The following is a 57,671-nucleotide window of genomic DNA, read 5'->3' as shown; positions in this document are numbered from 1 at the left end:
GCGGAAATAAATCATGGGACGTTGCAAAAAGTAAGAGTACTACTACATGAAAATGGTGAAATTGAAGTCTTGGGACAAGCAATCAAGCCTCTTGGTCCAGAATTCACGGCCATACTGGCTGAAGCTCCAATATCAAGTGCAAATCCATTTCTATTTCATAAGACCACCAATCGTGATGTCTATGAAGGCTTTCAAATGAATAATCCCGACTTCCAGGATGTTCTGCTTTGGAATGAAGAAGGATTCATCACCGAATTCACGAACGGAAATGTAGTGGTGAAGATAAATGGTGACCTCTATACCCCTCCGGTGGAAGCAGGTCTGCTTGCTGGAACATTTCGTCAAGAATTGATCAGGAAGAAGGAAATCAAGGTAAAAAGCATTTCAAAGGCAGACCTCAATAATGCTGAGGAAATTTGGTTCATTAATAGTGTGCGAGGGAAATTAAAAGTGAATTTAACATTCTAAGCTGATAATTCGTAAAAAAGTGAAAAATGTAATCTTTATTGCAGTTTGTTGAGTTATAGTAGATGATGAATACTACATTTCCGGAAGGGACTGCTGTGGAGATGCATAAAATCGCAGGTTTATCGATTAACGCATGGAAAGCGAAAGATCCTATACTTAATAATGTGATGAAGATGAATGAAGTCTTCTGGACAAATCCGCATTACGGTAACAAACAAGAAAATCCAATCGTCCAAGCTGAACAAGTTAAATCGGCTGAAGAAAGATTGAATAGATTTGCCAACTATATAATTAAAGCATTTCCAGAAACCGAACCAATGAAGGGGGTTATTGAATCACCCCTAGTCGAGATTCCTTTCATGCAAAAAAACTTGGAAAAATCCTATGGAACTAAAATTGCGGGAAAACTTTTGCTGAAATGTGACAGTCATTTACCTATATCAGGTTCAATCAAGGCACGCGGAGGTATTTATGAGGTCTTAAAACGTGCTGAGGAAATAGCAATGAAGCATGGCGGTTTAAAGCGGACTGATAATTATGGAGTACTAGCGAGTGATGAATATAAGGAGCTTTTTTCAAAATATTCGATTGCTGTCGGTTCAACCGGCAATTTAGGAATGAGTATTGGAATAATAAGCGCGAAGCTGGGATTTAAAGTAACGGTCCATATGTCTGCAGATGCCAAACAGTGGAAAAAGGATAAATTGACAAGTCTGGGTGTCATTGTAAAGGAATATGATGATGATTATAGTAAAGCTGTAGAAGAAGGCCGTAAAGAAGCATCACTTGATCCCGATTGCCACTTTATTGATGATGAAAATTCCATGGATCTGCTGCTAGGTTATGCGACGGCTGCAACGCGCCTGAAGAAACAATTGAAGGATATGTCCATTACAGTAGATGAAGATCATCCTTTGTTTGTGTACTTACCATGCGGAGTCGGCGGCGGGCCCGGTGGCATAACATATGGGCTCAAGTTAGCCTTTGAAGATGATGTACATTGTTTTTTTGCAGAGCCGACACATTCACCATGCATGATGCTAGGATTGATGACAGGCCTTCATGACAAAGTTTCGGTTCAGGACTTTGGTATCGATAATAAGACGGAGGCGGATGGTCTTGCAGTAGGAAGGCCTTCAGCATTGGTTTCCAGTATGATGACGACCATGTTAAGCGGCAGCTATACCATAGAGGATAGAAGGTTATTCGAATTGCTCAAGGAAATGGCAGAGACGGAAGGCCATTATTTAGAGCCATCTGCCCTAGCAGGAGCATTTGGCCCGATACAACTATTGTCAGCTTCAGAAGGAAGGGAATATCTTATGGATCAAAAACTGATGGATAAAATGAACCAGTCGACGCATGTCATCTGGGCGACCGGTGGGAGCATGGTACCAAAAGATATGATGGAACTTTATTTATCTAAAAGTTAAAAAAAATCCACAAGAGTGAAATTCCCAGATTGCAGGCAAACTCGTAGAAAATTGAGTTTGCCTGCATTTTTTATTTTTGAAAAACCTTTCAGTTGTTTTCAGCCAAAACCGTTTTTCGATCAATCGAGCTTTATTTGACCGTCAAGACATGATTCGGACCCCGGAGCATACACTTTGCGGTCCGGATGATGATTCCGTTCCCTTTAGGTCGACTGCCTGCCAAAAACCCTCACCGCGAGCATCAAGCGGGGTCTTGGCTCAAGACATTCAATGCAAATTTCATCACAAAGAAAGTCTTGTATTAAAATCATGGTAATCATCCCGATACAATCGTGAGAGGGAATCAGGATGAGCCCATTCCGAACTCCTTTTGGCATTTCCATTGAAATATCTCCTAAGTTAAGAAATTGGGGCTCTACAAACCACTATGTAAAGCCACTTTTGGACCTAACCATGTCCAATTGGCCATATTCTTTAAATTAATGGCAGAAAAATAAGCATCGCTTGCATCGGCTTAAAGCAGCCCTACGCATACCATGCTTTTCTTTTGCATCTACGAATACACGCTCAATCGTTTTTTTATGTTTCGCATATATAGGTTTTACATCTTAATAATGACGCTAATGATCTGCATCTTCCACGATATGCTTGTCAGAAATGTCGTGTCACTACTAAAAGCGCGTCTAGGGGGAGACCCCGCAGGCGAAGCCGAGGAGGCTCCCCGACCGCCCGCGGAAAGCGAGTGCCTGAAGTGGAAATCAACGTTCAATATGTACAAGCTAAAAAAACTGTAGACAAACTCGATTTTATTCGAAAGTTTGTCTACAGTCTGTGAAGTTCAAAACAGTGAACTTCTTTTTATTTATAACCCCCATGAGTTCAATAAAAGGTGAATGGCTTTTTCCAATTCGGATTCAGGAATCCCCGCAAAGCCCAATATAATTTTTGGAGGATGTTCGTCAATTTTCTCGATTGAATATGTTGATAATCCATAAATTTTAATATGGTCTTCGTTTGCCTTTTGAATAAGTGTCTGTTCATCCATGCCGTTCTTGACGATGAGGACGATATGCAAACCTGACCGCTCTCCAATGATTTTTATTTGTTGATATGGTTTAAATAGATCGATCACTTTATCCAACTTCCGACGGTACACTTTCCTCATGCGATTCAAATGCTTTTCGAAATCACCTTCCTTCATGAACTGTGTCAACACATGCTGATCAATCCGAGAAACAGTTGAATGGTAAAAAGACAATTCCTGTTGGTGCATTTGTAACAAAGGAGCGGGAAGAACCATATAACTGATCCGAATTGATGGCATCAATGATTTGGAAAATGACCCTAAATAAATCACCTTATCACCAGCATCCATACTTTGTAAGGAAGGAATTGTTTTTCCACTATAACGAAATTCACTATCATAATCGTCTTCGATAATATAGCGGTTTGCTGCTCCTTGAGCCCAGTTCAACAATCGCGTCCGTCTGTTAACGGATAGGATCGTCCCATTGGGGAAGTGATGTGAGGGAGTGACATACACAACGTCGATCTTTGAATCTTCAATTTGGTTCACCTTTACGCCTTCTTCATCAATTTGCAGTGGATGGACTTCATTTGGGTAGCTGCGTAAAATCCGATGAATCAAGTGATACCCAGGATCTTCAACACCATAGATGGCATTTTTATCAAATAGTAGGACAAGCTGCTGCAATAAAATTTCCATTCCTGCACCAATGATGATCTGTTCTGGAACACATTGTACACCACGTGCATGATACAAATAATGGGCAATTTCACATCGTAATTCATATTCCCCTTGAGAATCCCCAAGTAAAAGAAGATCTTGATGTGATTCATCGATTTTGCTTTTCATGTATTTTCTCCATTTTTCAAATGGGAAATGTTCCGTGTCAATTTGGCTGGGATGAAAATGATATAGCAATTCCCCTTCTTTATGATTGCTTTGTTCCAAGGATACTTGGTTAGTTTGTGTATACTCTAAATCCTCGAATGTTTGAATATAGTACCCTTTTCTTGGTATGACTTCAACGTATCCTTCAGCAGTCAATTGTTCATATGCAGTCTCGACAGTATTTTGACTTATTTGAAGGAACTCTGCCAATTTCCGTTTGGAAGGGAGTTTTGTGCCGTAAAGAAGACGGCCATCAATAATTTCTTTTTTAATATATGAATATAATTGTTCGTACAAAGGTACTTCACTTAACCGATTTAAATCACAAGAAAGCATATTCATTTTGTTGCCACCTTTTTGAAAAAAATTTACTGACCCCATTAAATTTATTAAAACTGACACTTTCAATGCGGTCAACTCTTTTTTATACTAAGCCTAACAAATCTAAAAAATGCAAATATTAGGGGGAAGAAAAAAATGGAAAAATTATTAGGAACTGACATAGTAAAAAGAGGAATGGCACAAATGCAAAAGGGTGGCGTAATCATGGACGTCATTAACGCAGAACAAGCAAAAATCGCAGAAGCATCCGGTGCGGTCGCTGTCATGGCTTTGGAAAGGGTTCCTTCCGACATCCGTGCGGCTGGCGGCGTAGCAAGAATGGCAGATCCGCGAATTGTCGAGGAAGTAATGAATGCAGTATCAATCCCGGTCATGGCTAAAGCAAGGATTGGCCATATCGTTGAATCAAGGGTCCTGGAATCCATGGGAGTGGATTATATCGATGAAAGTGAAGTGCTGACTCCTGCGGATGAAGAATACCATATTCTAAAAAGTGATTTCACAGTACCTTTCGTTTGTGGCTGCCGTGATTTAGGCGAAGCTGCGCGCCGTATTGGTGAAGGAGCATCCATGCTTCGTACAAAAGGAGAACCAGGAACAGGTAATATTGTGGAAGCTGTGCGTCATATGAGAAAGGTACAGTCACAAATTCGCAAAGTGAGCATCATGAGTGATGATGAATTAATGACAGAGGCAAAAAATCTTGGAGCCCCTTTTGAAATTTTAAGAGAAATCAAACGCACAGGTAAATTGCCTGTAGTTAACTTTGCAGCCGGCGGAATTGCCACTCCAGCAGATGCTGCATTGATGATGGAATTGGGAGCAGATGGCGTTTTCGTTGGGTCTGGTATTTTTAAATCTGAAACTCCAGAAAAATTCGCATCCGCAATCGTTCAAGCGACTACATATTTCACCGATTATGAATTGATTGGCAAGTTGTCAAAAGAATTGGGCAGTGCAATGAAAGGTATTGATATTTCTAAACTAGCTCCGGCAGAACGGATGCAGGAACGTGGATGGTAATATGATAACGATCGGTGTTTTGGGATTACAGGGAGCGGTTGAAGAACACTTGAACCAAATCAAAGCTGCCGGCGAACAAGCAATTATAGTAAAAAAACCGGAGCAGTTGCAGGAAATCGATGGCTTGATCATTCCAGGCGGAGAAAGCACGACGATGAGGAAGCTAATGGATCGTTATGGATTTATGGAACCGGTCAAAACTTTCTTCGAAGATAAAAAACCAATTTTCGGTACATGTGCTGGGATGGTATTGGCGGCAAATGAATTGACTGGCGATGAGAAGGCCTATCTTGGACTAATGGACATTTCCGTGAAAAGGAACGGATTTGGACGTCAAAAGGATAGTTTCGAGGCTGAACTTTCAATCAAAGGAATGGAAACCCCTTATAAGGCAGTTTTCATCCGGGCGCCATTTGCTGATGGAATTGGAGAAGGTGTAGAAGTATTGGCTGTTTATGAAGAGAATGTAGTGGCTGCGAGACAAGACCATGTCCTCGTTAGTGCGTTTCATCCAGAATTAACAGGTGATGATCGTTTTATGCAGCTTTTCATTGAAATGGTGAAGACATCCGTAAGTAAGGCCGAATTGAAAACCTGCTAACCAAATGAAGCTGTCCTATTAATAGGACAGCTTTACTTTTGAAAGCTCAAAACTCTATAAAAATACATATTGCTTGAATTTACTATTCTTTACTTTTATAATAATAAGTAAGTGATCACTTACTTATTTGGAAGGGAAATGTATATGACAGCAAGAGTTGCAGTTATTACAGGGGGAGCAAGCGGTATAGGCCGAGCCACATGCCTGAAATTCGCAGCAAAAGGGGACAAGGTCGTTGTTGCGGATTTTAATGAAGAAATGGGCCGGGAAACCGTTGATCAGATAACAGCTAATGGTGGAGTGGCCATTTATGTTAAAACGGATGTTTCTAAGCAGGAAGATGTTGAATCGTTAATCAATAAAGCAGTGGAAACATACGGAAGGCTCGATATCATGTTTAATAATGCCGGCATTGGTGCGGGGTGTATGATCCTAGACCAAGATATGGAAGGTTACTACAAAACGATTGGAGTGAACCAGCACGGAGTGGCCTTTGGAATCATGGCAGCAGGACGGAAAATGAAGGAACTGGGTAACAAGGGAGTCATTATAAATACCGTTCTGTGTTTGGCTACTTAGCTTCCCATGGGACTTTTGCCTATCAGGCGACTAAAGGCGCTGTAAGAATGATGACACAGACAGCAGCTTTGGAATTGGGTGCTTATGGCATTCGCGTTGTGGGCATTGCGCCGGGCGGGGTTGACACTCCTATCATACAAGGTTATCAAGACATGGGAATCATTGATAAATTGAATGCAAGTCAAATGCGCGGTGAATTGATTAAGCCAGAAGCCATTGCAAATGCCGTCTATCTATTATCGTTAGAGGAAGCGGATGCGATCAATGGAAGTGTAGTCATGGTCGATGACGGCTATGCATCTTTTAAGTGATTTTCATAAATAGAAAACATCGTCCCAACCAGACGATGTTTTCTATTTATGATATATGGAAATATTGAATTCTAATAGATCAAAGGTAATATTGACCGATTGGTACCAGCGATATATCATGGGAAATAGATGGGTGAAACCGGTCTTATCTTTATAAAAGAAGGTTGATATTTTTGAAAAAAGGGCAGCAAACCAAAGAACGAATCATAAATGTAGCCCGGACTCTTTTTGCCACTAAAGGTTTTGACATGACAAGAACGAATGAAATTGCCTCTGCATGCAATGTTTCCGAAGCTACTATTTACAAATACTTTGACAGCAAAAAAGATTTGCTTTTGGCTACAATTACCCCTAATGAAAAAGAGGAATTTGAAGATGGGACTAGCCATCTATCCACGGATGATCTAGTGGAGAATCATGTTACTACCATGATAAAAAAAATTCTTGAAAATAAAGAACAGTTTTCGATATTATTTAGGGAAACACAATTCGATCAAGATATTTCAAAGCAATATGTAGATCAGATTTTCAAGCCAAATGCCAGGCATATTGAAATACAGAAGAGAATAGATAGCGGAGAGATACAATATATCTCTGATATTATTTTATTTAATGTAGGGATCATTTCTTTCACATTGGCTTTATCTACACATTATGAGATCCATCAACAAAAAAAGGAGCCATATTTTACTTCTGAACGAATTAAGAGCATTGCTCAACTTTTGGTATATGGTATTCATGGGAAACAAAATCATACATAATGAAACGGTCATATTTAAGGGCATGAGCATCAAGCCGTAAATATGACCGTTTCTTTTTTCATTCAGAGTAGATGTCCAGAGTGTAAGATTTGACTTATATTTTTCAGACAATTACGATAAATGTATACTTCACGAAATGCTTTAAGAAAATTATATCTGGAAATCTTGTAACATTGGAGGGTATCAAATGAGCGATATCGTAATTTTATCAGGAAGTCCGGCTATTCCATCAAGAACGGACATTTCACTAAAACATATTCAATCATTAGTCGAAAATGCAGGATTTACTACAGCTTATTTCTCGATTACGGATTTCTCAGCAGATGATTTATTCCAAGGGAAATATAATAGCGAGGATATCTCAAAGCTTTCAGAGAGAATTCAAGCGGCCAGAGGAGTCATTATAGGTTCACCGGTTTATAAGGCTTCTTATACAGGTGTATTGAAAGCATTGATTGATTTGCTGCCAGAAGGTGCTTTTAAGGGGAAGCCGGTGCTGCCAATCATGATTGGTGGAAGTAACAGGCATCTATTGGCGATTGACTATGCGCTTAAACCATTAATTTCAATATTAAAAGGCGAGCCGCTGCAGGGGATTTATTTTGTTGATAAGGAAATAGATAAACAGAATCCAGAAAACCCGATCAATGATTTGCATTTAATTGATCGCGTCCAGAGTCAGGTTCAAGAATTTGTAGAAGCGATACAGTTAAGAAATTAATGACTTCAATAAATTAATTCCTTCTATAAAAAGACTGGAACCCTAGAAATTTTTTTTAGAATAACACGCGTCAATAATAGGCCTAATAATGAAAATAGACTCATTTTTTTGGAGACTTTATCTAAAAAGACGAGTCTATTTTCGCATTTATATGAACATAAAATCATAAATTGAATAGTGTGTATAAAAATAACAGTTCATCCATAATATTAAACCAAGTTATTTTATAAGAAAACTCCATTGACAAGGATTAAATATATGTTAATATTTAAAATAATAAAACTTATCCAGAGCGACGGAGGGAATTGGCCCTTTGAAGTCCAGCAACCTGCATGATGGATGCAAGGTGCTACCTCCAACAAAATGTTGATCATTTTGGAAGATAAGGTAAAGATATTTACCTTGCGATCTTTCCATCATGGAAAGATTTTTGTTTTTTGTGAAAATTTTAGGCAGACCATAACAATGTAAGTTTGTATGGAATTATATAAATCTAAGAAATTTAAAATAAAATATTCGCGGATTTTCTTAAAGGAGGAACTGGTTTGGATAAAGAGAATCAGCTTGAAGAAATTTTTGAACGACTTCAAGAAATGCTTAATTCAATGAAATATGGATCCATTACACTTATTGTCCAGGATGGTAAAATCATTCAAATGGAGAGAAATGAAAAACTAAGAATTAAATAAGGTATCTGCTGACTAGAAAAACTAGAGGCGGGTTTAACTGATATAAAGAGAGTATTGGTTAGATTCGTCTCTTTTTCCTAGATTCAAATAACCCGGGGAATATTACAACGGGAATTGATCAACAGTTACTCTAACCTGATACAGCAAGTTTTTAGAGGGGGCTACAAAGTTGGCTGCATTAATAAACTATGAAAATTTCAATACAGGGGACTTCCCTGTATTTCCTGCAGACAGTGAGACAAAAGGTGCTTTGGAAGTTCTGCAATGGGCGAATGACCATTATGGAGACAAACTGATTTATGCTTGCAGTTTTGGTATTGAAGGCATCGTGCTTACGGATTTATTGGCGAAGGTCAATCCTTCGGCTAAAATAGTTTTCCTTGATACAGATGTTCATTTTGAGGAAACTTACCAATTGATCGAGGAAGTGAAGAAGCGATATCCGAAGCTTTTGATCGAAATGAAGAAACCTGACTTGACGCTTGAGGAACAAGCGGCGGAATATGGCGATGAATTATGGCTTAGTGATTCCAATAAGTGCTGTAACATCCGTAAAATCGTTCCGCTTACAGATGTGCTTTCATCGGCAACAGCCTGGCTTTCGGGACTGCGGAGGGAGCAATCCGAAACAAGGGCTAAGACCGAGTATATCAATAAGGATAATAAGTTCAAATCAGTTAAAATATGCCCACTCATACATTGGACATGGAAAGATGTTTGGCGCTATGCCCACAAAAATGGACTTCCATATAATGTCCTGCATGATAATGGATATCCGAGCATTGGATGTAAAACGTGTACTGCACCTGCCTTCAATGCAGATGATTTACGCTCAGGCCGTTGGCAAGGAGCTCAAAAAACGGAATGCGGATTGCATTTATCTTAAATAAATAGAAATTATAGGCTTAAATAAATAGAAGCCATAGGGGGAAATTAGCATGACAATCAGTTTACCGCACGGAGGAACATTAATCGATCTTTGGGAACCAAAATATGATTTTAGTAAAATAACGAAGTCAATCGAAATCGATGAAATTGCTTTAAGCGATCTTGAATTGATAGGCACTGGTGCCTACAGCCCGATTAAAGGATTCTTTACAAAAAGTGACTATGAGACAGTGGTGAAGGATATGAGGCTTAGCAGCGGACATGTATGGAGCATCCCGATTACGCTGCCTTTGACCGAAGAAGCTGCAGAAAGCCTTACTATAGGTGAAGAAGTAACATTAACCCATGAAGGTGAAACTTACGGGGTTCTCTCCGTTTCCGATATTTACACTCCAGATAAGCAATTGGAAGCGACATTGGTATATCAAACAGATGATGAGAAGCATCCTGGAGTGAAAAATTTATATAACCGCGGGGATGTATATGTCGGCGGGGAAATAAAGTTGATCAAGAGAATAGAGCGTCCGCTATTTCAAGCTCATTATTTGGACCCAGTCGAGACAAGGAAGGCTTTCGCTGAAAAAGGATGGGAAACGGTTGTCGGTTTCCAAACGAGGAACCCTGTTCACCGTGCACATGAATATATCCAAAAGACAGCATTGGAAATCGTCGACGGTTTATTCTTAAATCCTCTAGTCGGTGCCACTAAATCAGATGACATTCCGGCAGATGTAAGAATGGAAAGCTATAAAGTGCTGCTTGATAAATATTATCCTAAGGATCGCGTCTCCCTTGCAGTTTTCCCTGCTGCCATGCGTTATGCAGGACCTAGAGAAGCCATTTTCCACGCGATGGTCCGTAAAAATTATGGTTGTACCCATTTTATCGTCGGACGTGATCATGCGGGTGTGGGCGATTATTATGGCACATACGATGCTCAAAAAATCTTTGGGAATTTCAATGCAGATGAGTTAGGGATCACGCTATTATTCTTTGAACATAGTTTTTACTGTAAAGCATGTGGCAATATGGCTTCCGCTAAAACTTGTCCGCATGGCAAGGAAGACCATGTCATCCTGTCTGGAACGAAGGTAAGGGAAATGTTGCGTAATGGGGAAATTCCTCCAGCTACCTTTAGCCGTAAGGAAGTCATCGAGGTGTTGATCGAAGGTCTAAAAAAAAATGAAGTTTATAACTGATTGGACATAAATGGAAGGGTCACATGAAGAGGGGGATTATCAAATGAGTAAAAGTACGAATGTCACATGGCATGAGACGTCATTGACCAAGGAGCACCGACGGAAGCAGAACGGGCATGAAAGCACGGTTCTATGGTTTACAGGACTATCGGGTTCCGGAAAATCAACGATTGCAAACGCGGTCGCTAAAGAGTTATACAATCGGAATATTCGAAGTTATGTTTTGGATGGTGATAATATCCGTCATGGCTTAAATAAAGATTTAGGTTTTTCTGAAGAAGATAGAACCGAGAATATTAGGCGGATTGGTGAGGTTTCCAAGTTATTCGTGGATAGTGGGCAGTTCGTATTGACCGCTTTCATATCACCTTTCAGGGCAGATCGGCAGATTGTACGTGATTTACTCGAAGAAGGGGAGTTTATTGAAGTATACATAAAGTGTCCGATCGAAGAGTGCGAAGTGCGTGATCCAAAAGGGCTTTATGACAAGGCCCGTAAAGGCATCATTAAAGATTTTACCGGAATCGACTCTCCATACGAAGAACCTGAACAACCGGAAATCATTTTAGAATCCGACCAATACAGCATTGAAGAGTGCGTTGAGCAGGTAATCGGCTATTTAACAGCAAAGAAAGCGATTTAATCAAGGAGGAAATGTAATGGTTTACGAGAAATTTTGGTCGGAAAATCCACTAATCGCTAAAAATAAAACGGAAATCTGGAAATTGGAAAAAGACGGCTTGAAGATATTTGATGATATTCCACATTACGCAGCAAATGGGTTTGATTCCATCCCTAAAGAGAAATGGGATATGTTCAAGTGGGCTGGTTTATACCTGCAACGGCCAAAAGAAGCTGGTTATTGGATGATGCGAGTCGTTATTCCCGGAGGTATCCTGACTTATGATCAACAAATAACTCTAGCTAACATCGCTAAAGATTACGGGAGGGACGTATATGACATTACAACCCGTCAAGCCATTCAATTCCATTGGCTGACCATCGAACAGGTCCCGGATATATTGAACCGTTTAGAAAAGGTTGGAATGACTACGGCTGGAGCTTGTGGTGATATAACCCGTAATATCATCGGTAATGCATTGGCAGGCATCGATCCTGATGAACTTTTTGATACACGCGAGGTACTTTATGATGTATTTGAGTATTTCCGCCTTAACGAAGACTATTCGAACCTTCCGAGGAAATATAAAATGTCCATAAGTGCCAATATCCATAATGCTTCAAATGCTGAAATCAACTGTGTTTCATTCAATCCAGCTACTAAAGTAATGGATGGAGTAACGGAAGTCGGTTTTCACGTAAAAGTAGGGGGTGGGCTTTCCTCCGTTCCGATGCTGGCAGAAGAACTTGACTTATTCATTTTACCTGAAAAAACTGTGGAAGTGGCTGCCGCCATCACGACGATATTCCGTGACTTTGGGTACCGTGAAAAGCGTCATCGCTCACGTTTGAAATTCCTTGTCGCTGACTGGGGTCCTGAACAATTCAAGGAAAAATTGCTGGAATACACCGGTCCGCTTCCTGAAAAGGGAGAAAGTGCGGTGAAGGGATGGAATGCAGGGTATTTCTACGGCATCCATAAACAAAAGCAAGATGGTCTGAACTATGTTGGCGTCAATATACCAGTTGGTCGTCTGAACCCAGACGAAGTGATCGAGTTTGCCGAACTTGCAAAAAAATATGGAAATGGTGAAATCCGCAACTGTAATTCTCAAAATCTAATCATTCCTAATGTGCCGGATGCAAAACTTGAGGAATTAAAGCAGGAATCCATCTTCGAAAGATTTCCATACCAACCAAAAAAATTCATTGGGTATTCCGTTTCGTGTACAGGCATCGAGTATTGCAACCTGGCTCTGGTTGAAACGAAAAACCGAATGAGGACCATTTCTGAATCACTGGACAAGGAAATAGACCTCGATGTGCCTGTAAGGATGCATATGGTCGGCTGTCCGAATAATTGCGGTCAAAGAGCCATCGCCGAAATAGGGCTGCAAGGCATAAAAATGAAAAACCAGGATAAAAAGATGGTCGAGGCTTTTGAGATATACGTTGGAGGAACGCTGAATGAGGGCGGGAAGTTCAATGAAAAGCTTAAAGGAAAAGTGGAAGCTGAAAAGCTACATCATGTTCTGAAAGAAATGATCCTATTTTTCAAAGAAACAAAACTACTATCCGAAACCTTTCTCGATTTTGTGGAAAGGGTAGGGGTAGACGAATTACAAAGTAAACTTGATGATATATTAGCGGAAGTGGCCGTTTAATAGGGGAAGGTAAGCATTCCATGAATCTGTATCGTTTTGAAGTCACTATCAAGGAAAAACCAATTCATGTCATCATTGTTGCCGATTCAGATGAAAAGGCATTTGAACTTGTTGATATCGAGCTGGAAAAGCATTATTTGAAAATGCCTGAAGTGGATGACATCTCATTATATGAAAAAAGGAAAATTAAAAATGGAGCAGGTTTCGTTTTATCGGAATTCGAAACAATTCTCTAAGGGAAGGCAGGATGCAAAAATGGGGAAAGTATATCTAGTAGGAGCCGGTCCCGGAGATCCAGATTTAATTACATTAAAAGGATTAAAATGCATCCAAGAAGCTGATGTCATTTTATATGATCGACTTGTCAATAAAGAACTTTTGAATCATGCAAAAGACGGTGTCGAGCTGATTAATTGCGGTAAACTGCCGGATTATCATTTGTTGCAGCAGGATACCATCAATCGGTTCCTCGTTAAATATGCAAAAAAGGGAAAAATAGTCACTCGTTTGAAAGGCGGCGATCCATTCGTCTTTGGGAGAGGCGGTGAGGAAGCGGAAGCCCTTGCCAAAAGTGGCGTAAGCTTTGAAATCGTACCAGGAATTACGGCTGGAATCGCCGCTACAGCCTATGCGGGAATTCCAGTTACACATAGGGACCATGCTTCATCATTTGCAATTGTTACCGGTCATCGAAAAAAAGATGAAGAGGATAATATCAAGTGGGAATCCCTTGCAAAAGGAATCGATACATTAGCCATTTATATGGGTGTTAAAAACCTGCCATATATTCAAGGAAAACTTTTGGAACATGGAAAAAGCCCAGAGACTCCGGTAGCCCTTATTCATTGGGGTACATTAACAACGCAAAAAACAGCTGTCAGTACGTTGGCTAAAGTAGTGGAAACCGCCAATAACGAACAAATTTCGAATCCTTGCATGATAGTCGTGGGAGATGTCGTTAATTTACGGGAAAAAATCAAATGGTTTGAAGGAAAACAAACCGAAAATTTGTTGGCGAATGAGGCCTTTTAATGGAAGCCATTTTATATATTTGCCATGGCAGCCGTGTTAAAGAAGCTTCAGCCCAAGCCATTGATTTTATTAAAGTTTGTATGCAAGCACAGCCATATTCCATTCAAGAGTATTGCTTCTTGGAATTGGAAACTCCTACGATTGAAGAGGCCTACGAACGATGCATTCAAAAAGGTGCGACGAGAATATTGGCCATTCCAGTTCTATTGCTGACAGCTGTACATGCAAAACATGATATTCCAGTCATATTGAATAAAATGAAAGAACGGTACCCTGCCGTTGACTTGAGATACGGAAGGCCGATTGGTGTCAGCGAGAAAATGGTTGACATTTTAGTGGAACGGTTGGAGGAAACAAATGTAAGTGTTACGGAGGGTTCCTTGGTATTATTGGTTGGAAGGGGCAGCAGTGATCCCGACGTGAAAAGGGATTTGTCTCGATTGGCCGATTTGCTAAGGAACAGGTTTCCAAAAATACGGGTGCAAGAGTGTTATTTGACAGCTGCCAAACCAAGCTTTGGAGAAGCGTTGGAATTTGCGGTGGAATCTCGATCAAACCAAGTATTTATCATTCCATACCTATTGTTTACAGGTCTCTTAATGCAGTCGATTGAAAATAGTATAAAAAAGATCCAAAAAAAGGGAAAGCAAAGAATCATACTTTGCCGATATTTAGGTTATCACCCAAAGATTGAACAAGCAATTTCGGAACGAATTCATGAAGTGAGTGGGGAGGCAGCCTATGTATCCAATTACGCTTAATATCGAGAACAGAAAGTGTGTCATCATCGGCGGTGGTAAAATAGCTTACTTTAAAGCGGGCCCCTTATTGGAAGCTGGTGCTGAAGTTACCGTCGTAAGCCCCGAAATATGCACAGGTTTTCAAGTGTTGGAGAAAGAAGGTAAGATCCGGGTCTTACTTAAAGAAGTGGAAGAAACTGACTATAAAGATGCATTTTTAATCATTGTTGCTACCAATTCTACTGAAGTAAATGAACGAGTTTACGAGAACGCATCCGAAAGTCAGTTGGTTAATGTAATCAGCAATCATGAGTTGGGCAATTTTCATATACCGGCCACATTGAATAGAGGCATGCTTTCCATAAGTGTTTCCACCAATGGAGCAAGTCCAACGCTCGCAAAAAAAATACGGAATGACCTAGGTAAAGTATATGATGAATCATATGAAGAATATCTTGAATTCCTTTTTGAAGCAAGAATGATTATAAAGAATGGGTCATTCTCAAAAGAAGAAAAATCTAAATTATTGAAAGATTCAATAGAGGATATTTATAAATATTCCTTAAAAGAAAGATATCGTTTTTTAGCTAGGCTTTTACCAGTAGAAGCTGAAGAAAATATATCATTGGGCTGATCAGAAAAACTGAAGGCACCTAACCAACATGTCATTTCATTTTGGTTAGGTGCCTCTTTGTGTCTTAAAGGAAATCTAAATGATTTATACAGGCAAACGGTACCATCGGGTCGATGATATAGGTTCTATTTTAGTGAAAAAAGGGGAATGTCATGAAAAAGTTAATCGTTTTGGCCTTTATCGGGTTTTTAGCCCAATTAATTGATGGTTCGCTTGGAATGGGGTATGGAGTGAGTTCCACTTCCTTATTGTTGACATTCGGGATTGCCCCTGCAGTAGCATCAGCATCCGTTCATTTATCGGAAGTAGTGACAACAGCAGTATCCGGAGCTTCACATATAAAGTTTGGGAACGTGGATAAAAATATGGTCTATCGCTTGATCATTCCAGGTTCTATTGGTGCATTTGTAGGTGCATGTTTTCTGAGTAACCTGCCAGCCGAATTAGCAAAACCGTATATTGCCATATTTTTATTTGGTCTTGGTGTATACGTTTTATTCCGCTTTTTATTTATTTTTAAACTGTCAAAGGAAAATGAAACCGTAAGGCCATTGACCGCAAAACAATCCATTCCGTTAGGCCTTTTTGCAGGCTTTTGTGATGCAACAGGCGGAGGCGGTTGGGGACCGATTGCAACACCTGTTTTATTGTCAAAAAAAGGCATGACGGCGAGAAAAGCTGTAGGAACTGTAGATACGAGTGAATTTGCCATTGCTTTCTTTGGAAGTCTTGGCTTTATCATTTCTCTTGGATGGGAAGCTGTCAATTGGCTTTGGGTCGTAGCGTTGATAATTGGTGGAGTGGTTGCCGCACCAATTGCAGCCTGGCTCGTCAGGATGCTTCCTGCTCAATTAATGGGTGTTTTAGTGGGCGGTTTCATTATCTTAATCAATGTAAGAACATTATTAGCTACATGGATTCCGATTGAAGCCCATATATACATCTATACTGGCATCGTCATAATATGGTTTTCTGGAATTCTTCTTACCATCAATAAGATGGCCAATGCGAGAAAACATGATCATATCGAACACCGCCAGAATGTTTCCTGATTCCCGAGTTTGAAAGAAGCGAATGTACACAAGAAGCATATTCCGATGCGTAAATAAACTCGTAGGTATGTATGTACCTACGAGTAAAGTCTTTTGCCAAATGGAATTCCGACTATAAAGTTGGTGCGGTTTTAATAAAGGATCTTGATCTCATTTAATAGATTCATTACCCTTTTTTGCTTTCCTAAAAATCAAGAGACTTATCACTCCAATATCTATGTATAAGAATTCATAGTACCCCTTACTAAAGTAAGCCATCGGAGAGATTTAAATGATTTTAGAGCAGAAGCAGAACCAATAATTTCTAGCTCCTTCTGTTCAAATGAGTGATTTACAGTCTATCGAATTTAAATCCCTGCCTGTTTGTATATCAGCATTTGATTGATGGAGGATAATTCAGCGTCCCGAAAGACCCGTTATTTCCACCAGAAATAACGGGTCTTTCGCTTGTCTTGGCTTCCCCCAATAACCCTCCCCGTGCCTACAATTGGTCTTCAGTACACTACCAGTAAATGAATGGGCATATTGAATGCACTCAGCCACATTCTTAATGTCCTTCAGCTGTCTGTCATTTCCGACGATGAGTACATGAAAATCGCGGATATCCTTTAATTTAAATCCCTGCAAGCTTTGAAAAGCATGCAGATTTTTGCTTTATGCCGGGACATCGGAAAAATCGGTTTATCAATTTATTCCTTGGAAAAAAATCTTTACCTGCCGCTGTGGTATCCTTTTCATATCTAATTTCTGGTAGTGTGTCCGGTGAAGGTGAACGTAATGTTTTAGGAGCAATAGGTGGAGCCATCATCTTTCATCCATTTAAACCATTATTTTAGTTTTTAAAGGTAGTTAAATATTTTTCAGTTTTGTACAATGATTAAATAGCAAATTTGAAAAGGAGTTTTAAAATGGAAGGCATCTCTGATCATTTAAAGGAAAATTTGGATATTTTGTTCGTAGGTTTCAATCCGAGCATTCGTTCAGGTGAGACTGGTCATCATTATGCGAATCCAAACAATCGCTTTTGGAAAATCCTCTTCGAGTCCGGGCTGACACCAAGGAAATATGAACCAACTGAAGACTCGTCGTTACTGGATTTAGGATATGGTTTTACCAATATCGTTTCCAGGCCTACAAAAGGAGCGGACGATATCACTAAAGAAGAGTACATAAAAGGAAGGAAACAATTAAAAAGGAAAATAAAAAAGTATAAACCTAAACTTGTCTGTTTTGTAGGCAAGGGTGTCTATCAGGAATATCGTCAATTACGAAAAATCTCTTGGGGGCTGCAAGAAGAACCTACATCCAATGAGACCATGGAATTCGTTGCCCCTTCTTCCAGCGGTTTAGTTAGAATGCCGATAAATGAGATCATCGAAATATATAGTGAGTTGCCCATTCTGCTTGGCCAGCTGAAAAGCAATTGAAGAAACTTATTAAAACTACGGTGAAATTATATGAGTCAGGATAATGGAATGGAAAAGCGGTGGCTTTTCCGAGGCAAGGATTAAAAGATTGTTTACCTATTTTATGGGATACCTAAGTATCGGTTTTGCTAATAGGGTCGTAGATACTTTCATACCTAGAATCGTTCCTTTGGCGCTGCTAGCATGGCTAAAGCATGAGCAAGCGGCCTTAATGGCGGCGCTGTTTGCACATATAACAGGTCTTTTCACTTTAGGATAATGGGTTGAATTTGGCCGCAGCTTTACCAGCTTTTCTGGTTGCCGTTTTTACGAGAAGACTATTGGGTAAGGTTATGATTGGCTTGCTTTCCTTGATGAAATTAAGAAATTTCTTTTAATAATTACTAAACATTTTAATGATAGGCCGATATAACCAGTAATGGATTGCCATTACTGGGTTTTTATTTCACAAGAACATATTTCATAAACCGCAACTTTTTGAGTTCGGTCATTACTGTTAGGCAAATGCCGCTTTTTAATGAACATTGGAAGCTTGATTATCAAAAAGGCCAGTGATTACATAAACTAGGGTGAATGTACTTCTGAAAGGTCGTTTTGGTTAGCAGAAATGAAAGCGCTTCTAATTGAAAATGAAACAACCAACGTTTAGAAAACGGGAGTCTGTCTACAATGGGAATAAGCAAATAACTATGGAGGTGCTCAATTGATGAATGTTAATGGTGCCCTAGAGGTTCTTGATCGCATGCGGCTTCCTAATGGTGCATATACTGCAAGTGTTTCCGATGATTATAATTATGTCTGGATAAGGGATGTCGTTTATACAGTAATACCTTTTATAAATGATCCGTCCAATCGTTACGAAAAAGCATATCATGCTTTATTCGACTTATTTCAAACCTATGAGTGGAAGATAGATATTCATACGGTGCAGAAACCCCAGTTTCTATTTGAACATATCCATGCAAGGTATTCCACTGAGCTTAAAGAACTGCCCGATGAGTGGGGGCATGCCCAAAATGATGCGGTAGGTGCCTTTTTATGGGGTGTCGGTGAAGGATATAGGCATGGTAAAAAGGTGATAAGAAACCAACGTGATTTAGAAATTGTCCAAAAGCTGGTCAATTACTTGGAATGCCTGCAATATTGGCAGTCGGAAGATAACGGGATGTGGGAAGAAAATATAGAAATCCACGCTTCAAGCATAGGTGCATGTGTTGCTGGATTGAATTCGGTCAAAATGCTGGTAAACGTCAAGGAAGAACTGATTAAAAAGGGAGAAGAAACACTTCGTTTCCTGCTTCCAAGGGAAAGTTATTCAAAAGAGACGGATTTAGCCCTTTTATCGTTGATTTATCCGTATCGGCTGGTAGACCGTGAAATAGCACTTGAAATATTGAAGAATGTCACAGAGAGACTAGAAAGAACAAATGGTTGCATTAGATATGAGAAGGACCTTTATTATAATGACGGTCAAGAAGCGGAATGGTGTTTCGGGCTTCCATGGTTGGGCTTATGCTACCTTGAACTTGGCATGATGAACAAAGTTAATGAATATATAGATAAAACAAAAATGATCATTCCGGAAAATTGGGAAGTTCCTGAGTTATATATTGGAGGCAGTAATATACCAAACGGGAATACTCCTTTGGCATGGTCAGTCTCATTATCCTATTTATTCTTGACGAAGACTTCAATGATTCGAACTGAACAAATAACATGAAGCATTCATACTGGATACCTTAAAACTCTTCCCAAAAAAAGGGAAGAGTTTTTCTTGGTATAATAATATTTTTACAATAAATGTCTTTTTTCTTTAAAAAAGTGTTTAAATTTACAAAAAAACGGGCATTTATTACAATAACTTCACCTCCATTTGAAGGATTAATATCATTTTCACCGAATATATATAATAACTGGGGAAGGATGGGTAAAATACTATCGAGTTAATACTGATGGAGGGGTTTTATTGAGTACAATTATTGACCAGCTACAAGAGATTTATCCAAGCGATTTCGATTTGTATTTGTTTCATGAAGGCACCCTTTATGAAAGCTATAAAATGCTTGGGGCACACATTGTGACAACATTAGGTAATGAAGGAGTACGCTTCACCGTTTGGGCCCCCCATGCCAAGCAAGTTTCAGTAGTCGGTAATTTTAATAATTGGGACGGAAAAGATCATGCGATGAAACGGATCGAGCGTTCAGGTATCTGGGTGTTGTTCGTACCAGGATTACAAGAAGGGGATATCTATAAATATGAAATACATACACCCGGAAATAAACGTATCCTAAAAGCCGATCCATATGCCTTTTATTCGGAAGTCAGACCAAATACTGCTTCGGTCATTAAAAGGCTGGATAATTTTGAATGGCAAGATTCGAAGTGGATAGCCGATAGGAAAAAGGAAAATATTTATCATAAACCCATGTCCATTTATGAAGTGCACCCCGGAACATGGAAACAGAAAGAAGATGGTGCATTTTATTCGTACCGTGAATTGGCTGATAGATTAGTTGAATATGTGATTGATAATAGTTTTACACATATTGAAATCATGGCCATAATGGAACACCCTTTTGATAAATCGTGGGGATACCAGGTCACGGGTTATTATTCCGTAAACAGTCGGTACGGTTCACCGGAAGATTTTAAATATTTAATTAACCTTTGCCACCAAAAGGGCATAGGTGTAATCCTTGACTGGGTTCCCGCCCATTTTTGTAAAGACGCGCATGGACTTTCCCGTTTTGATGGTACACCTCTCTATGAACCAATTGATTATACGAGAGCAGATCGCCCGTTATGGGGGACATACAACTTTGATTTTACTAAACCTGAAGTAATCAGTTTCCTTATATCAAATGTAATGTTTTGGATGGATGTATACCATATTGATGGGGTCCGTGTCGATGCTGTATCGTCAATGGTTTACTTGAATCATGATAATCCATTGCCGGTCAAGCTGAAAAACCAGTTTGGCGGTGAGGAAAACCTGGAAGCCATACAATTTTTACAAAAACTTAACGAAGTGGTTTTCAAGAAATATCCCAATGCATTAATGATGGCTGAAGAAGCGACAGACCGGCCACTTATAACTTCTCCTACCGATATAGGCGGCTTGGGCTTTAATTACAAATGGAATATGGGATGGACTAACGATATCCTTCGTTATATGAAACTTGAAACAAATGAAAGGCCATATCATCATAATCTCTTAACCTTTTCATTTTTCTATGCTTTTTCAGAAAATTTCGTCTTGCCCTTTTCACATGATGAAGTGGTTCATGGCAAGAAGTCATTATTGAATAAGATGCCAGGTGACTATTGGCAGAAGTTTGCAAATTTACGGTTACTCTTTGGGTATTTCATGACGCATCCTGGAAAGAAGCTACTTTTTATGGGAGGTGAATTTGGCCAATTCATAGAATGGAAAGATGAGGAACAATTGGATTGGCTGCTTTTGGAATATGAATCCCACGAAAAGATGGCATATTACTTCCGTACCCTTCAGGACTTTTATAGCCAAACTTCCTCCCTTTGGAGACTGGATCATGTCCAGGAAGGTTTTGAATGGATCGATCCGAGCAATAGTGAACAAAGCATCATCACCTTTATGAGAAAAGGTAAACGCAAAGGCGATTATTGCATTGTTGTCTGTAATTTTTCTGCACAGACTCATGCTCACTATCAAATAGGTGTACCATCCCAAGGCAAATATATAGAGGTTTTCAGCAGTGATTCAGCAGCTTTCGGAGGATCGGGTCAGATCAATGAAGAACCCATTAATGTCAAAAAGATACCATACCATAATCAACCATACAGCATGGAAATAACTGTACCTCCATTAGGCATTTCTATTTTTATGAAGCAAACAAAAAAAAGACGGGGGAGAGTGACCGAATAATGGGAGCGAAAAAATGGATAGCAATGTTATTGGCAGGAGGCCAGGGTTCAAGGTTAGGTGAATTGACGATTGGTTTGGCAAAACCAGCTGTTCCCTTTGGCGGTAAATATAGAATCATCGATTTTCCATTAAGTAACTGCACTCATTCTGGTATAGATACGGTTGGGGTATTGACCCAATACCAGCCATTGATTCTAAATGATTATGTTGGTAATGGCAAAGTTTGGGACCTTGATTTGGATGTTGGCGGAGTTTCCGTACTTCCCCCTTATCAAGGGAAAGAAGGCGGTGAATGGTATAAAGGGACGGCAAATGCTGTTTATCAAAATATCCAATACATTGATAACTATGATCCGGAACATGTACTGATTCTCTCTGGTGACCATATTTATAAGATGGACTACAGTAAGATGCTGGATTATCACATCGAAAAAAATGCAGAGGCAACAATAGCTGTAATTCAAGTGCCGTGGCAGGAAGCAAGTCGTTTCGGAATCATGAATACCAATGGGGATGATAAAGTCACACAATTTGACGAAAAACCAAAGTATCCAAAAAGTAACCTCGCTTCCATGGGAGTTTACCTTTTCAATTGGAAAACCCTAAGACGTTATTTAATCAATGATGAAAAAGACGAAAATTCTTCCAATGATTTTGGCAGCAACATCATTCCAAAAATGCTTGAAGATCGAAAAAAGCTATATGCCTACCGTTTTAATGATTATTGGAAAGATGTTGGAACGGTCGAAAGCCTTTGGCAGGCACATATGGACTTATTGGAGGATACGCCAAATTTCCAGTTGGATGATCAGCAATGGAAAATTTTTGCCCGCAATGCAAATCATCCGCCGCAATATATATCACCGGATGCCGAGGTCAGTCAGTCGCTTATCAATGAAGGGTGCATGATACATGGGAACATTGAACATTCGGTTTTATCCTATAATGTACAGGTGGGCTATGGGTCAACCATAAAAGATTCAGTCATCATGCCTAATGTCACGATTGGGGAAAACGTTCATATAGAAAGAAGCATCATAGCCAGTAATTGTGTTATAGAAGATGGTGCCGTAGTTGGCGATTCAGCGGTGACATCCGATATTACCTTAATTGGTGAAAATCAGACCATTATCAATCCAAACAAAAAAAAGATTACTCTTAACTAGAAAAAGGGGAAGATGCTATGGAAAATGTGTTGGGTATTATTAACTTAATCAATGAAAGACAACATTTAAAAGATCTGACTGCTCACCGTAATGTAGCATCTGTGCCATTTGGTGGACGCTACCGTTTGATTGACTTTACAATGTCGAATCTCATTAATGCAGATGTATCAAAAGTAGCCGTTTTTCCAAAAGAAAAGTATCTTTCAGTTATGGATCATCTTGGCTCAGGTAAAGAATGGAACTTGGATCGGCGTTCAGGAGGCTTATACATCTTGCCCCATATCCATCCGGATGAAACGGTAACAGGCGATATGAAGCAATTTTATGATCATCTCAGCTTTTTCGAACGTGCAGAGGCAGATACTGTCATCATTTCCCCAGGAAGCCATGTATGCAAATTGGATTTTAATGAAGTGCTTGATTATCACAAAAAACATAAAGCGGATATCACGGTGGTATATAAGGATTATGTAGGGGAATTGATTGAAAAACCAATTTATCACACCTGCTCGGTAGATTCGGATGAAGACATAACTGATATTAGCTTTTATACCATCCCTAGACCTGGTGACCATGTTTGTCTGGAAACCTTTATCATAAGTAAAACGCTATTGGTGAACTTGATCAAAAGCTGTGTTGCCAGTGGGGAATATGACTTTTTGAAAGACGCTGTGAAAGCAAATCTTCATCGTTTTACCGTCAAAGGTTATAACTTTACTGGTGATATGCCATTCATCCATTCTATTGAAAGCTTTCATGCCAGTAATATGAATTTCCTGAACCCTTCGGTAATCCGTTCTTTCTTCGGGGATACTTGGGATGTTTATACGAAAATCAAACATGAGGCACCGACCAAATATTCAAGTTCTTCGAAGGTTACCAATTCATTGATAGCCAACGGTTGTGATATTGAAGGGATTGTCGAAAACAGTATACTCTTCCGTGGTGTAAAGGTGAAAAAGGGTGCTATAGTAAGAAATAGCATCATCATGCAAAAAGGCGTGATTGAAGAAGGAGCCATCGTTGAAAATATCATAACTGATAAAGAAGTGAGAGTTACTAGTGAAAAATCAGTTATTGGTTTAAAACAGCCTACAGTAATAAAAAAAGCGGAAGTAATTTAATAGAGGAGGTGCGGCAATGAATGTTGTATTTGCTGCTTCAGAATGCGCCCCTTTTATAAAAACGGGAGGGCTCGGAGACGTTATAGGCGCGCTCCCGAAAGCGCTGAAAAAACAGGGAGTCCATGTAAGTGTAATCCTACCTAAATACGCGGATCTTCCTAACCAATTCAAACAGGAATTGGAACATATTACGAGTATTGAAGTTCCTGTTGGTTGGCGCCAGCAATTTTGTGGCATCGAAAAACTTGTTGCTAACGGAATTACATATTATTTTCTGGATAATGAATATTATTTCAAAAGGCATGGTAGTTATGGTTTCTTCGATGATGGCGAAAGGTTCGCCTTCTTTTCCCGTGCAATTTTAGAGGCTTTACCCTATTTAGAAGAAAAACCGGATGTTATACACTGCCATGATTGGCAAACGGGCCTTGTCAGCGTTTTGAAGAAAGCCCATTATCATAATCACCCATTCTATCAGGATATTAAAACGATATTTACGATACATAATTTACGGTATCAAGGAGTTTATCCTAAAGCTGTATTAGCTGAATTACTCGATTTGAGTGAGTTATATTTTAATATCGATGGTCTTGAATTTCATGGGAATGTAAGTTATTTGAAAGCGGGCCTTGCTTTTTCTAACATAGTCACAACTGTAAGCCCAAGTTATGCGGAAGAAATTCAGATACCTTATTTCGGGGAAAATCTGGATGGGTTTTTACGTAAGAGAAATGGTGAGCTTAAAGGGATTATCAATGGAATCGATTATGAGGAATATAATCCTGCAGCAGATGAACATCTTGCTGTTCCATTCGATTCTTATGAGGGTAAGATGGAGAATAAACGTCAGCTACAGGAATCGCTGGGTCTTCCTGTCAATGATGACGTACCGGTTTTATCAATGGTAACTAGGCTTGTTGATCAAAAAGGAATAGATCTTGTTCTCCATGTTTTTCATGAAATGATGAACCAAGGAGTTCAATTCATTCTTTTAGGTACGGGTGAAGACCAATATGAATCGGCATTTCGTCATTTAGCTGACCAATATCCAAATCAGGTTTCAGTCCATACATATTTTGATGAGGGGCTGGCAAGAAGGATATATGCAGGTTCGGATTTATTCCTGATGCCATCACAATTCGAACCATGTGGTATCGGCCAACTCTTGGCACTGCGTTATGGTACACTGCCTTTAGTGAGGGAAACTGGCGGACTTCGTGATACGGTCATACCATATAACCAATTTACTGGTGAAGGCAATGGCTTCAGTTTTACGAATTATAATGCACACGATATGCTCCATACAATTGAGCAATCTGTTGGTCTGTACAAATTCCAGCCGAAAAGATGGAGGAAAATGGCCGAAAATGCAATGAAGTTAGACTTCAGTTGGACATCATCGTCATTAAAGTATATGGAGCTGTATGAAAGTTTGATTCCTGTCATGAAGTGATAACTGGATAGGTAATACACAAAGCACTTGCGAACATTGTTTTCGTAAGTGTTTTGTTTCTTTTACCATCAAATATGGGTATATGATATTTATATATAAAATATTGCTGTGTAGGAGAATGAAAAGATGAAAAGAAGAAGGATGGAAATTGTATTTTTATTTATATTAATTGCTTCAGTTTATATGATCCTGTTCACTCAAGTTAGCTTCGACGTGAAGCTATTTTTTATTGGATTATATATTTTGGTCATGTTTATCACCCTATTTTCACTCATGCTCGAAAATAGATTTGCCCACGAGACACTTTTATGGATGTATGTGCTTTTGTTTTTCCCGGTATTTGGATATGTGTTTTATCTATTCTCAGGTCAGCTCTATTTAAAGGGGTATTTATTCCGAAGTAAAAGGAAAAAAGATCGAGAAGAATGGAAGAGTCTTGTTACACGGGTATCCTCTCCAGATTTATCGTTCTTGAATGATCATCAGCAATCATTCGCAGCTTTTGCCAAAAATGCATCTGAGACCACCATTAGTACATCATCGAAAACGGAAGTATTGAAAAATGGCAACGAAACGTTTACAGAAATCATAAGACAGTTAAAAAAAGCTGAGAAATTCATCCATATTGAATACTATATTTTTCGTTCCGACAGGCTTGGTACTGAAATTATAGATATCCTTATTGAAAAAGCAAAAAATGGTGTGGAGGTTTTATTCATTTTTGATGCGGCAGGAAGCTTAAGCCTATCAAATAATGAAGTTAAACGGATGAAAAATGCAGGGATTAAAGCCTATCCATTTTCGCCATTGAAACACGGTTTTTTCAATCAAAAATTTAATTTTAGAAATCACCGTAAAATCATAATCATAGATGGGGAAGTTGGCTTTGTAGGAGGTTTAAACGTAGGAGAGGAATACTTAGGCCGAAATAAAAGCATTGGTTTTTGGAGAGATACACATATGGTCCTTAAAGGTGAAGCGGTATATATGCTTCATACCGTTTTCCTTTTGGATTGGGAATATGTCAGCGGTGAAGATGTATTGCAAGGACGTCCAGAATTCAAGAATAAAGTGGTACAAGGGGATGGAGCTGTCCAGGTGGTAGCAAGCGGACCTGATACACAACAGGGGATCATGAGTGATTTTTACTATTCACTCATCACGAACGCCACAAAATCAATCTGGATTGCAAGTCCATACTTCGTACCAAATCAAGCGATTAAAGCAGCAATTAAACATGCCGCAATTAAGGGGATACAAGTCAGGGTTATGGTTCCGGCAGTAAATGATGGGTTTTTAACCCAATATGGCAGTCGCTCCTATTTCGGTGAGCTGCTTCAATTCGGCGTAGAGGTATACTCGTACAAAAAAGGTTTTCTACATCAGAAACTTATTATCGTAGATGGTGATATGGCATCCATAGGAACGGCAAATATGGATATGAGGAGTTTCCATCTGAATTTTGAAGTGAATGTCTTTCTTATGGGCAGCCGTACCATTGAAGATCTCATCACTCATTACAAAGAGGATATGATGGATAGTGACAAACTAGATCCTATCGTGTATAACAATCGTGGTTTACTGGAACGTTCAAAAGAATCATTTGCCAGATTGTTTTCGAATGTACTCTAATGGGAAAAAAAGCAGATAAATAGTATAGTTGAAATGTAAAGAAATTAATTGGCCATAAGGAGAATTTAAGAGATTATGAAATTGGTTTCCTGGAATGTAAATGGAATTAGAGCTTGTGTTAAAAAAGGATTTTTAGATTACTTTAAAGATGTGGATGCAGATATTTTCTGCCTTCAAGAAACTAAGCTTCAAGAAGGTCAGATTTCACTTGAGTTGGAAGGATACCATCAATATTGGAATTATGCACTGAAAAAAGGATATTCAGGTACAGCCATTTTCACGAAGGAAAAACCGCTTTCAGTGAAATATGGTGTAGGAGAGCTGGATGAGGAGCCGGAAGGCAGGATCATAACATTGGAATTCGAGAGTTTTTATATGGTGAATGTTTATACCCCCAATGCAAAAAGGGATTTATCAAGATTGAATTACCGTCTCGAATGGGAAGATGAGATGATAAAATATCTTAAGGAACTGGACTTGGTGAAGCCGGTTATCTTTTGTGGCGACCTCAATGTCGCACACCAGGAAATCGACTTGAAAAACCCAAAACCCAATATAGGGAATTCCGGTTTTACAAATGAAGAACGTGGAAAGATGGCTGAATTACTTGATTCAGGGTTTATAGATACATTTCGTCATTTTTATCCAGACCAGGAAGGCTCTTATACTTGGTGGTCATATATGGCAAAAGTCAGGGAGCGGAATATTGGGTGGAGAATCGATTATTTCATTGTTTCAAAACGTCTGGCGGAATCTTTAATAGATGCAAACATTCACTGCGATGTCATGGGCAGCGATCATTGCCCGGTCGTTTTGGAAACAAACCTCTAAATGGAATAAATTCGGTTAAATGGGGATACTAATGGTTATCCATATTCAACAGGAGGTTTGATTATGAACACATTTATCGTGGGCTTTCATCAAGAAGATAATGTAGACAGCATGCAAGTGCAAAAATTGACGTCGGCTGAGTTTGAAAAAGCAACATCACGCGGATTTCGCAGGTTATTTGAACTGGATACAAATATCGGTTATTTCGTATTTTTTGATGCTGAAGATGATGAGGGTGATTTATCCCATCTAGTTTTACAGTATGAAGAAGATAATCAGGATCCAAGTGATTGTTACTCCTTTACTAAAAATGATTTTTATGAGTTCATGGCACTTTATTTACAAGGGATGGATGAAGTGGAAGTGGAGGATGAAGAAGATGATGACAATGAAGAGTACGGACCAATTCATCATCTTGCCCATTTGATGTTTCATATTGTTGAAGAAGGAAAATCCGTAAAGCCATAATTGGCCGAGTAATGTAATGATAGGTACTTGTGAGCTTTGTGACAGGGATGAGATAGAACTGACCATCCATCATTTAACACCTAGAGAATTTGGCGGAAGCCATTTACCAATAGCCTATCTCTGTAAATCTTGCCACAAACAGATTCACGCACTGTATTCAAACCGAGAACTGGCCATCCGACTAAATACCGTGCTTTTGTTAAAAGATGATGAAGGATTAAAAAAATATTTAAAGTGGATTAAAAAACAACCGGTAACGAGGGCAGTGAGAATAAGAAAATCAAAAACGAAATAAAGCAAAAGCCCATCTTAATAAGATGGGCTTTTGTTTTTCATTTTCAGCTTGCTTTATTTTTCAACCGATCCAATAAAAATCCACCTTTAAAATAACGTGGTTCATATGAAATGATGAAAGCCTTAGGTTCAAACTTTTCAACGGTTGCTATCAATTCTTGTTCCCGATTGCGTTTGGTCAAGATTTCCATCCGATAACGGTTGCTATCCCTGCCCTCGCCCGTATAAAGAGTTACACCAAATCCGTTGTTCCTCAATGTATCTACCAAATGTTCATTTTTGGTTTGAGTATTAACGGTTACATTAATAAAACCGATGGCAAGTTTTTGCTCAATTTTCGTACCAAAAATTATTCCGATTCCAAAACCGACTGCATATACAACCATGGCGAGTATGCTTTGGTCACCGCCAAATACGAGGGATAATCCAAAAACGTATATTAACATTTCTGCGATACCCAGTATCGAGGCGAGTATGGTAATATTTTTTACTAAGAAAATGGTTCGCAATGTGTAAATCGGAACATAAATAAGTTGTAATAGTAGAATCAGAAGTATTTCTTTCACTTGAGCACCTCACCAAAATCTTCCAGTTTGATTAGACGTTTCAAATTGGGGATTGTTCATTCCATAAGTAACATCTTCCCTAATATAACCACATCATAATAGGGGAATTCAATGGGGAATATTATGTATTTTTTGTGTCATTTCCATGGACACAGAATTAAAAATCCCCTAAGATTTTTCAATATTCTTTTTTTAATTAATTTGGTATCATTATCCTTATTAATTCATATGGGGGAATGATGATGTTTAATTATGATGGTCGGATATTCAAAGCTAAAATCAATTCTGAAAATGGAGAAGTGTCAGGAAACACTACCTTCCACTATTCACAAGACGGCTCAATTCTTTCAGCAAGTTATCAGGGGGGAGAGATTGTTAAAGGGACTTTAATAGGGCTGGTCAATCTGGATGGAACTCTGGAATTCAGGTATAATCATATCAATGAAAAAGGGGAAATTAGAGGAGGCAGCTGCCTTTCCACCCCTGAAATGCTGCCTGATGGAAGGTTACGCTTGCATGAAAAATGGAAATGGTCAGATCTCGAACGGACTGAAGGACATTCCATCATTGAAGAAGTGAGAAAATAACAATCTACTTAGAGGGGTTTGAGGACAATTACTACTATTTGTTTAGTGCGGCATGGTCAAACAGATTGGAATGCACTAGGAAAACTGCAAGGGCAGACTGATATTCCTTTAAATGAACTTGGAAAGATACAGGCACGGCAATGTGGTGAATTTTTGTCAAAAGATGATTGGGATGTAATTATTACAAGCCCCCTGAAGAGGGCAAGGGAGACGGCGGATATCATTTCGCACTATATTGAAGTCCCGGTTATTGAAAAAATGGAATTCATTGAAAAGAATTTTGGAGTCGCTGAAGGAATGACTGCAGCGGAAAGGAAGTCTGCATTCAGGGATAAAGATTATCCTGGTCAGGAAAATCAGGAATCTCTACGAAACAGGCTGATGAATGGGCTCCAGGAAATTCAGAAGGAGTATCCTGAGAAGAAAGTTATACTTGTTGCACATGGAGCCGTCATTCATTTTATTTTACGCTTGATGTCAAATGAGTCAATCGTATCCAACGAAATGCGCTTGTTCAATGCATGTTTGAGTACGATTAGATTTGAAGTTGATTCTTGGATAATTGATGATTTCAATCAAGTGAATCATTTATCTTAGTCCTATAAAGCTAGGTTAGTTAAAAAGGAAATGGTTGATTGAAAAGCTAATTATAGAAAGAAGGAAATCATGACTAATAAGAAGGCATTGATTTTAGGCGCTACAGGTATGGTAGGCACCCAGTTGGTTAAAGAGCTAGGCAAAAGCAAAATCTATAGTGAAATCCATTTGCTGACAAGAAGGGCACTGAAACTCCCCTATCCCAAATGCATAGGACATGTTGTGGATTTCGATAATTTATGTAAGTATGCCGATTTGTTCAAAGTCACCGATGTGTTCATTTGTTTGGGTACAACGATCAAAAAGGCTAAATCGAAGGAAGCATTTCGTAAAGTGGATTATGACTATGTAATTGAAGCAGCTAGATTGGCAAAGACATCCAATGTTGAAAAAATACTCGTCATAACGGCCATGGGTGCCAATTCCAAATCAAAGTTCTTCTACAGCCGTGTTAAAGGTGATGTGGAAGGTACACTACAACATCTGGCATTGAATACTGTACATATTTTCCGTCCTTCCTTACTTCTTGGAGAACGAAAGGAATTCAGGGCAGGTGAAAAGATTTCTGGGCTGCTAAGTACTTTTGCAAAATTTGTCTTTGTAGGCCCTTTACGTCCATATCGTGCAATAGAAGCAAACAAAGTAGCTGCTGCAATGTACGTTGCGGCCCAAACGACGGCAAAAGGATATCATTTTTATGATTCTGCTGAAATAGAGGAACTTGCACAAAGAGTTACGATTAATAGTGATCATCAGGATAAAATAGTAAAAAAATAGATACAAGTTTCCTGTAAAAATGAAGGTTTGGGAAGACCATGCCGACGATATACTGAAAACGAGCCCCAATAGGCCCGTTTTTAAATTCCTAGACAAATTTTGATCCCCCTTAAAAGAAAAAAGGAAGTGGAGTGTAATAAAGGTGGAGAACCAGAAGGTCTTGGTAATAAGCAATGCCAAAAGGTTTTTAGTTGTTTCTATAGCTGAGTTAGCTCAATAAGAAAACCGAGTATAAAGATCCAGGTCTTTTTTAGAAATTTTTCTGGTAATGTTTATAGTGCTTTAGACAAGTTATCGATCGCTTCTTGTTCTGATGGGACAAAATAAACATTGTTACCTTTATTACACTCATAAATGAAATCTTTCAGTGGCTTACTGGTATAAGATTAAAAATCCCCTATGATTGCAAATTTAATATGGTAGTTGGCAAATTTTTGAAGGGTCTCTCCTGCAAGTTTTGTACAAAGCTTAAAAAAATCTTCTAAAATTGCTTCTTTGTTTAGTGCTATTCGACTGCTCCCGGTTTTGTTACTAATCGTCATAATAATATCCAATGCACTTTGCTCATCTGTTAGTACGATTGAATCCGTATTAGCTGTTGCAATGATATGTCCATTCGCTTCTGTCATTTTTATAATCATCTTCACTCCTCCATTCAAATTTAAGTATATATTTCTTATCATTTAAATAAAGACTGCTTCAGCAGCCTTTATTCATCTAACTATAACTGACATTTAGCTTAAATACCCCAGCTGTGCTGCTCCATAACTTGGCCCTATAATTGAATCAATAGTACTGTGTGTTCCTTTTAGCTGGTTATCTAAATAATGAAGCCCTAGATAAAATTGACTTCCTTTTTTATAAAGCATTTATAAATTTGAGGAAATGGAGGACAAAGGATTACTATTAATTATAAAAACTTGCCTGTAAAAGGCTCGTTTTAGACTGTAGTCAAACTCGAAGAAAAGCCAGTTTACCTACATTTTTTTATTTATAAACGTTTCAGTTGATTGGAACGGAAGGTAGGAGACTCCTGAGGTGAAAGCGAGTATCTGGAGTGGAAATCAACGTTCAAATCTTCCGGATGAAACTTGATTGTAACAGTGATTTCCACTACAATTTGTAGTGGGAGGTGGAAAAGGATGAATATTAAAAATTTTAAATATGATGAAGTTGGACTGAATCGTTTCTTTGGTCCATTGGAAGCAAATATCATGGAATATTTATGGGATAAAGATGAACAAAGCATTAAAGCGGTTCAACAATCATTGGAACTTGACAAACCTATCAATTTCAACACAGTAATGACCGTAATGAATCGTTTAGTCGAAAAAGGCATTCTTGAAAAGAGGTCTGAAGGAAGGCTTTCATTATTTCGCCCGGTGCAGTCCAAAGAGGAGTTTTTTGAAGAGCAGTCAAAGAAACTGACTGAGAACTTGCTGGATGAATTTGGTGGAGCGGTCATAAGCCATATGCTGGATGCCATGAAAGACGCTGACCAAGGTTTAATTGAAAAATTGGAACAAAAAATTCAATCGTTAAAAAAGGATAAATTATAATGTGGAAGAGAAAGTCTTATTTTGTGATAAGCCTGAGTCTTTTAATTGCCTGTGTGGTATGGTGCCAAATGGGAGCTTTTTTAGTACACATCTTTTTTGGCGTGAATATTAAAGCTAATTTCTTTAAATTTTGTTTTAGTTTATTCAAGGAAGATTCAGTATACTACTTTGTGGTCGTCACACTGCTCAGTATTATAATATCCTATAGCATATTGAGCACCTTATTCAAAATTGCAGAGCAATATTTCTTATCCAGAAGGTTTAAACAAAAACTTTTTCTTTCAAAAAACGATGATATGACAAGGAATGTAAATGAAACATTCAATCGGGTCAACAATGATATCTTAGTTGTGAACGCTGAACAGCCTCTTGCGTTTACGCTTGGTTTCAGGCGGCCTTTCATTGTGTTCAGTACTGGTTTAATTCGATTACTGGACTTCGATGAACTAGAAGCGGTAGTGGAGCATGAGGCCTGTCACCAAAAGAAATATGATCCACTGGTCATCTTTATTTTACAGTTGATTTCAAATGCATTATGGTTTGTCCCATTGACAAAATGGTGTCATAAAAATTACAAAATAATAAGTGAATTATCAGCCGACGAAAATGCGGTTCATAAAATGGGGACTGAATTAGGAATAAGTACCGCTTTATTGAAGTTAATTAAACATGGGTGCACTGATAAATCCTCTCCTATCCTTGTTCATTTCTCGAATGAATCAGTTAACTATAGACTTCAGCAATTAATTGATCCCCATAAAACAATTCCTTTAAGGGCTGAAACTACCACGATTTTTGTTTCCATTTATGTTTTGGTTATCCTTATAGGAATGACTATAGTGATTGTCTGATGACTTTCACTTGATTTCTTTACCACTTTACACTACACTTTGTAGTGTTAAATAAAAAAAAGGAGATGTGTCATGAATAAACAAGAAATCGGTACCTTTTTATTAAGAGTTATGTTGGGAATTTCATTTTTCTTGCATGGTTTGTCAAAATTCAAAGGTGGATTGGAAAATACTTCAGGGTGGTTTCAAAGTATAGGCATTCCGGGATTCATGGCCTATGTAGTCGGTATGATTGAATTGGTTGGAGGAATTGCTTTAATAATAGGTCTTGGAACAAGAATAATTTCTGCCCTCCTTGTATTCATCATGGCTGGTGCAATTGTTTATGTAAAATTCCCAGCAGGTTTTATGGGGAATGGGGAAGCCTCAGGGTATGAACTGGATCTCGTTCTTATGATTATTGCCCTTCACCTAGTATTGAATGGAAGCCGCTTCCTATCTATAGACTCTAAGTTACCAAAACTAAAAAAAACACAGGATTCAGAAATGATAGCAAGTTAATAAGATTAAACGACATTACAAAAATTCCAACACTTTATAAGCATTCTTGAGGCATGATACCGGTAATCTACTAGGGTCATGCCTTTTTCATTTCACCTAATCTTATTTGAAATGTTTTGAAAAACCAGGAATAAAAGAAGTTTTCCATAACTGCCATAACGTGACATACTTTGTCTATACATCAGTAACCTTGGAATTTTCAATTCAACATTTAGAAAATTTGATAGTTTTCTGTAAATTTCCGTTGACGAACGCGTGTTCCGTGTTATAAAATTCAATCATGGGTAATAATGGTATAGTGATTATTGCCATTGACAGTTCAAAAGCAAGCTTGGAAATTTCCAAGCTTAGTAAAAAAATCAAAGCAAAAGGAGTTATCTAATTATGACCATGCGATTATCTCCATATTTAATGATGAACGGAAATGCGAAGGAAGCGATTCAATTTTACGAAAAAGCATTGGATGCAAAAATCCTCTTTAATCAAACTTTTGGAGAAATGCCAGAAAATCCTGAATTTCCTCTGCCAGAAGAAGCAAAGGATCTTGTGGCACACGCAATGTTAAAGGTTGGGGAAACGGACTTCATGTTTTCGGATACGTTTCCAGGTCAAACCAGTCAATCTGGAGATCAAGTCACGATCTGCATTTCAATTAACGAAATTGAAAAATCAAAACGAATCTTTGAAACTTTGTCGCAAGGTGGAGAAGTGAAAATGCCTCTGCAGGAAGCTTTTTTCAGCCCTGCTTATGGGATTGTAACAGACAAATTCGGTGTAACCTTTCAAATTTATACAGAGGGTGAAAAATGATTTGTTAAATAATAACAGCTGTTTTGGTGAATAGTTGCAGCTGTAATGTGTGAATAAATAAATCCCGATTTCTCATTAATATCACTGAGAGATCGGGATTTTTAAGTATGACTCTTATCTCTTTTCATAGGGCATCAAAAGATCCCGGAAGCATATAAGATAACAGCACGTTTATAGATTAAGTAGGCGTCCATTCTCACTGTCACTGGATTCTAGATTCAATCTGAATGTATATATATTGCTCGGAACTCCACCAATGATATCATGAATACGCAGTTACCGATATTTTTTTCTGGTTCCACAATTTTACTCTGATACATTATCGTTATCTCCCTGTGATATTCGTCATATATTCTTCATCTATTTGTTCTTTGTTTAGAATATGCCTATGCTATTATATAAAACATTGACATATAAATCAGGCTCCTTAAAATTTTTCCTTTTAATAAGGTACTATCATATCATTCGAAGTAACAATTCATTACGTAATAAGGGGAAAGGGGGAACAATGTGAACACAGATCAAGCTTTCGACCTGCTAAAGGATGCAGGAGTAACAGAAAGCAGTAGTATACAAACTGTTAGACGCTGGCTTCGTGAAGGTAAGATTAAATATGAGGGAGGCAACGGGAATAGGAAAACCGGATACATAATGGATGACACAGATCAAGCATTTGAAATGTTAAAAGATGCAGGAGTAACAGAAAGTAATAGTGTACAGACTGTCAGGCGCTGGCTTGGCGAAGGGAAGATTAAATACGCCGGGAACGGAAAGAGGAACACCGGATACATAAGCGATGACACAGCTTCAAAGCTGGCTATAAATGATAGTATAAATCAAAATAAGGACGAAATCATACACCGATTAAAATTAAAAATACAAGCTCAAGAAAAGCATATAGAAGGTATCGAAGAGCTTCATGAGACAGCAAAAAGAATATTGATTCAGCAAAGGGATATGTTCAAAAAGGAAGTTGCCATTCTAAAGAATGAGAAAAGTGAATTACAAAATGAATCAAAGGATTTATTAAAAGAAAATATTGAATTACGTAATGAAGTGATAAAATTAAAAGAAAAAATCAGAAACAATTACATGATTGACTCCACTATTCAATCAAATGATTATAGTGAAAAATTAGGGCTTTCTAAAATGGCGAGCGATAAAGAAGTATTGGCAGAATATAAAGGGTTACTAAAAATAACTCATCCAGATCATAATGGCAACGCGAAGGTATTTCATTACATTAAGACTGATTACGATAATTTTAGAAAGAGCAACAAAGGTAAATGAATAGTGAATGCATGCAAAGGTATTTTTACATCAAACCTAAAGAAAAACCTAGGGTAAAAGCGTAATTTGAAACGTCGGAAATAGTTTGATGTGGGACGAAACAGTGCCAATTTAGATTATTGATCATTATTTTTTGTTTGGCGATTTTAAATAGGAGATTTTTAAATGAACGAATAGGTGCCTTTGTTCATTAGGCACCTAAAATTGAGGCTTTTAAAGTCTATCGTTTACACATCATGAGCGGCTACTCTGTCTCCTCATCCATTGTGTTGCAACCCATTTTTCCCCAGTGATAACGGGCGCCCCACCGTGTAAAGTTAGTTCGTTTAGGTTTTTATCGTTGTAAAAATATTCGAAATACACAGCCATTCCCTTTCGCGGGGATACTGAAAAATTCAATTTAGGAAAAATAGTTTCCCCTCCATGCTCCACATCATTTAAGTACAAGATGATTGTGCTAATTCTATTATTTTTTGCTGCAATACTTGAAGATGTAAAAAAATCAAAATGAGCTTTATACTCTTGTCCAGGAGTGTATTTAAGAATTTGAATACCTTCTCCATGTTCAACGGGTATATTCATGATTGTTGATATCCTTTTTTCAATTTTGGTAAGGATGTCATATTCATTTTCTTGAAAAAACATACTGCTGCTTGTTCTTATCTCATTTACTTCGTGCGTAACTCCAATTTTGGAACGATTCATTTTGTCTTTTGACAATTCAATAAGTCCGTCACATTCTTCGTCACTCAAAACATTTTCTAAAACTACAATTAGAGGTTCTTCTAATCTAGCAACTACATTGATTTCTCTGTCTTCCGTTTTGATTTTATTTCCAATATGATTAAAAATCGTTTGTTCTTTACTTGTTTTATTATCCACTGTCAACTTTCATCGACTCCCAAAAGAATGAATTTTCAGAACAAAAAGTTTGGATTATTCTGTAAGCGTTTTCCCATGTTAATTATACCATGAACATTGTTATGTATCTGTTACTTATTTCCGTCGACAAGTAAAAATTACTGGATGAACTGGCGCTTGACTATAGCAAACTTTAATCTTTTACATAAAATATAGGAAGCTCACAATATGAACAAGTCTCTTTGCATGGATTTTCATGTGTGTATTTTCACTAAAATCCTTACGTGAATTTTTCCTTCTGTTCAAATAAGAGTAAAAATGATGCTTGCTTGTTCACATTTTGTGAAAGGTATATCATTCCTCTTTTATTATAGAAGGGTTTATATAAGCTATTCTCTTAACCCTATAATCAAAGCCGTTTTCTTTCAGAATGTGCACAATGACAAGGGGACGGAGGATTCATCACCAAGAGTCTTAGAGAAAAAGAGACAAAGGATAAAAAGTAATAGTACGATAGGGAATGTTAAGGAGTGATTGAAGGTGGAGGACTTTAAATCTATCTGTGTTACTGAAGGAATTAAAAAAGTGGATGTGATAAAAAATCCGACGTCGTTTCCACTGATCGGAAAGGGGGCGCAAGGGGCCGTTTTTAAAATATCTTCAGATAAATGTGTGAAAATTTGTGCAAAACCAGAATTTGCGGCTAAAGAGGGAAATGTATTAAAAATTGGACAGGGGTCTCCCGCTATTCCACGGCTTTATGAAGTGGGGCATAACTATATTATTATGGAATATCTTGAAGGGCCAACTTTATTTCAATATTTAGAATCTGGAGGGATCCTATCCGAAAAATTGATGAGGCAAATTCTTTTTGTTTTAAAAGAAATGAAGCGATTAAAGTTTACCAGATTGGATGCCGATTTGCGCCACATTATTGTAACTAAGGAAGATGAATTAAAAGTAATAGATCATTATAGCTCCTTTACACGGATTCGAAACAAGCCAGAGTTGATATTCAAAGGTCTAAAAAAGTTAGGTTTATTACCAATGTTCTTGGAAGAGTTAAAAGAAATGGATCCCGAATCCTATATAGAATGGAAAAATTTATAAATAAAAAAAGTAACTCCTTTAAAGCAAATAAGAGTTACTTTTTTCTATGGAAAAAACCAGCGTTATTTGGGATTGCTATGATGCTGGATGATACGTTCAACGATTTCAGGCAATTTATTTTTCTGTTCTAAAAGAAACTTGTAGAGAGCATCTCTATCCTTCGTTTTCACATTCCACTCTTTAGGGATGGATTCGATTACTTGATAGATCGATTTGTTCGGCAATTTCACAATTTTTTCTATAAACGATGTAAGCTCTTTGTGATCATCGAGAAGAGAGAAGGCCCACTTATAAAAAGGCCAATGGTAATTATATACTGGTGTTTCACTTAGCGTTTGAGCAGACCATTGGTAGCGTCCTGGAAAAACTCTGCCATGATCAATCATATGGACATAATAGCCGCCATCGCTGAGATTTTCCAAAATGACATTCATCGTACCTCGATCAGAGTTATTCACCCATTGGTCGAATACCGTTATACCGGCAAGCATATCCCGGTTTTTAACATCCGTCTTTGTGGGAGGATTTTCTCTAACATTCTCGAAAACGGTACTGTTTTTAATAAATACACAGCCATATTGGTATCCAGAACTATAGTTGTGTTTAGTGGATTGTAATTCAGGCGTCTTCTTGATGAAATCTTCCGGTATATATACAAGATCAAATGGGATAACGGGAAGTGAAAGGAGTTCTGCCAACTTTCCGATCAGGTATTCATTGACCACTTCCTTTTCTCTGCCTTTCTTAGTATCGAACCACTTCACGACATATTCTTTACCATCGCTGAAAAGAATGACATGTGCGGTTCCGCCCCTTAATGTTTGTACATATCGAACTGGATATTTTGTCATATCACTTTGTCTCCTTTAAAAATATTTGTCTTTCATTTTCACCTTATCTTTTTTATTACATTATTGCTTCTGTACTGATTGATGAAATTCGTTATAAGTTTCGGTAAATGACTTTTCTTTTCTAAAAAGAAATTTGTACAGCGCTTCACTTTCTTCCTTTGGGAAGGAATATAAATGATGTTAAATCCCTTCATTTAGCATAGAGAAGGCAAATGGATAAGTTTCTTGGTAACTGATACAGTACCTGAGAACTCATTTTTGCATACTACGATATCACCCGAATTCTGGGATCAATCAAATAGACAAAATTGGCGCCTTCACTAAGTTCCAGTAAAATACTATTTTCGATAAATAAACACGAATAGTGGATCTGAACTAAATTTGTATTTTTGGAATGTAATGGGAGTGTTTTTATGATTTCGTCTTGGGTATAAATTAGTCCGACGGGGACAAAAGGAAGGAACATTGCTAATTTATTGCACACATACTCAATTACTACTATTATTGGTTCTTTTATTTCCAGTGCCATTCATTTAATTACAAACTTTTTACCATTGCTAAAAAGAATGACATGTACTTTTCCACAAATTAATGTATTTACGAGCTCAACAGGTTATTTTGGACTGACCCATGGTTAATTAATTTCGTTGTTTTTTTCTATTAAGCTGTATAGCCTTTGTTGTTCGATGATTTGTTTATTCAAATCGAAATTTTCATCAATTACCTGTCTTGCACTTCTGGTATATCTCTTCCATACTCTTGGATGACTCAGGAAATATTTTAGACCTTGAGCCAATTTTAAATCATCTTTCTCAGGAACAAGGTAACCTGTTTTTTTATGCTCAATCAATTCCGGAATCCCACCGTGAAAGGTGGAGATGACTGGTAAACCACTTGCCATGGCTTCTTTTAATGCATTTGGAACCCCTTCTACATCGCCATCCTCACCTGTTTCACTAGCAAGGCAAAAGAGGTGGGAATCTCTTAATTCGTTAGAAATTTGGTTTGAATCCATTGGTCCTCTAAGAAAAACGCGTTCGTTTAATTGATTTTCATCAATGAAAATTCTTAACTTCTCTTCATCTTCACCTGTCCCAATGATGTGCAGTGTCGTTCTTGGGTATTCCTGATGAATCCGTTGAAAAGCCTTCAAAAGTGTAAGGAATCCCTTTTTCTCGACAAGTCTGGCTACGGACAAGATTCGGATTTCTCCTTCATTAGGTAGGGAACGTTGGACAAATGGATATAAATCTAAATCCAGCCCCCCATATAGTACATGTATTTTATCTTCTTTAAATCCTAATTTTTTTAATTCATCTGCAAGAAAGTGGCAAACTGGAAAACAAGCAGCTCCATGTTTTACTAAATTTTGATATCGGAGGACATTTTTGCGAAATCTCTTATATGTTTGAGTGGAAGAATCACGTCCTCGAAAATGTACAACCAAAGGAATATCATACTCTGTAGCTGCTGGTAATATATCGATGGAATGTTTCCCCTGATGAGCGTGAATCGCGACGACATTTTGCTCCTTAAAGAAGTCTCCAAGGTCTTGAATGTCGTTCAAATTATAATAGTGTTCAAACTGATATTGAACATTGTCGCAATTTGGGTAAGGTCCTATAACAATAGGACGATATTGATCCAGCATAATGATCTGATTGTACATAAATCCTTGATTGATTTTTATAGGTTCTCTAATATAAAAAGCGATTGTCTTCACTATTTCAATCCCTTTCTTCTCTCTAAAATCAAATTTTCGATAAAACTTTGAAATATTTGTCGATCTCGTTCAGAAAGATCTTTCGGAAAAGCGGACCACTTAAAAAATTGTACTTTTTGTATTTCTATATCATCTGGTTTTAAATCTCCGCTGAGTATTTCTTCGGTAACGTAAGCAATGTTGACTGAAAAGTATTGATCACCATTAGGCAGCTTCGTAAAATAGTCCTTCCCTGAAAAAACGCCGATTAATTGAAGGTTGCCGATGTTAATTCCTGTTTCCTCCAAAATTTCACGTCTGCATGCCTCTTCCGCAGATTCTCCTAATTCGATGAAGCCGCCCGGCAATTTCCACATCTTTTCGGATTGTACCATCAGAAAACGGCTGTTCTGATCGATAACCAAAACGGTGACCCCAGTAAGTATCAAAGCTCTGGTTCCAACGAGAGCACGTAAATCTTCAATGTATCCCATCTAAAGTCTCCTTTCTGATCTTTTCTGGTTAATCCACTTTTATAGTAAATGCAAAATGGAAAAGATTCGAAACGGACAAGCACATATATTTGTTTGTTTTTTGTAAAGTTCTTAAATGTATGTGTATGAGCATAAGACACTGAAGAAAAGCTAGGAAAAGCTTTCCTTAAGAGAATTAAGCATCAATTGCTAATATCTCGTACTTAAGAACTCAGTAAAAGAAGGTATGACTTAATTTTGCGGAAAAGTGTTATTACCCTAAAGCAATTATTAGATGATTACATAGTATAGATATTATGGTTATTAATAAGCAGAAAAGTGGTGGTAGATTAGATGAATGATTTTAAATTAATAAGGGTTGAAAGAATAGAAAAGAACGGTAAAAAGGAACTTCTTATTCATAATCCAACCACATTAAAACTAATTGGGGCAGGAAGTCAAGGTGCAGTTTTTCAGCTTGATGAAGATATTTGCGTAAAAATTTATGTCAATCCCAATGCAGCAAATAAAGAGGGGAAAGCGCTTGAAGCAGCGAAGGATACCCATATTGTTCCGAGGTTATATGAAGTCGGACCAAACTATGTAATTATGGAATATTTAAAAGGTCCTAATCTAAAAGATTATTTGAAAGGGAAGCAAGATATTCCCGAATCGATTACAGAACAAATCATAATGATTCGAAAGGAACTGAAGAGAGTTGGATTTATTAGAATCAAGACTTCAATCGGACATTTTGTTGTAACAAAGGGAAATGTACTGAAAGCAATCGATCATTCAGACGGGCTCACAATGAATGATCCATATAATCCAAAGATGTTTCGTGATCTAAAGAAGTTGGGGTTATTGGATACATTCCTTAAACAAGCAAAGAAAATCGATCCTGAATCGTATGAAGAATGGCAGAAAAATATCGACTTCAATGCGATATAAATGAGAATATGCGAAAGTGGTGCTAAAAGATGTTAAGCAGGCCAATATCGCAAAAAATCCATTATGATTTCCTGCAAATCCAATTATGTCGTACAAGCAGGGAAACTTAAAAGAGGAAAGTCGAACCCTTAACGTAAAGGTTCGGCTTTTTAGTTTGGAATTATCCCAGACTATAAAATTTTGCGAAATGGGCAGAAAAGCATTATTTCTCCCGTTCGCAAAAGTGCATGTTCGGCTGTTATAAGGACAAATTACAATGTTCGTAAAATCATTTTTACAACCAGATAACGATTTTAAGTGGTTTTTTTGAATTTTTTTTGGAAGATGATATATGTTTAACGTCTACACATGACAAACGCTCAGTCATTCAAAGGCTTGTTGAATAACTATAGAAAGAATGGTGATAGTTGTTTATCTATAAAGATCTCTGTCTATGCAAATAAGAAAATCGGAAACCACATGTATGGTTTCCTAAACTAAAAAGAGGTGAATCACTTTCAAACATCCCTAAATTGGACACTAACCATTTCGATTAAGACTGCTTCGACTGGACCATTTTTTGGGCTTTCATTATTCATACCGCGCTTCAGCATTAATGCTGAGTTAGAAGGCTTCAGGTGTTTTAAGGAGAAACCAACTAATAACTTGATTGATTACGGTGGATCAATTGTTGTCCCGATACAATAAATAACAAGTGCATTGCTGTAATTATAATCGGAACGACAATGGCAACACATTCATGTCGACAACAACACTAGGAAATGGTGAAATAACTATCTCCGATTGTCCTTAAACTGATTCTGCAGCGAAAGCGATTTACTAGAAACATAAAAGGTGAATCCAATGTCAATTGAGAAGACGATTTTTCCAACTACACAATATGTAATTCAAATGTGCCTCCATAACCAATAAATTGTGAAAAGGGTGGGAACCTAATGGGTAAAAATGATCAAACAGATAATCACAAGGAAGACAATAGGAAGAAATATAACCATATATTAGAAAACATTCAACTCCAACTCCAACTCCAAGAAAAACAACAGAAGGAACTTCAGGTGGAACTTCAGAATCAGTTAATTAAACAACAAAATGAGACTTTAAATAAAATCTTACAAGAAATAACGAAGATTGCACAACCACTGGAAAAAATTCAAGACAAACTCCAACACCAAGAAAAACAACAGAAGGAACTTCAGGTTCAACTTCAGGATAAATTATCTAAACAACAAGATGAGCATTTAGATAAAGTCTTACATGAAATATCGAAGCGTTCACAACCACTAGAAAAAATTCAAGACCAACTCCAACACCAAGAAGAACAACAGAAGCAGCTTCAGATTCAACTTCAGAATCAGTTAATTAAACAACAAGATCAAACTTCAGATAAAATCTTACAAGAAATTACGAAGATTGCACAACCACAACCACAACCCCTCTTATTAAAATCACCTTTTAGCATAATCGATACACTTGATTTAGATGTAGAAAAAAAGGCGCAAATTGCGATGTTTATAGCAAATAGCAGTAAAAATGAAGATGAAACTCAATAAAGAAGAAGAGGCTGTTAAAGCCTCTTCTTCTTTATTGAAAACTAGTTCCATCGAAAGCCGGTTTCACAGTATTTCCCACTCCATTCCGGAAAATGCGCATTCCAAATTATTTGAGACTCTTCAAAAGATATAGAAACCAACTTCAAAGTTATCGAAGTTGTGGGTGTAGGGCGTATTCGCAGAAATCGATACCTTGTGTCGATGGCGCCCACTGGGAACTAGCCGAAGGTTGCAATTAGAGTGGAATGATTCATTAGAAATGTATCCAATATGCCAAGTTTTGCTCTTCATGTACGGAGAAAGTAATAGTGATGCATTACCTTTACAAGGATGATAAGAGTTTAAGAGTAGTTAATAAAATTCCTTAACTATATCCATTCAACATGGATCGTACTCTTATTAAAAATGGAGGAGGTTAAAAAAATCTCCCTTTTCATTTGAAAATCCCCCCCTCAAAATCATGAATACAGTCCATCATATATTTTGATTTAAAGTGGAACGGAAAGGATTTGTCATTAAAAACTGGTCCTTCGATACCCATTATATTAATCTAAGAATTTGTTGCTCTCATTTCTGATAGCTGGCATTTTTCAAAGAAAGAGAAAAGGAAATCGTTAAGGCTGCTGTACCGCAAAAAGCTCCCAGTGGTTTGTTTATCCAAACCGTATATCGATCATTTCAAACGCCATTACATAAAAAGTGTAATGGAGTTTTTATAGGGCATTAACCGACAGGCTGCTACGCCCGGCCACAGCCAGATTGGAATTCTTCCATATATAGCCTACTGGTCCCTGTTAAATAAAAATGGACGAATTGGGCTACTAACTAGACCGTAAGTTGTCCTATTGCATATAAAGGATTAATGAATGACAAAAGGGAGGCAGCTTATGAAAATTCGAAAGGCCATTATTCCGGCCGCAGGTCTAGGGACCCGATTTTTGCCTGCTACAAAAGCTCAGGCTAAGGAAATGCTGCCGATTGTTGATAAACCAACGATTCAATATATTGTTGAAGAAGCAGTAGCTTCGGGCATAGAGGAAATAATTATCATAATCGGTAGAGGAAAAAGATCAATAGAGGATCATTTTGATAAATCCTATGAGTTGGAAGATGCACTTTTAAGAAAAAATCAGCTCGATATTTTAGAGGAAGTTCAGAAAATATCCAGCTTGGCAAATATCTATTATGTCCGCCAAAAGGAACCGATGGGGCTAGGACATGCAATTCTCTGTGCTAAAAGCTTCATTGGAAATGAACCTTTTGCCGTTTTGTTAGGGGATGACATCGTTATGTCTAAAACACCCTGTCTGAAACAAATCATCAGTGTTTTTGAGTATTGCAACAGTTCCGTCGTAGCTGTTCAGAATGTTCCGGAAAAGGATGTCAGTAAATATGGAATTATTAAGCCAAAAGGGACAATGATTGAGCCAAACCTTTTTCATATAGATTCTTTGGTGGAAAAACCGAAAAGGGAAGAGGCGCCTTCCAGATATGCGATAATGGGGGCGTTATGTTTTTAGACCCGAGATTTTTGAAACGCTTTCCAAGCTTCCGGTTGGACATGGTAATGAATTACAACTTACTGATGCCATTAATGAGTTAAATAAGCAGCAGGCCGTATTAGCATATAACTTTGAGGGAAACCGATATGATATTGGTGATAAAGTTGGATTCATTAAGGCAACAATAGACTTTGCTTTGCGCAGGGATGATATAAGAGACGAGGTACTTTCCTATTTAAGGGATGTAAATAAGAAAGAAAACCTCCAAATAATAAAGAGAGAGCATGAATAATATGAAAATAGCTGTTTTGGGTACAGGTTATGTCGGGCTGTCCACTGGTGTTTGTTTGTCAGAAATAGGTCATAATGTCATTTGTATCGATACTGATGAACAGAAAATTAAAAGCCTACGTCAAGGGATTTCTCCAATATATGAACCCGGTCTGGAGAATTTGCTAATTCAAAATGCTGCAGCGGGTAGACTGCTATTTACTACTTCTCATCGAGAAGCGCTAAATGGTGCCGAGATTATCATCATTGCCGTAGGAACACCGCAAATGGATGATGGGGGAGCAGATTTATCTTATATTGTGCAGGCTGCGAAGGATATTGCTGCGAACCTGGTACAGAGTTCAGTAGTCGTTATAAAGAGTACTGTGCCTGTTGGTACGAATGATTTTATTAAAAGCATCATTGAAGAACATCGTAACGAAAGTGTCACCTTTAATATGGTATCAAATCCTGAATTTTTAAGACAAGGGTCTGCCGTCATGGATACGATGCAAGCAGATCGAATCATAATCGGTTCTGAAAATGATGAGGCTGCTAAGAAAGTACAAGAAATGTATCGTCCATTAAATGTACCATTTATACTAACAAGCATTCGAAGTGCGGAAATGATTAAGTACGCATCTAATGCCTTTTTGGCGACCAAGATTAGCTTTATCAATGAAGTTGCCAATTTATGCGGAGTAGTGGGTGCAGATGTTAAAGATGTAGCAAAGGGAATGGGAAAAGATAAAAGGATCGGAGAAGCTTTTTTACAGCCTGGCATTGGTTATGGAGGATCTTGTTTTCCAAAGGATGTTAAAGCGTTGCTTCATACTGCCAATTTAAATGGTGTACATTTTTCCCTGTTAAAAGAAACAGTAGCGATCAATGATTTTCAGCAGGAACTCCTTGTAACCAAAGCGATAAATCGCTTAGGAGATTTAAAAGGGAAAAAAGTTGCAATGCTTGGTCTCGCTTTCAAGCCAGAGACAGACGACATGAGGGAAGCTCCATCAATCAAAATTGCGCGTTCATTAACCAAACTTGGAGCAGAAGTGGTAGCTTATGATCCGGTTGCAGTGGATAATGCGAAGAACATATTAGGGGATACAATCAGGTTTGCAAGCACAGTCCGCGAAGCGGCAGTGAATGCGGATGCTGTATTCATTGTTACCGAATGGAAAGAGTTTAGACTTTTAGATTTGAAAACATTGATGACAACAATGAGACGGCCAATCGTTTTTGACGGTAGAAATTGTCTTGAAGAAGATCGAATCAGAGCGTGCAAGAAAATTGAATATTACCCAATAGGAAGACCAGCAATTGTTATTGGAATGACATAAAGCGAAAAAAATTTTCTAACACTTCTTTACCTCAGACATGTTGAAAACGTATATTAGGTTCTAACTGGCAATGCAGCACCTTTGATCGTATCTTGGGTGCTTTTTTATATTCCTTATATAGAAGAAAAATCATCATCGACGATTAATACCTCAGATTAACATCAACTATAACATGTTGTTTTTATTTTAATTGTTTGTAAATGATCTTGTGTCATGGCACCTACTTAAAACCCCCTTTGTATTAGACAAACGCATACTCTCTGCCATTTAGCTTTACTGTATGTTATTAGTCCATGCGTACCTAGAGAGTCCTGCATAATATACTTGAAAAGGTCCAGGAAATTTGCTTACTATGCATGAAAGGAGATCATTTATTTGCACACAGTTATGCATTTGAATTTAAGAGTTGATCCGACCCAATATATCTCACAGATTCGAGAAGTTCCTGATTATGATTATATTCATATGGTACGACAACCTAAGTATATGATAGATCTTTCCCTTTTAAATGAGAAGGTTCATTATCTCAATGAAGTTTTCTCACCAAAAGAATATGTCAAAAGAAATAATATCTCCCTATTACATGCTCATCATGGCCAATTAGGGATGTTATTACTTCCTTTTAAAGAGGAAACAAACCTTCCGTTGGTAACAAGTATTAGAGGCAGGGATGCAACCCTGGCTAATCAGCCCATTGGCTATCTAGATAACATGAAAATTCTATTTGATCGAGGGGAGCTTTTTTTTCCAGTTTGTCAGTATTTAGCAGAAAGGTTAATTGCTTGGGGTTGTCCTTCAGAAAAAATTAGAGTGTTATATGGGGGCGTTGACCTTAACGAATTCAAATACCGGGCACCACATAAAGGGGATTCTCAAAATATTCTATCCATCGGTAGGTTGGTGGAAAAAAAAGGACATCACATCTTAATGCAAGCTTTCCAAAAAATCAGAGGTAAATTTCCAAATGCAACCTTGACGATTATCGGTAGAGGGGGGCTTGAAGAATATCTCATTTCATTGGCAAATCAACTTAATTTAGGAGACTCTTTTCGCCTATTAAACCATCTCCCTAAAGATCAAGTTCGAGAACAAATGACCAATGCAGATATATTTTGCGCCGCTAGCTTAGAAGCTGCCGATGGAGATGTAGAAGGTATACCTAATACATTAAAAGAAGCTATGGCGATTGGAGTACCAGTGATTTCGACCAATCATGCCGGTATCCCTGAATTAATAACAAATAACAAAGAAGGGGTTTTAGTACAAGAAAACAATGTAGATGAACTGGCAGAAGCTCTTGAATTTATGCTATCTAACAGAGAGATATGGGAAACATATACTGTAGCGGCTCGTCAAAAAGTAGAACAAAAATTTAACCTCGCCCAACAACTTCAACAACAAGCTGAATTTTATGATGAACTTGTAGCCCCTTATAAAGTAGGTAAACGATATTTAATAACACCGCGCCAAATAGATAAAAAAGTCCATAAGGAGACTCCACAGCCTCAAAAGCAAGGTAAGTATGATGGCGAAAGGATAGCGCCTAGGAAAAAAGCCGAATTAGCCAAAAAAGCCCTTATTTATATGCAACAGCTACAACAGCTTCAAGGGCTTCAAGGGTTTCCACAGCTTCAACAACTTCAACAACTTAAACAGGTTCCACAGCTTCAACAGCAGACTAAAGATAAAGTCAAAGATGAACTGGTAGCATCTAATAAAAATGAAATAAAAGCTAAAGTTCAACAGAGAGCTAAGGATCATGATGAAAAAATAGCTTCTCGTAAAAAAGAAAAAAAGGCTCATAAAGCCGAAAAAGTCAAAAAAGCCCTATATAAACTTCAAAAGTTTCAACAGCAGGCCATAGATGAGCAGTTAGGAGGAGATCATGGAGGACTTTAAAACCATTACTGTTACCAAAGGTGAAAAATCTTTGGAAATTCACAATCCAACTAGCTATTCGCTGATTGGAATGGGTGCTCAAGGTGCAGTTTTTCAACTTTCAGAAGATAAATGTGTAAAAATCTATTCAGACCCAGTACAAGCGAAAATGGAGGAAGAAGCTCTTGCAGCTGGAAAACATCTACCCTTTATGCCTTTGGTATATGAAACAGGACCAAACTATATAGTCATGGAATATTTTAATGCACCGACCTTAAAAGAATATCTGAGAAATTGTACGTATATCCCTGATTCTATAGTAAAGAAACTTCTCTATATATTAAAGGAATTAAAACAAGTAAAGTTCACCATGATAGATGCCCCCCTACGCCATATTTTTGTCGTTGGTAATGAGGAACTTAAGGTGATTGACCATGTAAATTCCTTTAAAAGGATACACCCTGTACCATTAAAATTATTAAGAGATTTAAAAATAATCCTTTTAAAGGACTCGTTCCTAGATCAAGTGAAAAAGCTTGAACCGGACACCTTCAATGAGTGGGAGGATTATTTCAATCAAAATAGTTTGGATTTTAGAAACATTCCAGTCCACTCAGGAGTGTCAGGTAATGGAGTGAAAGTGGATAGCGCCATAACACAAACCCTCATTGGAAAAGGGCATCAAGGTGCTGTTTATCGAGTGTCTGAAGAGACATGCGTTAAACTTTACGGAAAAACTGAACATGCAAATCAGGAAAAAATGGTCCTTTTATCAAGTCAAGACTTGCCCTTTATCCCGAAAGTCTTTGAAACAGGACCCAATTATATTTTAATGGAATATCTATTAGGACCAGATTTAAATACGTTTCTTAAAAAACAATCTGTACTTTCTGAGGACATCACAAAACGATTACTCTATATTTTAAAAACAATGGAAAAATCAGGTTTCAAACAAATTGATGCCCCATTACGACATATTATTGTAACCAAGAATGGTTTTAAATTAGTCGACCATGTGTACTCTTTTTCACGTGAACAAAAAAGACCTCTCGAGTTATTTAAAGACCTGCGAGAAAGAAATTTTTTAGATGCTTTTTTAGAACAAGTGAAGGCGTTAGATCCCGGTACGTATGCTGAATGGATAAAAACACCAATCCCATTAGATGAAAATGAAAATACCCTAGTATAGTCATAGTTATCTAACCGTAAACGAGCATATAAAAAACCGATGATGATTTCGCATTCACCGGTTTCCAAGATGGTTTTAGCATTAACTCACATACGTAAGTGCTAGTTCACAGCGGGTATAAGAGTGAATAACTCATGAGGCTTAAAGCGAAAAAGATAGCATGAATTGGTGGTTTACGAATAAAACGTAAGTCTCTCTCCAATGAGAATTTTGAGTTTATTTCCTCTTTTTATCCGTCATGAATTCTGTTCTGTTGGTGTAAAGAATCGAAAGTATCACTGTATAAATAATGTAGTCAGTGTTCCGAAAAAGGTGTCAGAATCCTAATGTAATAGAAAGGGTTGGAATTAATGCTATGAACATTTTAGTAACAGGGGCAGCAGGGTTCATTGGTTTCCATTTAACAAAACGTTTGTTAGCCCTAGATAACAAGGTTATTGGAGTAGACAATATTAATGATTATTATGATGTTATTTTAAAAAACAATCGACTTAAGATATTAGAAGTAAACCCTGATTTTGAATTCCACAAATTGGATTTGTCAAATAAAGATAAATTAAATCAATTATTCAAAGACAAAACCATTGATATAGTCATTAACTTAGCAGCCCAGGCTGGAGTACGTTATAGCATAGAAAATCCGGATTCTTATGTTAATTCCAACCTCGTTGGGTTTGTCAATATCTTGGAGGTTTGTCGACACAATAACGTAAAGCACTTAATTTATGCATCCTCTAGTTCTGTATATGGAGCAAATACTAATATCCCCTTTTCAACCAAAGACCCAGTGGATCATCCAGTAAGTTTATACGCTGCCACTAAAAAGTCTAATGAATTAATGGCTCATACTTATAGTCATTTATATAATATTCCAACCACAGGACTCCGTTTCTTTACGGTGTATGGTCCATGGGGGAGACCTGATATGGCTTATTACTCTTTTACTAAAAATATTATCGAAGAGAATACAATAAAGGTTTTTAATAATGGAGATATGAGAAGAGACTTCACTTATATTGATGATATAGTTGAAGGAATTGTCCGGTTACTTGATAAACCACCGATTCATACTATTGGATGGGACAGAGCTAACCCTGATTCAAGTTCAAGCTATGCCCCATACAAAATTTATAATATTGGTAACAATAAACCTATAAAATTAATGGATTTCATTAACACATTAGAAAAACTAATTGGCAAAAAGGCAAAAGTAGAATTCTTACCAATGCAACCGGGAGATGTTAAGGAGACATATGCAGATATTGCCGATTTGCATGCTGATGTGGGGTTCCATCCTTCAACAACAATAGAAGAAGGTTTAGCCCATTTTGTAAATTGGTACAAAAAGTACAATAAATAAGGAAAAATAAGGTGTTGTCAATAAATTAAAAGTTTAATATGTAAAATACCAAAGAATGGGTATATGGACGAATAATGCTAGTGAAAAAAGATAAATTAAAAATTTTGTAAGTCATTAAAAAGGAGAAAGTAATTTGAATCCTGAAAATATGAAAACCCCATTGGAAGTTCTTAATGAGTATAATTTGTCAGATTTTCTCATGACATCCCTTAAACGAAATTCTACAAAAGATCCTCTATTCAAATTAAATCCTCTGTTTGAAAACTGTTCTGAAGGCCTACCATATAAAGACATTTATAAAGCCGATTCTATGTCCCCTCCTGAATATCACAAGCAAGTGAAACAAATTGCAGAACGGGAAAAGAGAAAATTTCTTATTAAAGGGACTGAGGTGAGATGAAAACCATTGCTTATTTTGTAAGTGAAAACATTAAAACACACCAACGTTTTATATATAATCAAATCGTAAAAATAACTAACTATCGCACAATCGTAATCGGCCCATTCGACAATGCCGACCGTACAGAATTCCCCTTTGAAAACTACTATAATATAAACAAAATTAAAGATCTAAAAAAGTTCTTCGAAGAACAAGATATCATAGCCATTCATGCTCATCACGGCTCACACGGACAAGAGATTTTGCCTGTATGTGAAAAATATAATATTCCTTTGATTGTTAGCATTAGAGGACGAGATGGTTCGGACAGACCGGAAATTTTCGAAAAAAATGCTAAGCGATATTCAGCATTAAATAAACATGGTGCACACTATTACCCTGTATGCCAATATCTTGCAGAAGGATTAAGAAGGTTAGGAATTCCGGCTAAGAATATGCATGTATTATATGGTGGTATCGAATTAGATCTTTTCCCTTATTCTAACCGCACTCTTCCTACAATAGGCGAAATAAGAGTTTTATCGGTAGGTAGACTTGTAGACAAAAAAGGATTTGTTACTCTTATAAAAGCATTTAAACGTATTTATACACAATATCCAAATGCTAGACTGCATATTATTGGAGCAGGTGAAGATGAGAAACGAATTAAATCCACCATTGCAGAATATAACCTTAAAGATGTTGTGATTCTTAGAGGAGCTATGGATTCAAAACAAGTTTCGGACGAATTGAAAAAAGCCCATATCTTCTGTCTAGCAAGTCAGACAGCTAAAAATGGTGATATCGAAGGTATTCCTAATGCCTTAAAAGAAGCAATGGCTAGCGGTTTACCTGTCGTTTCCACTCGACACGCGGGAATCCCTGAATTAATTGAACACCAGAGAACAGGATACCTAGCTCCAGAAAAAAATGAAATGGAGTTAGCGAAAGGCATACAATTCTTTATAGAAAATCCAGATATTTGGACCGGCTATACGGAAAGAGCAAGGAAAGTCATTGAAGAAAAATTTGATGTCAATAAACAAATTATTGAGCAACAAAGACTATATTCTCTTATTAATACAGTGAAAACAGAAACGGCAACGAAAACGAAAACTAAAGCGGAAACGAAAAAGAAAACCAAAGCGGAAACGGAAAAGAAAACGAATACGCAAATGGAAACGAAAAAGAAAACCAAAGCGGGAATGGAAAAGAAAACGAAAACGCAAACGGAAACGAAAAAGAAAACCAAAGCGGAATCGGAAAAGAAAACGAATACGGAAACGGAAACGAAAAAGAAATCGAAAACAAAAACAAAAACGAAAACGGAAAAGAGTAAAAAGAAAAAAAAAATCAAGTAAGGAAACAGCATTGCGTGAAGGAAAAGAAGAATAAAATGACACTCTTCCAAAGTAATGGTTGGAAAAATGAATAGATCGTAACCAACAACTTTGGAGGGAGTGCATTTGGCGATTCTACAATCTCCGTTACAGGGTGAAGAACGTGAAAAGGGAGCTATGCTCTAGGATCGATGGTTAGATTGCATATTCAATTGATCGCTTGCAATGTGTACTACGATCAAAAAGAAATGCCAAACAAAGTAAAAACATACAGGCAGGAAGGAGCTGTATTTTCATGGACTGGAAGTCTTTATATACTATTTGGACTAGTTATCCCAATTTAAATAATGAAATGCGTTTAATGCTTGAAGAAATGGAAGATGATGAAATATCACTTGAAGACGCATTTTATAAAAATTTGGAATTCGGGACAGGTGGTATGCGAGGGGAAATGGGGCCAGGTACGAATAGGATGAACATTTATACCGTGCGAAAAGCGACTGTAGGACTTGCTGAATATATTCAATCGTTTGGGAATGAGGCAAAATCCAGAGGAGTTGTAATTGCTTACGATTCAAGACATAAGTCTCCCGAATTTGCATTGGAAGCAGCCAAGACTTTGGCAACAAAGGGAATTAAAGCTTATGTATTTGATGAATTACGGCCTACCCCACAGCTCTCTTTTTCTGTACGTAAGCTGAGTGCATTTGCTGGGATCGTCATTACAGCAAGCCATAATCCGCCTGAATATAATGGGTATAAAGTGTATGGATCAGACGGAGCACAGCTACCTCCTAAAGCGGCGGATCAAGTCATTAATTACGTGAACGCGATTGAAAGTGAGCTTTCCATTGTAGTGGAGGACGAAGAAATCCTAAAGGACAGAGGACTCATTCAAATCATTGGCGAGGAGCTGGATACCGCTTATAATGAGCATTTACTCACTATTCCTGAAGATTCAAAGTTAGCAGATGAAATTGATGTAAAGCTTGTGTTTACACCGCTTCATGGTACAGCCAATAAATCAGTAAAACGCGCTTTGCATGATTTAGGATATCGAAATGTCCATATTGTTAAAGAACAGGAAATGCCTGATGCTAATTTTCCTACTGTTAAAGTGCCTAATCCAGAGGAACATGCTGCGTTTGAATTGGCCATTGCGCTTGGAAACCGTGTTAATGCTGATTTATTGATTGCCACCGATCCGGATGCGGATAGGCTTGGAATTAGCGTGAAGAACAATGCTGGAAATTATGTAGTATTAACAGGCAACCAAACAGGCGCTCTTTTTTTGGATTATCTAATTTCACAAAAACAAAAGAAAGGGACCCTTCCTCAAAATGGAGTCGTATTAAAGACCATCGTGACTTCAGAAATAGGACGTGCGATTTCTGAGCAAAATGGTTTAAAAACCGTAGATGTTTTAACTGGATTTAAATACATTACTGAAAAAATCAATGAATACCACACAAGTGGAGAACATTCTTTCCTGTTTGGCTATGAAGAAAGCTATGGATATCTAATCAAAGATTTTGCACGTGATAAGGATGCCATCCAAGCTACTATTCTGGCGGTGGAAGTCTGTGCCTATTACAAAAAGCAAGGTAAAACGATGTACGAAGGTTTACTGGATGTATTCGATAAATATGGATATTACTTGGAAGATTTACGGTCGTTGACTTTAAAAGGAATTGAAGGTGCGAAGCAAATTCAAGCGATTCTCAATGAATTCCGGGAAAATCCACCAGATCAAATCTCTGGTCATCAAGTAGTGGTTCGAGAGGATTATCTCAGCAGTAAAAAATATATGTTTGGGACAAATAAGGAAGAGGACATCAAGCTCCCGAAGTCGAACGTATTAAAATTCTTTCTTGAAGATGGGACATGGATATGTTTACGACCTTCCGGAACAGAACCTAAAATTAAATTTTATTTCGGTGTTCATGGAAGCTCGATGAAGGAAGCTCAGGGAAAATTATCCACCGTTACGATAGACTTTATGGAGAGTATCAATAAAATGCTTTAAAGGAGGACCCTCATTCAGAGGATCTTCAAAAAAACTGGGGTCAGCTTTCATTATATAAAGAAATGCTGACCCTTTTTTTGCCCATCAATGGCTAAGTGCTGCATTCTTAATCTAGCACTTATCCTTTCAGTATCATAAATACCCTTCTTCAAATCAAGATCTCAAGCAGAGTATACCCAAACATGAGTAGGACAACGGGGCTTATGCGGATATGCATGACTATTCGACACTAATTGGAATATTGAGCATATAATATACTATACCAATCCACAAAATCCCCCTATGTAGTAGCCTTGCTGATACCGTATGACGTTACGTAGTACAGTTGTACAGGCCCTAGGATGGACCTTATGAAAGGTGCTAAATAGGGAGGATTCTTTTAGGATCCTCATCGGCGTTAATGTTGAGGCATTTCCCAATGAGACAAGCCTTGAAATGTCACTTAAAAGATGAAGTCTTAAAAGGTAAGACACGTACATTTAACATCATACATAATCGAACATTCTAACAAAAAAACGAACGTCCTAAATGGTTGGAATAATAACCGCGGCAGTACATAAAGTGAATTTTTGTACCTTTAAGTACATTTCTAATTTGATTATGCTTTCTAGCTCGTTCACCAATAATACTTCTGTAATATGGAACAGGCTCACGAAATTATCGCTTGCTCCAAAAACACCTATGCTTTTATATACAGTTGCTGTGATTATTGAAAACAGAGTATTAATTTTAAAAGCCATGGAATAAAGTATTAGAAGTTAAATGGAGCTTGCTTAGTTATTTTTTCATCTGTATTCGTTTCATCACCAACTTTCTTCCTTCTTATTATTTAAAAGCAGGGAAAGAAAGTTGATGTCTTTTTAAAAGAAGTTCATGAGATTGACATTTTCTTTTTTTAGAAAAAACGTCTATTCCCTGCGAAGGTGAGTGAACATGAAAAATAGAATGAATACAAAAGTGATAAAAATAATCAGTGGGAACAAGGTAACTAGATTAAATGTTCAAGTTGCAGATACTCAAAGGAAAAGAGAAAAAGGCTTGATGTTTGTTGGGAAATTACCCGAAAATGAGGGGATGTTATTTGTGTTTTCAGAAGAAATATATGGTGGATTTTGGATGAAAAACACATTTATTCCTTTATCTATCGCTTTTCTTGATTCATATGGGGTAATTCTAAAAATACTTGATATGGAGCCTTGTATAGAGGAGTATTGCCCTACCTATGATCCAGGAATTTTTTATTATTATGCAATTGAAGTAAATCTTGGATGGTTTGAAAAGAATCAAATCAAAGAAGGGGACTATGTAAAGTTTAATTGATTCATATCCCCACCTCTAGTTCTTGGAGGTGAATTTTTAAAAAGGGGTATTTATGTTGATTATGGTAGGAAGATTGTGAAAAGTTTTATTTAAACGAAAATGTGTTTTACTTCATTACCGGGAGCTCAGCAGCTCCTTTTCTTATGCAACTAGAGAGGCAGGTTTCTTGAAGGGGCAACTATTAACTTTTATTTCTCCGTTCCTAACAAAGGCTGCACCCAGGCCTTGTAGTGGTGGAACCGCACCATAAGTCATGAGGTTTTTAAATTATGCCAAGCCATATTCCTCAGTTATGAATTCAAAAGAAGTAGTTTGAAAGCATGATTATTAAATTTTTTAGTAATGGAGAAATTTCACCCAAAGATCTATTGCTGTATAAAACAAATCTTCTACATAATGTACTACAATTTTCATATTTCACTATAAAGAAGTAGATGAATTCAAAAAGGCCATCTAAAAAAAAAGAAAACCGAACTCAAATGACCGGTTTTCTTTTTGATTATGGCTCTTTTCGTAAAGAGTTGTTGTTTTAAACTTTGTTCTCACGTGTTAATAGCCAGCTAACGAACAGCCCTGCTATACCGTATGCCATTAAAATGTCTTGACCACCGATGAACACCGCTAACATAATTCCAAATAAAATCAAATACCAGGAACGCCGTTGTATCAATTTTAAGGCAACTTTTTTCCTGTTACTGATCTTCTCCTTGGAATTAGAGAAATACTCCTGATTTTTCAAATCTTTTCATAATGCTTGTTTTTTTGTATCTTTTCCACGAATGTCATTCGTCTTGGATACAATATCGAATTTAGACTTGAAATGCGTCGTTCATCCTCTCATTTTATCTAGGCTATATTCCAGTTTATTAGGATCTTGTTCAACCAATGGGAAGCCATGCAGCAAGAAAGCATCTCTCATTGGTGTTCTCAGCTTTTCTCCTATGCCGGTTTCTTTTGTTTCTGGTCCAAGCGATGACTCAGGAAAGTTAGAAGACTTGCCAAGATGGCAATCAGCCCGCCTACCAATGTCACACTCATCAAATTTCCCTGATG

54 protein-coding genes, 4 pseudogenes and 1 riboswitch (2 of these 59 running past the window's edge) are annotated in these 57,671 nt (G+C 37.6%); of the genes and pseudogenes, 48 read left to right on the top strand and 10 right to left on the bottom strand.

From position 1 onward, the window contains the following. Together pabB and MKX49_RS11640 are read left to right on the top strand one after the other, a co-directional pair. Positions 1–468 carry the 3' end of an aminodeoxychorismate synthase component I gene (gene pabB / locus MKX49_RS11645; RefSeq protein WP_340876544.1) on the top strand. It extends 1,281 nt beyond the left edge of the window, so the window shows 468 of its 1,749 coding nt (coding positions 1,282–1,749); the start codon falls outside the window, past its left edge; the stop codon is at positions 466–468. Between the two features lie 101 nt (positions 469–569). Further along, positions 570–1,901, top strand: a complete 1,332-nt coding sequence (locus MKX49_RS11640; RefSeq protein ID WP_340878526.1) for a D-serine ammonia-lyase — start codon at positions 570–572, stop codon at positions 1,899–1,901. Between the two features lie 203 nt (positions 1,902–2,104). Here the strand turns inward: MKX49_RS11640 and MKX49_RS11635 are convergent, their stop codons facing one another. From MKX49_RS11635 to pdxR, 3 genes and pseudogenes are all read right to left on the bottom strand, one after another. Then, positions 2,105–2,284 (bottom strand): hypothetical protein, encoded by a 180-nt coding sequence (locus tag MKX49_RS11635; protein ID WP_340876543.1) that lies wholly within the window; start codon positions 2,282–2,284, stop codon positions 2,105–2,107. Positions 2,285–2,316: 32 nt separating this feature from the next. Continuing rightward, a pseudogene (locus MKX49_RS11630) lies at positions 2,317–2,503 on the bottom strand (IS5/IS1182 family transposase); the annotation flags it as partial. 260 nt (positions 2,504–2,763) lie between these two features. Further along, positions 2,764–4,158 (bottom strand): MocR-like pyridoxine biosynthesis transcription factor PdxR, encoded by a 1,395-nt coding sequence (gene pdxR, locus MKX49_RS11625; protein WP_048680786.1) that lies wholly within the window; start codon positions 4,156–4,158, stop codon positions 2,764–2,766. A 135-nt stretch (positions 4,159–4,293) separates the two neighbouring features. Here pdxR and pdxS point away from each other — a divergent pair, with 135 nt between their 5' ends. The 26 genes and pseudogenes from pdxS (at position 4,294) to MKX49_RS11495 (ending at position 28,976) form a co-directional block, all read left to right on the top strand. Continuing rightward, positions 4,294–5,181 carry a pyridoxal 5'-phosphate synthase lyase subunit PdxS gene (gene pdxS, locus MKX49_RS11620; RefSeq protein WP_187049442.1) on the top strand — a complete coding sequence of 296 codons (888 nt, stop codon included), beginning with the start codon at positions 4,294–4,296 and terminating at the stop codon, positions 5,179–5,181. Between the two features lie 4 nt (positions 5,182–5,185). Further along, a complete protein-coding gene (pdxT, locus tag MKX49_RS11615; RefSeq protein WP_048680918.1) occupies positions 5,186–5,782 on the top strand; it encodes a pyridoxal 5'-phosphate synthase glutaminase subunit PdxT in 597 nt (198 codons plus the stop codon). Positions 5,783–5,926: 144 nt separating this feature from the next. Further along, positions 5,927–6,672, top strand: a pseudogene (locus MKX49_RS11610) (SDR family NAD(P)-dependent oxidoreductase). A gap of 173 nt (positions 6,673–6,845) precedes the next feature. Further along, positions 6,846–7,433 (top strand): TetR/AcrR family transcriptional regulator, encoded by a 588-nt coding sequence (locus MKX49_RS11605; protein ID WP_328144453.1) that lies wholly within the window; start codon positions 6,846–6,848, stop codon positions 7,431–7,433. 187 nt (positions 7,434–7,620) lie between these two features. Next, positions 7,621–8,154, top strand: coding sequence for an NADPH-dependent FMN reductase (gene ssuE, locus MKX49_RS11600; RefSeq protein WP_048680796.1), 534 nt, complete (start codon positions 7,621–7,623; stop codon positions 8,152–8,154). A 280-nt stretch (positions 8,155–8,434) separates the two neighbouring features. Further along, a riboswitch (SAM riboswitch) is annotated at positions 8,435–8,543 on the top strand. A 156-nt stretch (positions 8,544–8,699) separates the two neighbouring features. Further along, on the top strand, positions 8,700–8,843 hold the full coding sequence (locus MKX49_RS11595) for a YezD family protein (RefSeq protein ID WP_072273036.1): 144 nt from the start codon (positions 8,700–8,702) through the stop codon (positions 8,841–8,843). A 169-nt stretch (positions 8,844–9,012) separates the two neighbouring features. Beyond that, positions 9,013–9,729: a phosphoadenylyl-sulfate reductase gene (locus MKX49_RS11590; RefSeq protein ID WP_048680799.1), complete on the top strand. Its 717-nt coding sequence runs from the start codon at positions 9,013–9,015 to the stop codon at positions 9,727–9,729. Positions 9,730–9,781: 52 nt separating this feature from the next. Then, positions 9,782–10,930: a sulfate adenylyltransferase gene (gene sat / locus MKX49_RS11585; protein ID WP_323597039.1), complete on the top strand. Its 1,149-nt coding sequence runs from the start codon at positions 9,782–9,784 to the stop codon at positions 10,928–10,930. A 43-nt stretch (positions 10,931–10,973) separates the two neighbouring features. Then, positions 10,974–11,573 (top strand): adenylyl-sulfate kinase, encoded by a 600-nt coding sequence (gene cysC / locus MKX49_RS11580; protein ID WP_048680807.1) that lies wholly within the window; start codon positions 10,974–10,976, stop codon positions 11,571–11,573. A 16-nt stretch (positions 11,574–11,589) separates the two neighbouring features. Then, positions 11,590–13,215 carry a nitrite/sulfite reductase gene (locus MKX49_RS11575; protein WP_323597036.1) on the top strand — a complete coding sequence of 542 codons (1,626 nt, stop codon included), beginning with the start codon at positions 11,590–11,592 and terminating at the stop codon, positions 13,213–13,215. A 20-nt stretch (positions 13,216–13,235) separates the two neighbouring features. Then, positions 13,236–13,451: a DUF3906 family protein gene (locus MKX49_RS11570; RefSeq protein ID WP_034306935.1), complete on the top strand. Its 216-nt coding sequence runs from the start codon at positions 13,236–13,238 to the stop codon at positions 13,449–13,451. A gap of 19 nt (positions 13,452–13,470) precedes the next feature. Continuing rightward, on the top strand, positions 13,471–14,247 hold the full coding sequence (gene cobA / locus MKX49_RS11565) for a uroporphyrinogen-III C-methyltransferase (RefSeq protein WP_057277558.1): 777 nt from the start codon (positions 13,471–13,473) through the stop codon (positions 14,245–14,247). Next, positions 14,247–15,008 carry a sirohydrochlorin chelatase gene (locus MKX49_RS11560; protein WP_340876542.1) on the top strand — a complete coding sequence of 254 codons (762 nt, stop codon included), beginning with the start codon at positions 14,247–14,249 and terminating at the stop codon, positions 15,006–15,008. The genes cobA and MKX49_RS11560 overlap by 1 nt, the downstream gene beginning before the upstream one ends. Continuing rightward, on the top strand, positions 14,989–15,621 hold the full coding sequence (locus MKX49_RS11555) for an NAD(P)-binding protein (protein WP_063593646.1): 633 nt from the start codon (positions 14,989–14,991) through the stop codon (positions 15,619–15,621). The genes MKX49_RS11560 and MKX49_RS11555 overlap by 20 nt, the downstream gene beginning before the upstream one ends. A gap of 152 nt (positions 15,622–15,773) precedes the next feature. Continuing rightward, entirely contained in the window at positions 15,774–16,673 is a 900-nt protein-coding gene (locus MKX49_RS11550; protein WP_340876541.1) for a sulfite exporter TauE/SafE family protein, read from the top strand. A 908-nt stretch (positions 16,674–17,581) separates the two neighbouring features. Beyond that, positions 17,582–18,100 (top strand): mismatch-specific DNA-glycosylase, encoded by a 519-nt coding sequence (locus MKX49_RS11545; protein ID WP_063593643.1) that lies wholly within the window; start codon positions 17,582–17,584, stop codon positions 18,098–18,100. A 43-nt stretch (positions 18,101–18,143) separates the two neighbouring features. Next, positions 18,144–18,359, top strand: a complete 216-nt coding sequence (locus tag MKX49_RS11540) for a hypothetical protein (protein WP_323597024.1) — start codon at positions 18,144–18,146, stop codon at positions 18,357–18,359. Between the two features lie 447 nt (positions 18,360–18,806). Beyond that, positions 18,807–19,820, top strand: coding sequence for a glycoside hydrolase family 15 protein (locus MKX49_RS11535; protein WP_034306927.1), 1,014 nt, complete (start codon positions 18,807–18,809; stop codon positions 19,818–19,820). A gap of 246 nt (positions 19,821–20,066) precedes the next feature. Continuing rightward, entirely contained in the window at positions 20,067–22,007 is a 1,941-nt protein-coding gene (glgB, locus tag MKX49_RS11530; RefSeq protein ID WP_323597022.1) for a 1,4-alpha-glucan branching protein GlgB, read from the top strand. Further along, positions 22,007–23,173 carry a glucose-1-phosphate adenylyltransferase gene (locus MKX49_RS11525; RefSeq protein WP_323597021.1) on the top strand — a complete coding sequence of 389 codons (1,167 nt, stop codon included), beginning with the start codon at positions 22,007–22,009 and terminating at the stop codon, positions 23,171–23,173. Before glgB ends, MKX49_RS11525 begins: the two co-directional genes overlap by 1 nt. A 17-nt stretch (positions 23,174–23,190) precedes the next feature. Next, positions 23,191–24,297 carry a glucose-1-phosphate adenylyltransferase subunit GlgD gene (glgD, locus tag MKX49_RS11520; protein ID WP_340876540.1) on the top strand — a complete coding sequence of 369 codons (1,107 nt, stop codon included), beginning with the start codon at positions 23,191–23,193 and terminating at the stop codon, positions 24,295–24,297. A 16-nt stretch (positions 24,298–24,313) separates the two neighbouring features. Further along, on the top strand, positions 24,314–25,750 hold the full coding sequence (gene glgA / locus MKX49_RS11515; RefSeq protein WP_340876539.1) for a glycogen synthase GlgA: 1,437 nt from the start codon (positions 24,314–24,316) through the stop codon (positions 25,748–25,750). A 126-nt stretch (positions 25,751–25,876) separates the two neighbouring features. After that, positions 25,877–27,382, top strand: coding sequence for a cardiolipin synthase (gene cls, locus MKX49_RS11510; protein WP_340876538.1), 1,506 nt, complete (start codon positions 25,877–25,879; stop codon positions 27,380–27,382). Between the two features lie 75 nt (positions 27,383–27,457). Further along, a complete protein-coding gene (locus MKX49_RS11505; protein WP_340876537.1) occupies positions 27,458–28,213 on the top strand; it encodes an exodeoxyribonuclease III in 756 nt (251 codons plus the stop codon). Positions 28,214–28,276: 63 nt separating this feature from the next. Next, a complete protein-coding gene (locus MKX49_RS11500; RefSeq protein WP_034306917.1) occupies positions 28,277–28,681 on the top strand; it encodes a hypothetical protein in 405 nt (134 codons plus the stop codon). A 16-nt stretch (positions 28,682–28,697) separates the two neighbouring features. After that, positions 28,698–28,976: an HNH endonuclease gene (locus MKX49_RS11495; RefSeq protein ID WP_340876536.1), complete on the top strand. Its 279-nt coding sequence runs from the start codon at positions 28,698–28,700 to the stop codon at positions 28,974–28,976. 43 nt (positions 28,977–29,019) lie between these two features. Here the strand turns inward: MKX49_RS11495 and MKX49_RS11490 are convergent, their stop codons facing one another. After that, positions 29,020–29,541: a DUF2179 domain-containing protein gene (locus MKX49_RS11490; RefSeq protein WP_034306915.1), complete on the bottom strand. Its 522-nt coding sequence runs from the start codon at positions 29,539–29,541 to the stop codon at positions 29,020–29,022. Positions 29,542–29,783: 242 nt separating this feature from the next. On the opposite strand from MKX49_RS11490, the gene MKX49_RS11485 reads away from it, so the two are divergent. The 3 genes from MKX49_RS11485 to MKX49_RS11475 all read left to right on the top strand — a co-directional run bounded on the left by MKX49_RS11485 (position 29,784) and on the right by MKX49_RS11475 (position 31,502). Continuing rightward, on the top strand, positions 29,784–30,128 hold the full coding sequence (locus tag MKX49_RS11485; RefSeq protein ID WP_048680864.1) for a hypothetical protein: 345 nt from the start codon (positions 29,784–29,786) through the stop codon (positions 30,126–30,128). Between the two features lie 27 nt (positions 30,129–30,155). Further along, positions 30,156–30,725 (top strand): histidine phosphatase family protein, encoded by a 570-nt coding sequence (locus tag MKX49_RS11480; RefSeq protein WP_063594975.1) that lies wholly within the window; start codon positions 30,156–30,158, stop codon positions 30,723–30,725. A gap of 69 nt (positions 30,726–30,794) precedes the next feature. After that, positions 30,795–31,502 carry an NAD(P)H-binding protein gene (locus MKX49_RS11475; RefSeq protein WP_340876535.1) on the top strand — a complete coding sequence of 236 codons (708 nt, stop codon included), beginning with the start codon at positions 30,795–30,797 and terminating at the stop codon, positions 31,500–31,502. 272 nt (positions 31,503–31,774) lie between these two features. Here the strand turns inward: MKX49_RS11475 and MKX49_RS11470 are convergent. Continuing rightward, positions 31,775–32,143 (bottom strand): annotated as a pseudogene (locus MKX49_RS11470) (DUF4180 domain-containing protein). Between the two features lie 501 nt (positions 32,144–32,644). Between MKX49_RS11470 and MKX49_RS11465 the strand changes: the two are divergent. The 5 genes from MKX49_RS11465 (at position 32,645) to MKX49_RS11445 (ending at position 36,513) form a co-directional block, all read left to right on the top strand. Further along, positions 32,645–33,061 carry a BlaI/MecI/CopY family transcriptional regulator gene (locus MKX49_RS11465; RefSeq protein ID WP_048680873.1) on the top strand — a complete coding sequence of 139 codons (417 nt, stop codon included), beginning with the start codon at positions 32,645–32,647 and terminating at the stop codon, positions 33,059–33,061. Next, a complete protein-coding gene (locus MKX49_RS11460; protein ID WP_340876534.1) occupies positions 33,061–33,912 on the top strand; it encodes a M56 family metallopeptidase in 852 nt (283 codons plus the stop codon). The genes MKX49_RS11465 and MKX49_RS11460 overlap by 1 nt, the downstream gene beginning before the upstream one ends. A gap of 72 nt (positions 33,913–33,984) precedes the next feature. Then, the gene (locus MKX49_RS11455) at positions 33,985–34,413 is read left to right on the top strand and encodes a DoxX family protein (protein ID WP_340876533.1); all 429 of its coding nucleotides are present in this window, start codon (positions 33,985–33,987) and stop codon (positions 34,411–34,413) included. Positions 34,414–34,797: 384 nt separating this feature from the next. Further along, the gene (locus tag MKX49_RS11450) at positions 34,798–35,223 is read left to right on the top strand and encodes a VOC family protein (protein ID WP_323597003.1); all 426 of its coding nucleotides are present in this window, start codon (positions 34,798–34,800) and stop codon (positions 35,221–35,223) included. A gap of 510 nt (positions 35,224–35,733) precedes the next feature. Next, on the top strand, positions 35,734–36,513 hold the full coding sequence (locus MKX49_RS11445) for a hypothetical protein (protein ID WP_323597002.1): 780 nt from the start codon (positions 35,734–35,736) through the stop codon (positions 36,511–36,513). Between the two features lie 234 nt (positions 36,514–36,747). Here MKX49_RS11445 and MKX49_RS11440 read toward each other — a convergent pair whose 3' ends face one another. Further along, the gene (locus tag MKX49_RS11440; RefSeq protein ID WP_340876532.1) at positions 36,748–37,401 is read right to left on the bottom strand and encodes a 2OG-Fe(II) oxygenase; all 654 of its coding nucleotides are present in this window, start codon (positions 37,399–37,401) and stop codon (positions 36,748–36,750) included. A 513-nt stretch (positions 37,402–37,914) separates the two neighbouring features. On the opposite strand from MKX49_RS11440, the gene MKX49_RS11435 reads away from it, so the two are divergent. Next, positions 37,915–38,484 carry a kinase gene (locus MKX49_RS11435; RefSeq protein ID WP_340876531.1) on the top strand — a complete coding sequence of 190 codons (570 nt, stop codon included), beginning with the start codon at positions 37,915–37,917 and terminating at the stop codon, positions 38,482–38,484. 62 nt (positions 38,485–38,546) lie between these two features. Here MKX49_RS11435 and MKX49_RS11430 read toward each other — a convergent pair whose 3' ends face one another. The 3 genes from MKX49_RS11430 to MKX49_RS11420 all read right to left on the bottom strand — a co-directional run bounded on the left by MKX49_RS11430 (position 38,547) and on the right by MKX49_RS11420 (position 41,531). Further along, positions 38,547–39,335 (bottom strand): HipA family kinase, encoded by a 789-nt coding sequence (locus MKX49_RS11430; RefSeq protein WP_134781740.1) that lies wholly within the window; start codon positions 39,333–39,335, stop codon positions 38,547–38,549. A gap of 634 nt (positions 39,336–39,969) precedes the next feature. Continuing rightward, a complete protein-coding gene (locus tag MKX49_RS11425) occupies positions 39,970–41,058 on the bottom strand; it encodes a glycosyltransferase (protein WP_323596998.1) in 1,089 nt (362 codons plus the stop codon). Continuing rightward, positions 41,058–41,531 (bottom strand): NUDIX hydrolase, encoded by a 474-nt coding sequence (locus MKX49_RS11420; protein WP_063593631.1) that lies wholly within the window; start codon positions 41,529–41,531, stop codon positions 41,058–41,060. The genes MKX49_RS11425 and MKX49_RS11420 overlap by 1 nt, the downstream gene beginning before the upstream one ends. 333 nt (positions 41,532–41,864) lie before the next feature. On the opposite strand from MKX49_RS11420, the gene MKX49_RS11415 reads away from it, so the two are divergent. The 11 genes and pseudogenes from MKX49_RS11415 to MKX49_RS11365 all read left to right on the top strand — a co-directional run bounded on the left by MKX49_RS11415 (position 41,865) and on the right by MKX49_RS11365 (position 56,618). After that, positions 41,865–42,461: a hypothetical protein gene (locus MKX49_RS11415; RefSeq protein ID WP_082196405.1), complete on the top strand. Its 597-nt coding sequence runs from the start codon at positions 41,865–41,867 to the stop codon at positions 42,459–42,461. Between the two features lie 935 nt (positions 42,462–43,396). Then, positions 43,397–44,011 carry a hypothetical protein gene (locus MKX49_RS11410; protein WP_340876530.1) on the top strand — a complete coding sequence of 205 codons (615 nt, stop codon included), beginning with the start codon at positions 43,397–43,399 and terminating at the stop codon, positions 44,009–44,011. A gap of 887 nt (positions 44,012–44,898) precedes the next feature. Next, positions 44,899–45,805, top strand: a pseudogene (galU, locus tag MKX49_RS11405) (UTP--glucose-1-phosphate uridylyltransferase GalU). A 1-nt stretch (position 45,806) separates the two neighbouring features. Further along, positions 45,807–47,126, top strand: a complete 1,320-nt coding sequence (locus MKX49_RS11400; protein WP_323597401.1) for a UDP-glucose dehydrogenase family protein — start codon at positions 45,807–45,809, stop codon at positions 47,124–47,126. A gap of 375 nt (positions 47,127–47,501) precedes the next feature. Next, positions 47,502–49,025, top strand: a complete 1,524-nt coding sequence (locus MKX49_RS11395) for a glycosyltransferase (RefSeq protein WP_340876529.1) — start codon at positions 47,502–47,504, stop codon at positions 49,023–49,025. Beyond that, positions 49,012–50,193: a hypothetical protein gene (locus MKX49_RS11390; RefSeq protein WP_340876528.1), complete on the top strand. Its 1,182-nt coding sequence runs from the start codon at positions 49,012–49,014 to the stop codon at positions 50,191–50,193. The genes MKX49_RS11395 and MKX49_RS11390 overlap by 14 nt, the downstream gene beginning before the upstream one ends. A 355-nt stretch (positions 50,194–50,548) precedes the next feature. Next, on the top strand, positions 50,549–51,553 hold the full coding sequence (locus MKX49_RS11385) for an NAD-dependent epimerase (protein ID WP_340876527.1): 1,005 nt from the start codon (positions 50,549–50,551) through the stop codon (positions 51,551–51,553). Positions 51,554–51,686: 133 nt separating this feature from the next. Continuing rightward, positions 51,687–51,953, top strand: a complete 267-nt coding sequence (locus MKX49_RS11380) for a hypothetical protein (RefSeq protein ID WP_340876526.1) — start codon at positions 51,687–51,689, stop codon at positions 51,951–51,953. Then, positions 51,950–53,293 carry a glycosyltransferase gene (locus MKX49_RS11375; RefSeq protein WP_340876525.1) on the top strand — a complete coding sequence of 448 codons (1,344 nt, stop codon included), beginning with the start codon at positions 51,950–51,952 and terminating at the stop codon, positions 53,291–53,293. Before MKX49_RS11380 ends, MKX49_RS11375 begins: the two co-directional genes overlap by 4 nt. Positions 53,294–53,567: 274 nt before the next feature. Then, the gene (locus tag MKX49_RS11370; protein ID WP_340876523.1) at positions 53,568–55,298 is read left to right on the top strand and encodes a phospho-sugar mutase; all 1,731 of its coding nucleotides are present in this window, start codon (positions 53,568–53,570) and stop codon (positions 55,296–55,298) included. Positions 55,299–56,231: 933 nt separating this feature from the next. Beyond that, positions 56,232–56,618 (top strand): DUF192 domain-containing protein, encoded by a 387-nt coding sequence (locus tag MKX49_RS11365; RefSeq protein WP_323596980.1) that lies wholly within the window; start codon positions 56,232–56,234, stop codon positions 56,616–56,618. Positions 56,619–57,557: 939 nt separating this feature from the next. On the opposite strand, the gene MKX49_RS11355 is transcribed toward MKX49_RS11365, so the two are convergent. Continuing rightward, a protein-coding gene (locus tag MKX49_RS11355; RefSeq protein ID WP_340876521.1) for an MFS transporter crosses the window boundary here: on the bottom strand, positions 57,558–57,671 show its 3' end. 1,077 nt of this gene lie beyond the right edge of the window; the window shows 114 of its 1,191 coding nt (coding positions 1,078–1,191); its start codon lies off the right edge, out of view; it ends in the stop codon at positions 57,558–57,560.

This window comes from Peribacillus sp. FSL M8-0224 (genome assembly GCF_038003055.1).
In the GTDB taxonomy this organism is placed as follows: Bacteria; Bacillota; Bacilli; order Bacillales; family DSM-1321; genus Peribacillus; species Peribacillus frigoritolerans.
The sequence above is the reverse complement of the archived record's forward strand: the minus strand, read 5'-3'. Positions and strand labels throughout refer to the sequence as shown.

What these genes read in the sequence shown, in the direction of transcription:
- MKX49_RS11640 (WP_340878526.1), top strand. Translation starts at nt 570, where the DNA reads ATGCATAAAATCGCAGGTTTATCGATTAACGCATGGAAAGCGAAAGAT.
- MKX49_RS11635 (WP_340876543.1), bottom strand. Translation starts at nt 2,284, where the DNA reads ATGGAAATGCCAAAAGGAGTTCGGAATGGGCTCATCCTGATTCCCTCT.
- pdxR (WP_048680786.1), bottom strand. Translation starts at nt 4,158, where the DNA reads ATGAATATGCTTTCTTGTGATTTAAATCGGTTAAGTGAAGTACCTTTG.
- pdxS (WP_187049442.1), top strand. Translation starts at nt 4,294, where the DNA reads ATGGAAAAATTATTAGGAACTGACATAGTAAAAAGAGGAATGGCACAA.
- ssuE (WP_048680796.1), top strand. Translation starts at nt 7,621, where the DNA reads ATGAGCGATATCGTAATTTTATCAGGAAGTCCGGCTATTCCATCAAGA.
- sat (WP_323597039.1), top strand. Translation starts at nt 9,782, where the DNA reads ATGACAATCAGTTTACCGCACGGAGGAACATTAATCGATCTTTGGGAA.
- cysC (WP_048680807.1), top strand. Translation starts at nt 10,974, where the DNA reads ATGAGTAAAAGTACGAATGTCACATGGCATGAGACGTCATTGACCAAG.
- MKX49_RS11575 (WP_323597036.1), top strand. Translation starts at nt 11,590, where the DNA reads ATGGTTTACGAGAAATTTTGGTCGGAAAATCCACTAATCGCTAAAAAT.
- MKX49_RS11570 (WP_034306935.1), top strand. Translation starts at nt 13,236, where the DNA reads ATGAATCTGTATCGTTTTGAAGTCACTATCAAGGAAAAACCAATTCAT.
- cobA (WP_057277558.1), top strand. Translation starts at nt 13,471, where the DNA reads ATGGGGAAAGTATATCTAGTAGGAGCCGGTCCCGGAGATCCAGATTTA.
- MKX49_RS11560 (WP_340876542.1), top strand. Translation starts at nt 14,247, where the DNA reads ATGGAAGCCATTTTATATATTTGCCATGGCAGCCGTGTTAAAGAAGCT.
- MKX49_RS11555 (WP_063593646.1), top strand. Translation starts at nt 14,989, where the DNA reads ATGTATCCAATTACGCTTAATATCGAGAACAGAAAGTGTGTCATCATC.
- MKX49_RS11550 (WP_340876541.1), top strand. Translation starts at nt 15,774, where the DNA reads ATGAAAAAGTTAATCGTTTTGGCCTTTATCGGGTTTTTAGCCCAATTA.
- MKX49_RS11545 (WP_063593643.1), top strand. Translation starts at nt 17,582, where the DNA reads ATGGAAGGCATCTCTGATCATTTAAAGGAAAATTTGGATATTTTGTTC.
- MKX49_RS11540 (WP_323597024.1), top strand. Translation starts at nt 18,144, where the DNA reads ATGGAATGGAAAAGCGGTGGCTTTTCCGAGGCAAGGATTAAAAGATTG.
- MKX49_RS11535 (WP_034306927.1), top strand. Translation starts at nt 18,807, where the DNA reads ATGAATGTTAATGGTGCCCTAGAGGTTCTTGATCGCATGCGGCTTCCT.
- MKX49_RS11525 (WP_323597021.1), top strand. Translation starts at nt 22,007, where the DNA reads ATGGGAGCGAAAAAATGGATAGCAATGTTATTGGCAGGAGGCCAGGGT.
- glgD (WP_340876540.1), top strand. Translation starts at nt 23,191, where the DNA reads ATGGAAAATGTGTTGGGTATTATTAACTTAATCAATGAAAGACAACAT.
- glgA (WP_340876539.1), top strand. Translation starts at nt 24,314, where the DNA reads ATGAATGTTGTATTTGCTGCTTCAGAATGCGCCCCTTTTATAAAAACG.
- cls (WP_340876538.1), top strand. Translation starts at nt 25,877, where the DNA reads ATGAAAAGAAGAAGGATGGAAATTGTATTTTTATTTATATTAATTGCT.
- MKX49_RS11505 (WP_340876537.1), top strand. Translation starts at nt 27,458, where the DNA reads ATGAAATTGGTTTCCTGGAATGTAAATGGAATTAGAGCTTGTGTTAAA.
- MKX49_RS11500 (WP_034306917.1), top strand. Translation starts at nt 28,277, where the DNA reads ATGAACACATTTATCGTGGGCTTTCATCAAGAAGATAATGTAGACAGC.
- MKX49_RS11495 (WP_340876536.1), top strand. Translation starts at nt 28,698, where the DNA reads ATGATAGGTACTTGTGAGCTTTGTGACAGGGATGAGATAGAACTGACC.
- MKX49_RS11485 (WP_048680864.1), top strand. Translation starts at nt 29,784, where the DNA reads ATGTTTAATTATGATGGTCGGATATTCAAAGCTAAAATCAATTCTGAA.
- MKX49_RS11475 (WP_340876535.1), top strand. Translation starts at nt 30,795, where the DNA reads ATGACTAATAAGAAGGCATTGATTTTAGGCGCTACAGGTATGGTAGGC.
- MKX49_RS11465 (WP_048680873.1), top strand. Translation starts at nt 32,645, where the DNA reads ATGAATATTAAAAATTTTAAATATGATGAAGTTGGACTGAATCGTTTC.
- MKX49_RS11460 (WP_340876534.1), top strand. Translation starts at nt 33,061, where the DNA reads ATGTGGAAGAGAAAGTCTTATTTTGTGATAAGCCTGAGTCTTTTAATT.
- MKX49_RS11455 (WP_340876533.1), top strand. Translation starts at nt 33,985, where the DNA reads ATGAATAAACAAGAAATCGGTACCTTTTTATTAAGAGTTATGTTGGGA.
- MKX49_RS11450 (WP_323597003.1), top strand. Translation starts at nt 34,798, where the DNA reads ATGACCATGCGATTATCTCCATATTTAATGATGAACGGAAATGCGAAG.
- MKX49_RS11430 (WP_134781740.1), bottom strand. Translation starts at nt 39,335, where the DNA reads ATGACAAAATATCCAGTTCGATATGTACAAACATTAAGGGGCGGAACC.
- MKX49_RS11420 (WP_063593631.1), bottom strand. Translation starts at nt 41,531, where the DNA reads ATGGGATACATTGAAGATTTACGTGCTCTCGTTGGAACCAGAGCTTTG.
- MKX49_RS11415 (WP_082196405.1), top strand. Translation starts at nt 41,865, where the DNA reads ATGAATGATTTTAAATTAATAAGGGTTGAAAGAATAGAAAAGAACGGT.
- MKX49_RS11410 (WP_340876530.1), top strand. Translation starts at nt 43,397, where the DNA reads ATGGGTAAAAATGATCAAACAGATAATCACAAGGAAGACAATAGGAAG.
- MKX49_RS11400 (WP_323597401.1), top strand. Translation starts at nt 45,807, where the DNA reads ATGAAAATAGCTGTTTTGGGTACAGGTTATGTCGGGCTGTCCACTGGT.
- MKX49_RS11390 (WP_340876528.1), top strand. Translation starts at nt 49,012, where the DNA reads ATGGAGGACTTTAAAACCATTACTGTTACCAAAGGTGAAAAATCTTTG.
- MKX49_RS11385 (WP_340876527.1), top strand. Translation starts at nt 50,549, where the DNA reads ATGAACATTTTAGTAACAGGGGCAGCAGGGTTCATTGGTTTCCATTTA.
- MKX49_RS11375 (WP_340876525.1), top strand. Translation starts at nt 51,950, where the DNA reads ATGAAAACCATTGCTTATTTTGTAAGTGAAAACATTAAAACACACCAA.
- MKX49_RS11370 (WP_340876523.1), top strand. Translation starts at nt 53,568, where the DNA reads ATGGACTGGAAGTCTTTATATACTATTTGGACTAGTTATCCCAATTTA.
- MKX49_RS11365 (WP_323596980.1), top strand. Translation starts at nt 56,232, where the DNA reads ATGAAAAATAGAATGAATACAAAAGTGATAAAAATAATCAGTGGGAAC.